At 51.1% G+C, this 57,671-nt stretch carries 30 protein-coding genes, 2 pseudogenes and 1 riboswitch (1 of these 33 running past the window's edge); of the genes and pseudogenes, 17 read left to right on the forward strand and 15 right to left on the reverse strand.

What is annotated here, in order from left to right; translation table 11 throughout:
- Window positions 1–269, reverse strand: a pseudogene (locus BLS62_RS03775) (DDE-type integrase/transposase/recombinase); the annotation flags it as partial.
- A gap of 478 nt (window positions 270–747) precedes the next feature.
- On the opposite strand from BLS62_RS03775, the gene nthA reads away from it, so the two are divergent.
- The 8 genes from nthA (at window position 748) to repC (ending at window position 6,749) form a co-directional block, all read left to right on the forward strand.
- Window positions 748–1,380, forward strand: a complete 633-nt coding sequence (nthA, locus tag BLS62_RS03780; protein WP_093177241.1) for a nitrile hydratase subunit alpha — start codon at window positions 748–750, stop codon at window positions 1,378–1,380.
- Complete coding sequence (locus BLS62_RS32760) at window positions 1,377–1,613, forward strand: SH3-like domain-containing protein (RefSeq protein ID WP_208990676.1); 237 nt, start codon at window positions 1,377–1,379, stop codon at window positions 1,611–1,613. Before nthA ends, BLS62_RS32760 begins: the two co-directional genes overlap by 4 nt.
- Before the next feature lie 14 nt (window positions 1,614–1,627).
- Window positions 1,628–2,038 carry an SH3-like domain-containing protein gene (locus BLS62_RS31605; RefSeq protein ID WP_348271859.1) on the forward strand — a complete coding sequence of 137 codons (411 nt, stop codon included), beginning with the start codon at window positions 1,628–1,630 and terminating at the stop codon, window positions 2,036–2,038.
- Entirely contained in the window at window positions 2,035–2,364 is a 330-nt protein-coding gene (locus BLS62_RS03790) for a nitrile hydratase accessory protein (RefSeq protein WP_093177244.1), read from the forward strand. Before BLS62_RS31605 ends, BLS62_RS03790 begins: the two co-directional genes overlap by 4 nt.
- Window positions 2,365–2,774: 410 nt before the next feature.
- Window positions 2,775–3,323, forward strand: coding sequence for an AAA family ATPase (locus BLS62_RS03795; RefSeq protein ID WP_093177247.1), 549 nt, complete (start codon window positions 2,775–2,777; stop codon window positions 3,321–3,323).
- Window positions 3,324–3,343: 20 nt separating this feature from the next.
- Window positions 3,344–4,126 carry an AAA family ATPase gene (locus BLS62_RS03800; protein WP_159436484.1) on the forward strand — a complete coding sequence of 261 codons (783 nt, stop codon included), beginning with the start codon at window positions 3,344–3,346 and terminating at the stop codon, window positions 4,124–4,126.
- A complete protein-coding gene (gene repB / locus BLS62_RS03805; RefSeq protein WP_093177253.1) occupies window positions 4,123–5,217 on the forward strand; it encodes a plasmid partitioning protein RepB in 1,095 nt (364 codons plus the stop codon). Before BLS62_RS03800 ends, repB begins: the two co-directional genes overlap by 4 nt.
- Before the next feature lie 254 nt (window positions 5,218–5,471).
- Entirely contained in the window at window positions 5,472–6,749 is a 1,278-nt protein-coding gene (repC, locus tag BLS62_RS03810) for a plasmid replication protein RepC (RefSeq protein ID WP_093177256.1), read from the forward strand.
- Between the two features lie 464 nt (window positions 6,750–7,213).
- Here the strand turns inward: repC and BLS62_RS32045 are convergent, their stop codons facing one another.
- The 3 genes from BLS62_RS32045 to BLS62_RS32055 all read right to left on the reverse strand — a co-directional run bounded on the left by BLS62_RS32045 (window position 7,214) and on the right by BLS62_RS32055 (window position 7,977).
- A complete protein-coding gene (locus tag BLS62_RS32045) occupies window positions 7,214–7,360 on the reverse strand; it encodes a hypothetical protein (RefSeq protein WP_244283499.1) in 147 nt (48 codons plus the stop codon).
- Window positions 7,360–7,686, reverse strand: a complete 327-nt coding sequence (locus BLS62_RS32050) for a hypothetical protein (RefSeq protein WP_244283505.1) — start codon at window positions 7,684–7,686, stop codon at window positions 7,360–7,362. The genes BLS62_RS32045 and BLS62_RS32050 overlap by 1 nt, the downstream gene beginning before the upstream one ends.
- Before the next feature lie 66 nt (window positions 7,687–7,752).
- Window positions 7,753–7,977: a transposase gene (locus BLS62_RS32055; RefSeq protein ID WP_244283502.1), complete on the reverse strand. Its 225-nt coding sequence runs from the start codon at window positions 7,975–7,977 to the stop codon at window positions 7,753–7,755.
- Between the two features lie 736 nt (window positions 7,978–8,713).
- Between BLS62_RS32055 and BLS62_RS03820 the strand changes: the two genes are divergently transcribed.
- Together BLS62_RS03820 and BLS62_RS03825 are read left to right on the forward strand one after the other, a co-directional pair.
- Window positions 8,714–9,502, forward strand: a complete 789-nt coding sequence (locus tag BLS62_RS03820) for a thioesterase II family protein (protein WP_093177259.1) — start codon at window positions 8,714–8,716, stop codon at window positions 9,500–9,502.
- 3 nt (window positions 9,503–9,505) lie between these two features.
- The gene (locus BLS62_RS03825) at window positions 9,506–10,255 is read left to right on the forward strand and encodes a 4'-phosphopantetheinyl transferase family protein (protein WP_093177262.1); all 750 of its coding nucleotides are present in this window, start codon (window positions 9,506–9,508) and stop codon (window positions 10,253–10,255) included.
- Here BLS62_RS03825 and BLS62_RS03830 read toward each other — a convergent pair.
- From BLS62_RS03830 to BLS62_RS32060, 6 genes are all read right to left on the reverse strand, one after another.
- Window positions 10,217–19,450, reverse strand: a complete 9,234-nt coding sequence (locus tag BLS62_RS03830) for a non-ribosomal peptide synthetase (protein WP_093177265.1) — start codon at window positions 19,448–19,450, stop codon at window positions 10,217–10,219. The genes BLS62_RS03825 and BLS62_RS03830 overlap by 39 nt on opposite strands.
- A 9-nt stretch (window positions 19,451–19,459) precedes the next feature.
- A complete protein-coding gene (locus BLS62_RS03835) occupies window positions 19,460–23,599 on the reverse strand; it encodes a non-ribosomal peptide synthetase (protein WP_093177269.1) in 4,140 nt (1,379 codons plus the stop codon).
- Window positions 23,596–33,999 carry a non-ribosomal peptide synthetase gene (locus BLS62_RS03840; RefSeq protein WP_143521501.1) on the reverse strand — a complete coding sequence of 3,468 codons (10,404 nt, stop codon included), beginning with the start codon at window positions 33,997–33,999 and terminating at the stop codon, window positions 23,596–23,598. The genes BLS62_RS03835 and BLS62_RS03840 overlap by 4 nt, the downstream gene beginning before the upstream one ends.
- 36 nt (window positions 34,000–34,035) lie before the next feature.
- A complete protein-coding gene (locus tag BLS62_RS03845; RefSeq protein ID WP_143521502.1) occupies window positions 34,036–37,317 on the reverse strand; it encodes a non-ribosomal peptide synthetase in 3,282 nt (1,093 codons plus the stop codon).
- A 36-nt stretch (window positions 37,318–37,353) separates the two neighbouring features.
- On the reverse strand, window positions 37,354–45,696 hold the full coding sequence (locus BLS62_RS03850) for a non-ribosomal peptide synthetase (protein ID WP_093177278.1): 8,343 nt from the start codon (window positions 45,694–45,696) through the stop codon (window positions 37,354–37,356).
- A 353-nt stretch (window positions 45,697–46,049) separates the two neighbouring features.
- Window positions 46,050–46,247, reverse strand: coding sequence for a hypothetical protein (locus BLS62_RS32060; protein ID WP_244283514.1), 198 nt, complete (start codon window positions 46,245–46,247; stop codon window positions 46,050–46,052).
- Here BLS62_RS32060 and BLS62_RS03855 point away from each other — a divergent pair.
- Genes BLS62_RS03855 through BLS62_RS03875 form a run of 5 tightly spaced genes read left to right on the forward strand, consistent with a single transcriptional unit; the run spans window position 46,219 to window position 50,707 of the window.
- Window positions 46,219–47,346, forward strand: coding sequence for an MFS transporter (locus BLS62_RS03855; RefSeq protein ID WP_244283507.1), 1,128 nt, complete (start codon window positions 46,219–46,221; stop codon window positions 47,344–47,346). The genes BLS62_RS32060 and BLS62_RS03855 overlap by 29 nt on opposite strands.
- A gap of 47 nt (window positions 47,347–47,393) precedes the next feature.
- The gene (locus BLS62_RS03860) at window positions 47,394–48,437 is read left to right on the forward strand and encodes a GSCFA domain-containing protein (protein ID WP_093177284.1); all 1,044 of its coding nucleotides are present in this window, start codon (window positions 47,394–47,396) and stop codon (window positions 48,435–48,437) included.
- Entirely contained in the window at window positions 48,406–49,119 is a 714-nt protein-coding gene (locus BLS62_RS03865; protein ID WP_143521503.1) for a hypothetical protein, read from the forward strand. The genes BLS62_RS03860 and BLS62_RS03865 overlap by 32 nt, the downstream gene beginning before the upstream one ends.
- Window positions 49,106–49,753, forward strand: coding sequence for a hypothetical protein (locus BLS62_RS03870; RefSeq protein ID WP_093177290.1), 648 nt, complete (start codon window positions 49,106–49,108; stop codon window positions 49,751–49,753). Before BLS62_RS03865 ends, BLS62_RS03870 begins: the two co-directional genes overlap by 14 nt.
- 24 nt (window positions 49,754–49,777) lie before the next feature.
- Entirely contained in the window at window positions 49,778–50,707 is a 930-nt protein-coding gene (locus tag BLS62_RS03875) for a TauD/TfdA dioxygenase family protein (RefSeq protein WP_093177294.1), read from the forward strand.
- A 232-nt stretch (window positions 50,708–50,939) separates the two neighbouring features.
- On the opposite strand, the pseudogene BLS62_RS32065 reads toward BLS62_RS03875, so the two are convergent.
- A pseudogene (locus BLS62_RS32065) lies at window positions 50,940–51,143 on the reverse strand (IS6 family transposase); the annotation flags it as partial.
- Between the two features lie 111 nt (window positions 51,144–51,254).
- Between BLS62_RS32065 and BLS62_RS03880 the strand changes: the two are divergent.
- Window positions 51,255–51,587, forward strand: a complete 333-nt coding sequence (locus BLS62_RS03880; protein ID WP_093177298.1) for a hypothetical protein — start codon at window positions 51,255–51,257, stop codon at window positions 51,585–51,587.
- Between the two features lie 267 nt (window positions 51,588–51,854).
- On the opposite strand, the gene BLS62_RS03885 is transcribed toward BLS62_RS03880, so the two are convergent.
- The 4 genes from BLS62_RS03885 to BLS62_RS03900 all read right to left on the reverse strand — a co-directional run bounded on the left by BLS62_RS03885 (window position 51,855) and on the right by BLS62_RS03900 (window position 55,966).
- Window positions 51,855–53,045, reverse strand: a complete 1,191-nt coding sequence (locus tag BLS62_RS03885) for a cytochrome-c peroxidase (protein ID WP_093177301.1) — start codon at window positions 53,043–53,045, stop codon at window positions 51,855–51,857.
- Complete coding sequence (locus BLS62_RS03890; protein ID WP_093177303.1) at window positions 53,045–53,755, reverse strand: SCO family protein; 711 nt, start codon at window positions 53,753–53,755, stop codon at window positions 53,045–53,047. The genes BLS62_RS03885 and BLS62_RS03890 overlap by 1 nt, the downstream gene beginning before the upstream one ends.
- 65 nt (window positions 53,756–53,820) lie before the next feature.
- Window positions 53,821–55,131: a methanethiol oxidase gene (locus BLS62_RS03895; RefSeq protein WP_093177305.1), complete on the reverse strand. Its 1,311-nt coding sequence runs from the start codon at window positions 55,129–55,131 to the stop codon at window positions 53,821–53,823.
- Window positions 55,124–55,966: an IclR family transcriptional regulator gene (locus BLS62_RS03900; protein WP_093177308.1), complete on the reverse strand. Its 843-nt coding sequence runs from the start codon at window positions 55,964–55,966 to the stop codon at window positions 55,124–55,126. Before BLS62_RS03900 ends, BLS62_RS03895 begins: the two co-directional genes overlap by 8 nt.
- A 377-nt stretch (window positions 55,967–56,343) precedes the next feature.
- Between BLS62_RS03900 and BLS62_RS03905 the strand changes: the two genes are divergently transcribed.
- The gene (locus tag BLS62_RS03905) at window positions 56,344–57,423 is read left to right on the forward strand and encodes an NAD(P)H-dependent flavin oxidoreductase (RefSeq protein WP_093177310.1); all 1,080 of its coding nucleotides are present in this window, start codon (window positions 56,344–56,346) and stop codon (window positions 57,421–57,423) included.
- Between the two features lie 164 nt (window positions 57,424–57,587).
- Window positions 57,588–57,671, forward strand: a riboswitch (TPP riboswitch) (it continues 37 nt past the right edge of the window).

The following is a 57,671-nucleotide window of genomic DNA, read 5'->3' on the forward strand; positions in this document are numbered from 1 at the left end:
ACAAACCTTTGCAGCTGTCCCGGTGATTTGAATCTCTGCATGGCTCGCTCTCGTTTTCGCAAGGGTAAATGTGAGTTCTCTGTGAGGTTGTTCATGCCTTTGTGAGAGCGGTGCTCAACGTCAGGCATGACCCCGCGTTTTGCGGCACCATAGAACCGGAACTTATCGGTAATCATCCGCTTTGGAGCTCCACCTTGTTTTTTCAAAAAGCGGGTTAGTAAACGCCTGGCAACCTTGGTATTGCGCCGTTTCTGAAGGAATTCATCCAGATGGGCTTTGTTGCAATATTCCCCTGATGAAGTGTATCTTCTCTGAAAATCCCTTTTTTGAAGACTTCCTTTATGCCGTTTAAACACAATGCCGACCTTCGTCACAAGTTCGAGAAAACCGAATAGCGAACGTAGAAGAACACCGCATACAAAATCACGTCTTTAGGATAATGGGTGCCTTTAAAGTTGGTCAAAGCGTTAAACTTTAAATCGCAAATTTTGAACGAACTTTTTTAAACTAAAAAAGCGAAAGCTGCAAACCGACTAAAATTTGCGACAGAACCCTCCCTGCTTTGTTCGTTATTCAGGTTTTCATTAGCAATGTGGCAACGTCATACGCCGTTCTGCGCGCCGACACTGCGTTGACAAGAACTTCCAAAACCAACCCTCATATGGTAAAAATATAATTTGATATAGTGAATTTAGTAATTTCGTTCATTTTTCGCCAGCATTCACTCTAAACAACTATGGTGGCCATATGAGTTCAGATCAGCACACCCATAATCATCATCACGATCACTCGCATTTGACGGAAACTGAAGCGCGTGTGAGAGCGCTTGAAAGTGTCTTGACTGAGAAGGGCTACATAGACAGCGCGGCAGTCGATGAGATCGTACAGACATATGAAACGAAGATTGGGCCACAAAATGGTGCTCATGTCGTTGCCAAATGTTGGAGCGATGCCAAGTTTAAAGAATGGCTGGAAACGGATTCAACAGCAGCCATTCATTCACTTGGTTACACCTCGCGACAGGGCGAACACATAGACGCTGTTTTTAATACCGATGACGTTCATCATCTGACCGTCTGCACACTTTGCTCATGCTACCCTTGGTCAGTGCTCGGCCTTCCTCCAACTTGGTATAAATCTCCCCCCTACCGATCTCGCGTTGTCATTGATCCACGCGGGGTTTTGGAAGATTTTGGTTTATCCCTTCCCGAGACAACAAAAGTGGAAGTTCACGATTCGACCTCTGAGATCCGATATCTCGTTATCCCACAAAGACCGGCAGGAACGGATGATTGGTCTGAAGAACAATTGGCCAAGTTAGTTACCCGTAACTCTATGATCGGTACGGCTATGGCCAATAAACCGGAAGATCAAGTATGAACGGCGGCGCTGATCTCGGCGGAATGATGGGGTTCGGTCCAGTGAACGAAGAGCAAAATGAGCCACTCTTTCATGCAGTGTGGGAAGGACGGGCGTTAGGAATGACGATTGCCCTGGGTGCTTGCTGTCAATGGAATCTTGATATGTCCAGGTTCGCCAGAGAGAGCATGCAACCCGCTGAATATATGCAAACCCCTACTATAAAATTTGGATGGAATCTGCTGTCCGATTGATGAAAGAGCGCTCGATGATTTCTGAAGCGGAAATCGCCGCTGCGACCATGATTGATGCGCCTATACCAGTAAAAGGAAAATTGGAAGCGCAGGATGTAAATGCCGTGCTGTTTGCTGGTGGGCCGGCCAATAGAGACCCGCAAGGCAGCCCAACTTGGAGTGTGGGAGATCAGATCAAAACAACCAATAATCATCCCAAAACCCATACGCGGTTACCGCGATATGCTCGCGATAAAAATGGCCAAATTACCAAAATCCATGGCTTTCATGTATTTCCTGATAGCAATTCACAAGGTCAAGGTGAGGACCCTAATTGGCTTTACCAAGTTACCTTTAAATCTCGCGATCTCTGGGGTGATCAAGGAAATGATGTCGACACAATGTCACTTGACTTGTGGGAACCGTATCTGAGAGCAAACTTATGAACAGTCCAAACTTAAGTGTTTTGCCTGCCATCATTCTCCAAGATGATAAGCCCGTGTTTAACGAACCTTGGGAAGCCCAAGCTTTTGCAATGGCTGTGAACCTTCATCAAAACGGAGCATTCGGATGGGATGAATGGGCAAGTGCCTTGTCGTTTGAAATCCATTCAGGAGTAGAGCGCAGCTATTATCAACACTGGCTGTCGGCTCTCGAAAAATTGGTATCCGACAAGTCATTAACGACCAGAGCGGATCTTGAAGCAACAAAAACTGCGTGGCACACAGCAGCATCTGCAACTCCGCATGGTGAGCCGATAGTTTTGAAATAGGCTTGGGGCGGAAACCGGTGGCGCACATAACTGAGATGGGCTGTGGTCATTCAGAGCGACTACATTGTCGACATGGTGTGAGAGTTAGCGTGTCAACGCCGCGACTGAGTCTCAAACGTTATACTAATCTGGCGAAGTAAGCCAGATTTCCAGCTGGAATCACTTCACGAGAAACGTTTTCATCGGTTATTTTGAAACAAACCAATCGCGCATATTAATATATGCGAAAACACAATACTTTAATATTTTCAACATGTTACGAATAGTTTTATTGGTTTTTATGCAGAAATCGTTGTGATCTGAACCAACCAGTAAGAAACCGTTAACCAAGTCCTCGTTGACTTTGAATTCGGATGTGCCAATTATTCCTTTAATTCCTGTTTAAACAAAAAATCCGGGTGATTTAGGAAATGGACACTGAGACACTAGAGCATGGTATTATGCTTTCGCAGATGAAGGCAGACCATAAGGCTTTATCCAGCACGCTTGCGGCGCTGGCACAGTCTCAGTTCCCTCCAAAAGCGGAAAAGAACCTGCGCAAATTTGCAGCGTCAGAGGCGGCAATTTATTTGGGCATCACCCCTCGCTATCTCGCCTTGACCGCTGATGAAATGGGGCTTGAAGTCGAGAAGGTCGGCCGCGGCGAGCGTCGTTACTACTCTCTTGAACAAATGAATCAGATCAGGGTATATCTAGCTGAAAAAGCGGGTGATGATACCGCCAAGGCGCTGAATTATGATCCGCGCCGCAAAGCAGATGAAGACATTCAGATCATTGCCTGCTCCAACTTTAAAGGTGGCTCAGCCAAGACCTGTACATCGGTTCATTTGGCGCAATATATGGCATTGCAGGGCTACAGGATTTTGCTAGTTGATTTGGATCCGCAAGGGTCGGCATCCAGTATGCTCGGTTTGTTCCGGAAATGGTGTCAGAAGATGATTCTCTTTTTGCATCAATAAGGTACGACGATCCCAGGCCTATGAGCGAAGTGGTTCAAAAGACCTATTTCGACAATCTTGATCTGGCGATCGGCAGCCCGTTCCTGACCGAATGGGAATTCTTTGCGCCGCACTATGCAACGCTTGCGGGGCAGGAAGAACCGGGCCTGCGTAATCGTATTGCAGATATTGAAGATGAGAAAAAGCAAAAGGGTATCAGTAATAAGCGGCTGCGTGAGTTGGAAGAAGAGCTGGCCCGCAACCATGCAAAGCTTTCGGACTGTCTGCAACGCAAGCTCTACTTTACCCGTCTTCAGCTTGCGTTTGAGGATGTTGAAGATGCCTATGATATTATCATCTGCGACACGCCGCCGAGCCTGGGTTATTTATCCAATGCCGCGTCCTTTGCAGCTGATCACCTGTTGGTGACCATTCACCCGCAATGGATCGATTGTGAATCCATGGCGCAGTATCTGGCGACCTCCATTGCCCACAACGAGTTCTTCGAAAGCACAGTGGCCAAACAACTTGGTCCCGAATATCTGGTACCTAAGACGTTACAATATCTGATCACCCGTCATGACAACACCAGCCGTCCGGAAACAGACGTGGTGACCATGCTGCGTACTCAGCTGCAAAATGTCCTAACCAGCACGATGCTGCGCAGCTCCGCTATTGCTGAAGCAGGCAATGTTCAGCAAACGCTTTATGAAGCTGAACGTTCCAACTTCAACGGCAAGACTTATGATCGCGCGCTGGATTCTGTGAACCGGGTTAACAGTGAACTCGAAGAGCTTTTGAAATCCTATTGGGGTCGCTCATGAACGATAAGCGTAAGAGAAACAAGAGCAAACTCAGTGCGATCATGACCGGCAACAATGCGGGTCTAGAGCGTGCAGCAAGTACGCCTGCTGCTGAAGAACTGCCAGTACCGCGCGAGAAAAGTGCGGTTGGGCGGCTTGGAGCGGCCCTGCACTCTTTAACGGAACAACGCAGTGAAACCGTTGACCCGAGCCTAATCATCCAAAACCTCGACGCTAAGTTGCTGCTGCCTTCACTGGCGCTGGACCGTGCATTTGAAGGCGATGATGAGGAGCTGGATAGTCTGGTTGAGAGTATTTCTCAAAATGGACAGCAAGTTCCGGTTTTGGTGCGCCCTCATCCCGGCAAACCAGATCATTACCAGATTGCTTATGGGCATCGCCGCGTTAAAGCTTGTCAGAGGTTGGACATTGCGGTTCGTGCTGTTGTTGAGAATCTGAGCGATGAAGAACTTGTTATCGCGCAGGGTAAGGAAAACGAAGAGCGCAAAAACCTTACTTATATTCAGCAATGCTATTTTGCTGCGGAACTGAGCAAGACCTTTACCCGTGAGGTTGTGGCCGCTGCCGTTGGCGCTGGCGATAAGACCCGGGTCTCTAAACTTACCTCTATTATTCGCCGCGTGCCTGAAGATCTTATTGAAAGCATTGGCTCTGCTCGCGGTATTGGCCGGGTGAAGTGGGAAACTGTGGCAAAAGCGTGTGAGAGCGAGGGCACTGTTTCTCGCCTGCGCAAAAGCATTGCCAACCTCAAGACCTCCGGCAAATGGCAAGGCCTGACCAGTCCTGATCGGTTCGCCTGGCTACATGATCTGACGATCTCTTCTGAGGTGGTGGATGGCAACTTATCCCCCTCTGCCCTGGAGAGGGTAGAGTCCCGAAAAGCGGCGGCACGAAGCACGCTTTTGATTAAAGACAGCGAAGGCAAGCCGGCCATTGAAGCGCGCGGCACACGGAATTTCAAGATTGTACTGGCAGATGAGGCGCGAGCTGCGGCCTTCTCCGAATATCTGACCAGTAAGATTAATCAGTTGCTGAAGGATTTTGAGCAGCAGGAACAAAAGGTCACCGAGCTAATGGGAGCAAGCGAATGACCTAAACGGAAAAGAAAACGGTCTTGCAGACGGCAATCCGCAAGACCGGAATTCACTGGCATTCAGAGCTAAGCTCTAGAAGTACCGTATCAACAGAATCACCGTACTTCGTGCAGCTGTTAAAATCAATCGCCTTTGTCTTGGGGCGGTACGATTTTGTGCGCCCTACCCTCTGATTTGCCTGATATTGTTGGAACACGTTGCACAACGTGTGTTTTAAACGCCCTTCCATCTGTTGGGCGAGAGGTTTTGCTATGCAAAATTCAGGCTCGGTCGCCTCTTTTAGAAAACTCACACCTGAGATGATGGTTAGCCAGCGGTTGGCTATGGCAAATGATATTGTGGAGACGACGAAATCAGAAGTGGCTATGGCTTTGAAAAAGGCTGCCCCTGCCCTAGGCGTTGACGGCACCACCTATCATATTTTGGATATTCTGATCGGCCTGACAGCTGCTGATGATTGGCAAACGAACCATCGCCCTCTCGTTGCAATTTCCAACGAGAAGCTTGCAGAATACGTATGCCGCTCAAAACGCACCGTTATTCGGTGTTTGAAACGTCTGGTGGAAGCGGGCATTATTGCCTATCGCGATAGCCCAACAGGACGGCGCTATATTCACCGCGGTGAGTTTCGGCAAGGCCGGCTCGGCGAGATTGAGCGTGGCTATGGGTTTGATTTTTCCCCTGCCCGGCAGCGCGTGCATGAACTTAAAGCGATCGGCGCCCAATTTGCGGCTCGTCTCAAAGCACAGAAGGATGCGCGCCGAAGTGTTAACCGATTGCTGCGTGCCATTGAGGATATGGCCTCACTCGCGGCGAGGGAGGGCATTGGCTTTTCTGATGTGCAGGAAGCTGTCTCAGCTCTGAATGAGAGGGCTATGGATATAGTCACTCGGGCGGAAGTATTGCAGAATCTTTATGAAATGGCGGTTGCTGCGTTTGCACCTACTGAGGAGGAAACGCAGCAAATAGATGTTCCTGTTCTTGGAGAAATGGCATGCGCGGGTGACATTAATGGCATCCCTTATAATAATACAAACCCTCAGTCTCTCAAAAGAAGTAATAGAACGCGGAGATCAGCTAACGCTGATCCCTCAAATTCATCCGATCCCAAACAAGTTGGGATAAAACCCGCTTTAGAGAGGAAGCAAGATCGCAATTTCTCTGCCAGCTCTAATCCTCAGCATCAAGAGGGTGCACTGGAGAATATCTCTATCGGGCTGCTCAAATCAGCTTTGTCTAACTTGCAGGACAGTCTTGGGTTCGAATTCAGTTGCTGGGGCGATTTGCTGAAGGTGAGCGGGGATATCGCGTTGCTGATTGGCCTGTCTCAGTCCGGCTTTGAGCATGCTCAAGGCAAAGTTGGGCGCTATGTTGCAGCCGCGGTTCTAGCCACCACAGCTGAAAAGGCACTGCGTGATCCGCTTCTGATTTCCAGTCCTGGCGGTTATTTCCGGGCGTGTGTTGATCGGGCCGTTGATGGTGAATTGGCGCTGCACAAATCGTTGTTCGGATTGGCCCAAGCCCGTTGAACGCGTGCAATTTTGCAAGGAGGAGGGTGTACGCGTGCACCTTTGAGTTAAAAACCTATATAAATCAATAGGATAACAATTTTACCTTTTGTTAATCTTAGTTTTGTGCATGGACACTGAAGTGTCTAGTAGTTTTGGACAGAATGAGACAAAGGCTTATCGACCTTTCTACGCAGTGCCTTTCGCTGGCGCCTATGGGTACAATTAGTCGTATTTGATAAGAGAGTGGTTTTGGAGTGTTGTCACGTTAAGTTGGATTTGGTCGCAAAACCCAAACTGAGCGAACTTCATGCGTCCATCCTGGCAGCCATTTTCCATTGAGCAAATGCGTTAATTCGATGAAGAACGTTTATCGCGAGGTCCAACGAAGAGATTGCGTAGGCAGGAGAAGACAGCCACAAACCTTTGCAGGGCCTTGTTGCAGAAAGAAAATTAAGCTTACAACTCGCCCTTACCCGCTTAACTCAGCTCGCAATGAGGCGCTCGAACGTCGGTCGTCCAAGGTCAGTCATCCGATTGAGGACGGAGACATTGATTTTAGCCTCGGTCTTCTGGTTTGCAAACTTACGAGACTTCAAACTTGTCCCGATGACTTGTTTATAGCGCCCCATCAAGGTCTCGCCTCTTGAACGCCGCCCGTATCGGGTCTGCTTCTGCCACCCTGCTCTGCCATGTTTCTCAATGAGAAGAATATCCCGGTCACGGGCCGTAGGAGCGATCGCAGCCTGTGGGCTGCTGTTTTGGGCGGCGGTATGATGACCTCAACGCCGTCAAAACGGTCAGCTATTTCGTGGTGTGTGGGAGTGCCATCATAAGCTCCATCGCCAAGAAACGTGCCAACCGGACCCTCAACCTGATCCAGTATATCCGGCACAACAGTTGGATCGCCAACGATATCTTCCGTCAGTTCAGAACAAACGATTATCCCGCTTTCCAGGTCCTGACCAAGGTGAAGTTTGCGCCATTTTCTGCGCTTTTTCTTGGTTCCGTGTTTGGTCTCCTGCTACTCACCAGCTCTGAACATCTTCACGCCTGTGCTGTCGATCACAAGCGTTGTCGAGCCAGGACTCTTTTCAGATTTGACTTTGGAAAGGTTCACCCCACCAGCTCGGCGCGACAGGGTGCTATAGTCAGGAAAAGGTAAGTTCAGATCCGTTAGAGCAAACACAGAACGAACAAATCCTTGTGTCTGCCGCAAAGCTAAACCAAACACGGATTTGACACTCAAACAGGTTTTAATGGCAAGATCTAAATACTTGGCGGGTCTCCCGCTGCGGTTGCTCGTTGGTGCGAGTCAGGCACCGGCAACGCTGTCTTCAACCCAGACTGTGATGTCTCGACGCCGACGCAGGCTTTCATTATACTCCGACCAGTTCGTCACCTTATATTCGGTTTTCTAGAACTTGTGACGACGGTTAGCATTGTGTTTAAACGGCATAAAGGAGGTCTCAGAGAAGATAAACTTCATCAGGGGAATATTGCACCAACGCCCCAATAGGGGGTCTGCTCCAGAAGAAGGCGAAAAGATTTTTATCCGTTCTCGACTAAGTCACTACTCTCTTCCGCCCTAAACACCACCGCTTTTCTGCCACCTCATATCGCTATGCCCGCGCTGATGCGTGCTGCTTGTGGACCGACTACTCGACAGAGTTGTGTGCATGAAGACCCTTTTTGCGCTCTACTACACTAGATCGGAATAACCTGACAAACCCCTCTTTAGTTACCCAGATCAAAAGCTCATTCAACAAGACGCACCACTCCGTTAACCCCCGACATTAAGTTTGTAACAATGCCTAATATTTGAACTCACTGTGAGAAAACCAACAATTTCTCATTGGCTTAAGGAGCTACGTTATTTTATTGATAGTAAAGATTGTTAAATGTTCAAATTTTGCAATAATGAGCACATACATTATTTGTGCTTCCTGCATTTTTGGTAATTTCAACTCAGCGTTAAGATAGGCATGGACTCAAACACCTCCTCCCTTTGGTTTGACAGCGAACCCAGTGAGCATAAGCTTAATTTGATCTGTTTCCCTCAAGCCGGTGGTGACACGAGTTTGTATAACCGCTGGAAGGTGGGGCTGGGAGATCTGGTTCATGTAATGCCCGCCCGGTTTCCCGGTAGGGGTGCCCGATTGGCAGAGAAACCTCACAACACTATGGAAGTTATTGTGAGCGAATTGGCCACGCAGCTTGAGAAGTTTGAAACTGTTTCGTTCGCTTTGCTCGGCTCTAGCATGGGTGGATGGGTTGCTTATGAGCTGGCCATGCATCTGAACAAACAGAACAGACCCCAGCCTACTGCCTTATTTGTACTGGCATCAGCGTCCCCTTTTTCCCCGCGTTCATTGCCGTTTCTGGAGGGTGGTTCGCGAGAAGAGATGATAGAGGAGTTGATCGGGTTCAATCCAGATTTTGCTTTGATCGCGGAGCATGATGAGCTGGTCGACATGCTGCTGCCGGCAATTATCGGCGATTTCAGACTCTGCCAAAACTATCATCCTCGAGTGCCTTGGCAAGTGCCTGTTCCCATTTTTGCCTTCGCTGGCACACAAGACAAAATAGTTAAACGATACAAAGTCGATGCTTGGGAGAAACTCAGCTCCCAGTTCGTCTCTATTGACGAGGTTGACGGAGGTCACTTTTTCATCGAGCAGGCACCTTCCGAAGTTCTTGCAAAGATCAAAGAACATGCCAAAGCGGTTCTGGACCTGACGGATGGGCTGGTTGGCGCGGAGCACAGTAAATAAGTTATGCCACTTTCAATTTCCAATGCAACTGCACAGGATTGGTTTAGTGCGCTGCGCCTGCATTGGCTGGAGTGTTGTGCGGCCCATCGAGCGCTGCTGGTGGTGGTACCGCTTGAATACCCGGCCCCTGTGCAAGCTGAACTGCTTACTGAGGAGCGGGAGAGAATGACCCGCTATCGGTTTCAAAGAGATAAGCTCGCATTTGCTCTTGCCCGTCATGTCACGCGAAAGGTTTTAGGGGCCGATCAACCGGCCTTGGCTTTCTCGCGGCATGCCAAGGGTAAACCATTTTTGCCCGGTTTCTATCCGTTTAATATCAGCCATTCTGGCGGGCTGGTTGCAGTTGCCTTTGCACCACCCGGGCCATTGGGTGTCGATATCGAGCATATGCGGCATGACAGCGACGTGGACGACCTGGTGTCCGTTGTCTGTCACTCTCAGGAGCGCCAATTTATAGCCGGCATTACCTCAAAAGAACGTGTGAGGAGTTTTTACCGATGCTGGACGCGCAAGGAAGCACTTTTGAAAGCAACGGGTGAGGGCCTCCGGGATGACCTATCCTCCATCGATGTTCGTCTAGCTGAAACGAGCCCGATCATTAATATGGGTGATCAGGTACGTCTTATCGATGTAAATGTAGGGTGGGAGGGCTATAGCTGTAGTGTTGCTGTCCCTCCCAATCTTTCCGGCTTAGAAGTTATCTCTCCCGATGGATCACGCCAGTTCTATATCCCGTTGCAGACCTGCAGTTAAGAGGATGTGGTCCAGATGGACCCCTTTCAGGATTGAATAATGATCTCCCTCCACAATCTCCCAGTTTTGCAAATCAGGAAGGAATTCAAGCCAATGCTTTCGGGAGTTGGAATTGATGTTTTGAGTTGCGCTCATGCCTGATGCTACCTGAGAGGCTATGAAGACGTTACCACGCCACCTCGCGGCCGGTTGCATCACATGTTCTGCCATAACCGTCATGTTGGCCTTGGTACAACGGGTTAAAGCCTGAAGATAAACCTCACGTTCTTTGAGACCCGCTTCTGTCATTCTTTCGCTGGATGTTGGTGCACCTGCCCATTTTGCGGACACTTCATTTAAGAAAATTTGCTCAACTTCCTGCTCACTCATCTGTTTCCACTGATCGCCTGAACGAGGAGCAGGGGGATCAATGAGTGTGAGCTGTCCGCTAATTTCGTGGGCCCGAGACAACTGGGCCGCCATCTCCTGCGCAACCCAAGCGCCGAATGACCACCCGACCAAATGACATCTCCGACCTCCGAGTTGCTCAATAAGAGCATCCACATAAAGATTTGCTCTGTCTTCTATTGTGATTGGAGGCAAATCCGGATCGCTGAGGTACGGGTCGGCAATGACAAACACACCCACTGTTTTTGGGAGTTTTCGTGTCAACTCACGGTAAGCTTCCACGTCACCGCCAACGGGGTGAACAAGGCATACAATCTCTCCATTGCTTGGTTGCCTCCATTGGTTGATCTGGATGTTTGCTGCCCAGTCTGCAGTATGACTTCTCGTTGTCTTGATTGCGACGTCATCTACAATCTTCAAGATTTGCTCCAGCGAGGCATCCTGCGGGATCTGAGAGAGGAGCAATGAGATCCCGTGGTTTGTTTCCAGCAGGCTCACTACATCCAGAAGGGTGAGTGAATCCATACCCAAGTCATATAGACAATCATCTGGATCAATATCATTCAACCCAAGCTTGTCTAGCAGAAGCGTCTCCAGCTGCGACTGTATCAGGTTGATTGAGAAATTTGCAGCTTCTGCCGGAGTGCTTACGTCCTGCCGTGCCAGCAAACTACGGTAGAATACACGGGAGGCGTCAATATCGCAGGTGCTGACCAGAACTTGCGGCAAGGCTGTGTGGAGGACTTGTGAAAAGACGCGTGCGCCTTCAGAATTTGAAAGTCCGATGGAAAGATGTTTTTGATGCACAGGGTCGTTGATAGCTGCTGAAACAGCCATCCCAGACTCCCGCCATATATCCCAGTTTATGGAGGTTCTCACGGTTCCCGGCGCTACGAGGTTGTCGTAATGCGCGAAACTGTCTAACAACGCGTTCGAGGCGGCATAGTCGAGTTGTCCTGCTCCACCAAGCAATGCCGACATGGAAGAGCAATAGATAACGCGGTTAGGGCGGAATACTTCGATAAGACGTTCAATGAAAATACTCCCCTCGTATTTCGCCACCATCTCGCTGTAGATCTCAGCGGAATTACGTATGGCGATGAGTTTGCCTTTTCCAACACCAGAAGCATGGACAACGCCCTCAAGCGGCAGGCCGATTTTTGCTAGATCTCTGATCGTGGTATCCCACATAGACGGATCACCAATGTCTGACTTGATCAGATGTAGTCGGTCATGATGTTCAATAAGTTCCTCTGGCACATGTGGGTTGCGTGAGAGAATGGCGATTTGCACGTTTGGATAGGCCAACAGGTTTTTGCAAACTTGCGTACCAATTCCACCATTCCCACCAGCAACTACATAGAGCGCAGGACGGTTTGAAACCGGCGATACAGTCTGTTGGCTGGCCTGCGGAAGCTGTTGAATAGTGCTGCCCCAAATGTACCCATTGCGCATTGCAATACGTTGGCTACTGCTGCTTTCAAGCGTGAGTGCATAGGCAATGTCCGACCAATTCAAAGGATGGACCAAGCCTTCTAGATCAAGCCAGGTTGTTTCAATTCCAAACTCTTGCGGGATAACCACCAATGGGCCCGCAAGCAGCCCGAGTTCAGGATTGGATACTTTGCCATTTACCGGCAATGCGTTGCTGGAGAGCAGACATATGCGCGAAATCTTCAGGCCGATGCTTTGGTTAACCTGCAAAATGAGAGAAAGACTATCCAAACACATTTTTCTGGATTGCTTCAATGGTTCAAGTTCGGTCCCGCTTCGTTCGAAGCTCAAAGGCAACGCATGAACCCAGTCCATCTCATCCAAATTCAGGTAGGAAAGCTGCCTTAGAAGGTTCTCGAGTGATGTTTTGCAGTAAGGATCAACCGAAAGGCCATCTCTAGTAACTCCCGCATAATCTTTGCCACAATTAACCGGAATGACCTTGTCATAGCCGCTTTCCAATCTGGAAAGGTCCTCTGTGGTATGGGCTGGATCAAACAGCACAACAGCCGCTTTTCGCTTTGTTAAGTGCAGCGAGACGGGTATGCGGCTCATCGGTTGCCAGAGGATCTGGTTAAGCCATTTGTCCTCAGGCACTCGCTCGGGAACATCACTGATGTACTCAGTCCTTTTTTCCGGCTTGTTCAGTAGGTTGAATTCCTTCAGATCAAAACAATATCCGGGCAGGTCCCATGGCGGTGCCACATGTTCCGAACCGCCAACAAGGTTCCGTCCTGCAAGCCAGGCCTGACAAACGTCATCTGCCTTTGCGTCCAGAACATTGAATGGTTGACCAGCAACTAAAACGTGGGTGCTCACTGGCTTGCTGAGGGAGCTGGTGGCTTCTTCAATACTGGCACAAACTGCTGCAAAGCGCCAAGGGTGCGAGCGTCTGCCTGACTGTAAGTGTTGCAGCACTTTCTGGAAGTTCTGGGGCTTGTTTATCAAGTAGTTCCGAATTTTTCCGGCAAGTGCTCGCAAGGCACTTTCGCTGTGTGCAGATAACACAAGGCAGGAGGTTACTGGTGGGCGGGAAGTCAGCGCAGTTTGCGCCTCGCCAATGATCATGTGTGCGTTGGTTCCGCCAATCCCAAAGCTGCTGACGCCTGCTCGCCTTGGTGTATTCTTCTCCCAGGCACAGCATTTTGATGGAACATAAAACCCCTTTTCCTCAAGGTTCAGTTCATGGTTTGCTCGTTCAAAACCAAGGTTGGGCGGAATATATCCGTGGTACACACCAAGGGCAGCTCTGATAAGTCCGAGAGCACCCGCTCCAGCGCCCATATGCCCGATCTGGCTTTTGACGGATGAAAGGGCGCAAGCAGTCTCGGGGTGTTCTCCAAATGCGTTTGACAGCGCCTGAACTTCAATCGGATCTCCCAGCTGAGTTCCTGTACCGTGCGCTTCCACATATCCTATTTGTCCGCCGGTTAAGCCTGCCTTATGGAGGGCTTGCCGAATTACATTTTCCTGCCCTGCGACGGAGGGTGAGGTGTAATTCATCTTTGCGCGGCCATCATTGTTGATGGCAGATCCTTCGATGATTGCGTAAATTCGGTCGCCATCAGCACGAGCTTGCCCCAGCCTTTTTAAGACCATCGCGCCAACACCGCTTGCGCCAATTGTGCCACTTGCATGGTTGCTGAACGGTGCGCAGTTTCCGTCTTTGGAGAAAATGTGCTGCGGCTGGTATTTGTAGCCCTGCGTCATCTCAGGATCAATGAGCACACCACCGGCGAGCATCACATCGCATTCGCCGTTGCGAAGCATACCTGCCGCTGTGTGCACTCCAATAAGGGAACTCCCGCAGGCCGCTTGCAATGTCATAACCGGCCCTTTCAGATCCAGCTGGAAAGCGACCTTTGTTGCAAGGAAATCTTTCTCATGGTGCAGCGCCATTTGAAATTTGGCAGGAAGAGCTGATGAGGGGAGAGACCGAAGAACCGAGTGGAAATAAGTCGGTTCTCCGCAACTTGCAACCAGCCCAATAGAGTGAGTATTTGTCCGAGGTGCAATGCCAGCATTTTCAAGTGCGTGAACACAGGTCATGAGGAAATGGCGTTGTTGGGGGTCCATCAGGGCGGCGTCGCGCGGGCTGATGCCGAAATAGGCCGGATCGAACGACATCATCTCGCTCATCTGGCTACGTGCGCCAACAAATCCGTCTTCGGGATGATCAAAATGAACAATACCGCTCTCACCCGCTTTAACCATCGACCAGAATTGGGCTAGGTCTTCAGCGCCGGGAACGCGCAGGGCCATGCCCACAATCGCGATTTTTTCATCTGCCTTGGCCTCTGTTTTTTGGGAGGCCTCCGGGGATTGTCTCCCTTTAGAAGCAAGGTGCTCTGCCAGATCCTCAGGAGTAACATGGCGGAAAAGATCGGCGATGCTAACTTCAATCCCATATTCTTTTTTGAGGTGCATCTGGAACCGCATCAGCTGCATAGATGTGCAACCAGCATCAAAATAGGTTTGATGCGCTGCGATGGTAACCCCCACCACTTTCTCAAAGGCGGCACATAAGTCAGTGACGCGGTTGGCAGGATTGCTCTTTGCATCGCTGGCTTGCATCTGCTTGATCGGGGACCAGTCACATGTGGCAAGCGCTTTCACATCAACCTTACCGCTCGGAGAACGCGGCCAGTCTTCGATCCGCCGATATGCATCCACCCGTATGTAAGCAGGCAGTTGGGTTAATAGATATCTGGAGATTTCATCTGAGGTTATGTTTTCACCTCGAAGCTTCACATAGGCTAAGAGTTGCTTGCTGGCTTGTTCAAATACAACGAAGGCTTGTTCGATCGCCGGATGGTTTGTTAAAGCAGCTTCCACTTGCCCTAGTTCAATTCTGTGCCCCGAAATTTTGACTTGTTGATCCTCCCGTCCGCCATAGTGCAGATCTCCGTGACTATCAAAGAATCCAATGTCGCCGGTTCTGTAGAAGAGCCTTTCCTCTTCTCCTGATGGGAAAGAAAGAAGAGTGAAACGTTTATCGTTGAGTTCCGAATTCTGTAAATAGCATTGGTGGACCATCGGACCACCAATGAGGATCTGACCATGCTCACCTTTGGGAGACGGTTTATCATCCCTACCGACCACGAGGAGGGTCGCATTGGTCACTGGCTTACCGATGGGCGGGCGGATAGGCCAGTTTGATGGCTCGCCGCGCAAACGGTGGGTGCACACAACGTGTGTTTCTGTAGGGCCGTAGTGGTTATGTAATGTTGCGTGCGGCAGGTGTGCGAAAAAGCTTCGTATGGTCTCGGTGCAATAAAGCTGCTCTCCCGCTGTGACGATGTTCTTAAGGGAATACGGAAACGTCTCGTAGGTGAGGGCTGCCTCTGCAACCAATTCCAACGCAACAAACGGCATAAAAATACGCTCTATCTGGTTGTCGCGACTATAAGCCAGAAGTTCTTGGAGATCTTGGCGCCACAAGGGGTCAATTACATGAAAACACCCGCCAGAACACAATGTTCCAAAAATCTCCTGAAACGACACATCAAATGCCAGTTTGGAGAATTGCATAGTGCTTTCTCCGGCTGGTAAGTCGCCTTCTTTCAGCTGCCAGTTCAATAGGTTGCACAGAGTACTATTGTAAACGTCCACTCCCTTTGGTCGGCCAGTAGAGCCGGACGTAAACAGCGTGTACAACGGATTTTCAACTGATTGGGCTAGCGGGGATGGGAGAGGGCTACTCTCACCGTGTAACCCCTCCAGATTAACAGCGATCGGCATTCCGCCTGACAACATGAGATCCTGTTCAACGGAGGTATTAGCCTTGTACAGCAGGCCGATTGGTTCTGCCTGTTCCAAAATATCCTGCAGCAGTTTTTCCGGGTAACTCAAATCCAGAGGAACAGCGGTGATACCCAGTTTTGCCAGAGCCAGAAGCGAAACGATGTATTCCGGTGAGGCATCCATGCAAAGGGCCAGGCGGACTGCTTCGCAGGAACTGGGAACGCCTTGAAGGGAGGCGTGTATTTTGCCCGTTAACTGGTCAGAGAGCCGGTCGAGTTCAGCGTACGAAATCCGTCCTTGTTGCCATGCAAGTGCTGGAGCTGCTGGTGACAATGCAACCTGCTGCCGGAACCAGTTGATAATACTAGTATGTGGTAGTGGCAGACTGGTGCCAATTGCGTGAGATGGGCGGGTTAGCCTGTATTCATTTAGGAATTTTCCGACAGGTTCTGTGGTCTCCATTTGGTCCAATGTGGCAAACATTGCCCGTTCCAGCCGCTCAATGTTTGTGTCATCAAAATGAGCAAGGTCGTACTCCCAATAGAGTTGGAAGCCCTCTGGGTCATCTATTACCGAAAGAAACAGCGGACACTTGGGTTCAACGTGCAGCGGATAGGAAAGCTCGGGCTTTTGTCCTTGCAGTTCTAGCGTGTCGTAACGGGTGTTTTCCAATGCGAACATGAATTCAAAGGGGGCGCCCGCGATGAGGTCTAGTTCCTGTAGGCTCTCCACGACGTGTTCGAATGCAACATCTTGATTGGCTAAGACACGTTGAAACACATGAGCGATGGTGTGCGTGTTCTGTTTAGCAGATGCGGCGGCATCAATCACAATTGGGATCAACACAGTGTTCGCGAACATTCCCACCGTTGGCTCGAATTCGGCAATAGGCCGGTTTGCAACCGGGCTGGCGATTTTGAACGCTGATCTGCCATACTCAGCGTTGAGCGCATGCGCGAATAACGAGAGGAACACCTGATTTGGTGTCGCCCTGCATTGTTCTGCGAGCGTAAGGACTTTGGAATGAAGCGTTGGATTGGGAGCTGAACACCGTACTTTGGCTCTCTGTGCAGATGTGTCAGCCGTTTCCGTGGTCACCACTGGTTGCCAACAATCAGCAAATTCAGGAGATTTGTAGAGTGAGAGACTATCTTTCCTCTGGTCTTTGTAGGACTGTGTTTTCCAGAATTGTGCTTGCCAATCTGCGAAATCAAGTGGTGTGAGGTGGTCCTCTTCTATCTCGAATGGCTGATTGGTTGCAGCCTGCTGATAGTTGCGCGATAAATCCTCAAATATCAGATTGAACGACCATCCATCGACAACAATATGATGCGCGTTCAACAAAAGCACGCTTGAGCCGCAGGTGTCATGAGCTAGATGAACCTGAAACAGACAGGGGCGCTCAAGATCAAAAGGTTGGATGAAGACGTTGTTCTGGAGGACTGCAAAATCCTCCTCATCGAGGATACCATGAAAATGAAAGTTCTCTGAGGTGTATGCAGCAACCCTTTGTTCCACGCCTTCGGCAGTCAGGTGAAAGCTTGTTCTAAGCGCCGGATGACATTCCACTAACCTACGAACAGCTTTATCAAGCGCTTCAGGGTTTAAGGGCTGGGCCACGCGGAAAATAAAGGGCGTGTTGTAAGATGTTGCTGCAAGGTCCTTTTGTTGGTGAAGCCACAATCTGAGTTGCTCGGAGGTAGCTGGACCATGTAATTTGCGCGAGCAGGTTGGCGCTGCAGGTAACAGACTTCCATGTTTGCGCTGCGCGTCTGCCTTCTGTGCCAGCTCTACGAAGCTGAGTGATAAAATTTCAACAGGTGAGGGGCGCACACCGAAGTCCGTATGAAGTCGGTTGGATAGACTGATTGCTTTGAGGGAGTCTCCACCCACCGCCAGAAAAGTGTCATTGCCAACCAAACCGGATGTCTTCAGGATAATTTCAGCAGCGGAGATTACGTTCTTAAGAAAGGCGTTCTGCGGAGCCGACGTTTCCTGCGTCCGTCGCCAAGGCTTTAGCTCCATACGTGTAAGAGCCGCACTGTCAATCTTTCCATTGGCATTCAGCGGGAATGTTTGGACACAAAAGGTTTTGTGCGGACGCATATAATCAGGCAACCGGTTTGACAGGTGTGCCTCAAAGTCCTCAAATCCAAATGTGTCGTCAACCGCTATGTAGGCGTGTAGTTCCAGTGGCTTGTCGGGATCTTGTTGCGTTACGATACAAGCCTGCCGGATTTTTTGGTGTTGCTGGATTTGCTGTTCGATTTCTTCCGGCTCTACCCGGAACCCCCGAATTTTTATCTGTCTGTCTATCCGTCCAACATATTCGATTTGCCCGTACCGATTCCGCCTTACCCGATCGCCAGTGCGGTACCATCTGCCTTTGTTTGGCAGATCAACAAAACTGCGTTGCGTGTCCTCTGGACGATTGAGATACCCAACAGCAACGCCTTGACCGCCAAGATAAAGCTCCGCTACCTCGCTTGCGTTGGTGACTACTCCGTTGTCCGAACTCAAGAGGGAGACAGTGCTCGCAATTGCTTCACCGATCGGAACAACATCACCTTTAAAACTGCGGGGAATTGGAAAGCACAATGCAAATGTGGCACATTCGGTCGGGCCGTAAACATTATAGATCTGGCAGGGGCTTTGCGGGTTCGCCGCATACCACGTTGCAATTGTTTTAGGATTGAGTTGCTCCCCACCTACGAGAAGGTGCTCCAGATCCCCAAAACAGTTGGTCCCATGGTCCACCATCAGGTTGAACAGGGAGGCTGTCATGAACATCGTGGTGATGTTCTCTTGTTCCAAAACAGTTGCAAAGCCGTCGAAGTCAGTCACGTCTTCACTTGAAAACACAACTACACAGCCCCCTGTCAGCAGTGGTACCCAGACATCGAAACTGATGGCATCGAACGCGGGATTGGAGATATGGGCATACCTGTCTCCAATTCGCATGGGAATGAAACGAGGCTCATGTGCAAGCCGCTCAATCGCGCTCAGCGGAACCTCAACCCCCTTGGGCTTTCCGCTGGTGCCAGAGGTGTAAAACACGAAAGCCGTGCTGGATGGAGGGTAAGGGATCTGTTCCAAAGCGGGTGCATCGAAGGTGTCGCAGACGGCCAACAAATCCTCCAGCGCAAGAAATTGTTGAAGGTTTGAAGCCTTTCCATTTATTGCCACAAGGGCGGAAGCGTTGCTGTCCTCCAAAATAGACTGTTGCCGGCTTTCCGGGCTGGCCGCATCCAGCGGCACCACTGTGCAGCCCGCTTTGAGGATAGCCAGCATCAGTACAATCAAATCTTGTGATCGCGGTAGGCAGACAGCCACAGTATCGCCTGGCTGAACACCTGCGCCCAACAAAGCAACGGCCATCCGATCAGATAGGTTCTGAAGATTTCTATAGCTCAGAGTGCGTCCATGGTCGCGAACTGCGTCCAGATCTGGAAAATGTGCAGCGTAATATCTCAGGCTTTCAAGTATTGAACTGGAAGGAGGGGCACTGGCTCCAAATTCCACTTCCGCTTGGAGTGAGAGAGTATGTGCACGTGATTTCTCGATTGGCATTTCACCCTCCTAGGCGCTCACAGTCTTACGAACACCGGAGGCAACAACGCCTGCGGGAGTAGTTGCCTGCAACTCGAACAAATGGAACTCGTGGTAGATGGCTTTTGTCACTCGTTGGATCTCGCTGGACTCCAATAGCTCCCAGTGATCCCCGCGGACCAACCTGGTCATGAAACTCCCGGACACTCTCTCTATCCAGAATTTGCGCAATTCGTGCAGGTAGGTTTTGTCTAGCGTTCCTAAAGCCTGAATGAACACAACCCGCGCTTCAAGTGGCTGGCAGTCATAGCTGGGCACACAAGAGCGATTGTGGTTGTAGACCTCATAGTACCGCTGGATTTGCCCATCTTCGATGCCGGGATACATGCCATTGAACTTAACGAGTTTGTCGCGGAACTCTTGCAAACCAACTGGCGCAAGGCTTTCTCGCTCATGCTCTTCAAACCCTTGCGTATCCAACAGGATCACGCTGACGTTGTTGTTGCCACGGGCTTTGAGAAGACGGGCCATTTCGAAGGCGACGTAACCACCAAAGGAAAGCCCAGTCAAAACGATTTGGTCATCTGCGATGTGTTCAATTCGGCTCAGATAAGCTTCAGCCATTACTGTGATGGACGGCAGAAGGTCTTCCCCTGCGTTTAAACCCGGCGATTGCAGGCCATAAATGCCGATGTCGTCAGCCAGTACTTTGGCCAACGAGAGATAGCAAAAGCCTGTTCCGCCAGCAGGATGGATGCATACAATCTGTTTGCCGCTGCGGCTTTCCCGGAACGTGATGAGGTTGTCGAGATCACTATCATCTGCGGCTCCTGTTCTGATCCAAGTTGCGAGTGCCTCAATCGTCGGGTTTGCGATGAAAACCTTGGGTGGAACGCTAACTTTGAAGAGCTTACCGACACGATGAGCAACCTTGATAGCAGCGATGGAAGAGCCGCCCACATGGAAAAAATTGTCACTGATGCCGATAGAGGGGTGCAGGAGCACCTTTTTCCAGATGTTGTAGATTTGGAGCTCGATGTGGTCTCTCGGACTCTCTTGATTGACCTTGAACACAGCATCAGTATCAAGGAGGAGCGCCTCAAGCGCTTGATAGTCCACCTTGCCGTTGTTAGTTAGCGGAATGCTATCTATGTGAAGCAACTGGTTCGGAACCATGTAGGCAGGTAAGGCTTGCCCAAGATCTGATTTCAGGCTCTCTTCAGGCAGAGGTTCTCCATGAACATTAGTATAACAAAGGGCGAGGTGAGCTGGGGTATCCTCCCGGTGAACAACGAGAGCGGCACAGTTTTGGCACTGCGAGACCTGCGAAAAGACAGCATCAATCTCGGAAAGCTCGATACGGAACCCATTGAGTTTGACCTGATTGTCTTTACGAACAGCAAAAATAAGATCACCGTTTTCGGTGTAACGGGCAAGGTCTCCGGTTCGGTATAGCTGCTCATCTTCCTCAAACGGGCTTTGGGTGAAAGCCTCAGTTGTTAGCTGCGGAGCGTTAAGATATCCAGATGATAAGCCAGAACCGCCAATATAAATCTCCCCCAGAACCCCGACGGGTACAGGAGCACCATATTCATCCAGCAGGTAGGCAGATGTATTGGAAATGGGCTTCCCGATAGGCGCAGATAGGGAATCGAGATCATCAGGTGTGATCGCGTGCCATGTGCTGTCTACAGTACATTCGGTTGGACCATAGACATTGTGCAGTCGCGCCCAGGGCATCTTGTTCGCAAACTTGCGCAGTAACGGCCCGCCCAGTTCTCCTCCACCGCAGAAAACATCGCGCAGCTGGGGACATGCAGCAAGTTCCGGCACATCGAGGAAAAGATCTAGCATTGCTGGTACGAACTGGATTGCAGTTATGTTGTGTGCCGCGCATAAGCGGACCAATTCTGAGGGAGATGTGTGAGATTCAGGCGGTGCCAATGCCAGAGAGGCACCAGTGGTAAGCGGCCAGAAAAACTCCCAGACAGCGGCGTCAAATCCCATCGGTGTTTTTTGTAGAAGTACATCACCAGTGGAAAATGGAAAGGTCCGGCAACTCCATTCAGTCAGATTCACCAGCCCGCGATGGGTGAGCTTAGTCCCCTTAGGCACTCCGGTAGAGCCGGAGGTGTAGATGATATAGGCAAGACTATCGGCATTATGGGGTTTTGCGGGCAGGTTTACTGGGTCATACGTGTCCGCGATGACTTTCAACTGGTCCCCGTTCAACAGAAGAGAGTGAATCCCGCAAGCCTCATCGAGCCTTGTAAGTATCCCGGAGGTTGCGTCGTGATACACGATCAGGACCGGCTGGCTATCCTCGACCATATATTCCAATCGCTTGATTGGGAGACCGGGCTCGAGAGGGACAAAATGGCCACCTACCTTGAGAATAGCCAGCATTGCAACAACCAGCTCAATGGAGCGCTCGAAGAGAAGCCCCACGGGGCTGCCAGTACCAACCCCTAAGGTTTGAAGGTGCTGAGCAAGCTGGTTGGCCTGTGCGTTCAAAGTCGCGTAGTTCATGACACGTTCGCCAAACACCACCGCCAGTGCATCTGGTGTGCGAAGGCATTGCGCCTCAATTGCGTCTTCAATGGTTTCAGCGTCAAACGGTTGAGTTTCGCCCTTAGGCCAGACCTCTGTCAGCAGGTGGGTTTCTTCCGGTGTAATGTAGTTGAGTTCACTGACGGGTGTTGCCGGTCTGGTAACTGCATCAGACAGGAAGCAGGATAGATGATCCGCTAACCGCTGGATGCGTCGCTGTGTGAATAGATCTCGATTATACTCGAACCCGAAGCTGAAAATTTGCCCTCGCTCGAATACCTCTAGGGTGATATCGAATTTCGCGGTTTGACTATCTGTCGTCAACGCAGACGTTTCTACTTCTTCCATTTGCAAGGTACTACCGGGCACGTTTTGATAGATCAACATCACCTGAAACAGAGGAGAGTGGGTTGCTGAGCGTTCAGGATTTACGGCCTCCACAACACGCTCAAAAGGAATTTCCTGATTGTCCAATGCCTCCAGTATGGTTGTCTGGGCTTGGGTAACAAGATCCTCGAACTTCATCGATGCGCTCACATTTGCCTTAAGCGCCAGCGTATTGATGAAGTGGCCGATGAGTGGCTCGACTTCGGCCAGATGACGGTTGGCAAAGGAAGTGCCAATGCAAATGTTTTCCTGCTGACTGTAACGCCAGAGAATAACGGAAAAACCCGCGAGAAAGAGCGCAAACGGTGTAATAGAACGCTGGGTGCAAAATTGGCGAAGACGTGCGCTCAGGTCTTCGTCCAGCTCTAGCTCATAGTGGGCCCCATTATGGGTTTGTTGAGCTGGTCTTAGGAAATCTGTAGGTAGATCCAAGGCATCTGGGAGACCTTGGAGTTGCTTTATCCAATAAGCTGTTTGCCGAGGTTCTTCAGAGCTGCCATGGGTTTTCTGGGTATGTGTAACATAGTCTGCATATTGCATGATGAGTGCCGGTACATCTGGTTGCGTTCCGGTTCTCAAACCATTGTAATGAGCGGTTACCTCATTGAAGAAAAGGCCGATAGACCAACCGTCTGCCGCGATGTGGTGCAGGTTTACCAGCCAAACATGCTCTGCATCGGATAGTTTCACATAGCTAGTGCGCACCATAGGCTCGGTGTCCAGATCAAACGGCATCCGGGCATCAGCCTGTATAGCCCCAGCCAAAGCAATTTCCTGATGCTCCTGTGCCAAACTACTAAGATTTATGAGGTCCAAATCCAGTTCTACGGCCAATGGGAACGTTTGCGAGGGGACCCCGTTTCGGGATGTAAACCGGGCTCGCAGCATGTCGTGCCTCGCCACCACAGCATTAACTGCGCGATGTAACTCTTTGACGTTCAGGGGGCCTGTGATTTTTATGGCAATGGGGTTGTTGTAGGACGGGGTTTCCGGATCCAGTTGATGCAGAAACCACAAATGCCGCTGCGACGGTGAGAGCGGAGTGCCAGCGTTGCATTCCTCCTCCCTCTGTCGGGTCAGCAACTCAATCAAGGCCACTTTTTCCAGTTTCAAAGCTGCGGCCAATTCCGAACTTAGAAATCCCTTTGGGGCTTTGATCCGAAGCTTTTCTCCATCCACCGCTATGTGCACGTTATGGCGGGAGAAATAATCAAGGAGTTGTTGGGCCTTCATATTTCAAACTCCTCCATTTCCTCGTCATCAATGTTTGGCGAGGTGGGGTTAGCAGCAAAGTTTTCGATGGTATGGCGGCGGCTCTGGTCGACTTTTGGTGTTCCGCCAATCATGGAATAGACAAGCTGATGGGTTGATCTCAGCTGGAACAAATTCCGCAGAACCTCGTCATCAATGGACCCGATCCCGCAGAGCCCTAACCCGACATCATAAGCTCTCATGGTTAGCAGTTGTGCCATTGCTCCGGCTTCGATCAGCCAGAACTGCTCGCTCATTTCGCCATAGAGAGGCTCGATAGCCTGCCGCTCTGCAATGAAATAGATTGTGAACGCTGCTTCACCGAAAGTCGGGCGATTGACGAAGTAGTCATAGGCATCTTCGCTCAGGTGCTGGCCATCCCCCGTCGAAAAGAGTGCGTGCTCTTTGGGGCAGTAGTAATAGGCCCCGCCTGCTACTCCCTGCACGCGATCCGGCTTGATGTAGATGTATGTTTGTACCGGATACAGCCCGCCCGCACTGGCAAACAGATGTTTGGGGGCATCTACGTCCTGATTACGGCGCAGTGTAGCGAGCAGTTCTTCAAAGCGATTTTTAGGAACCGGATCTTGAATAAACTGTCTAACGGATCGGTAAGCATCAAACTCGTCGAAGTCTTTTTGAGATGGTGCTGCCAGAGAGACGACCATGTGCTGTTTGGTGAACTGCCGGAGCCCGACATTCCTCTCTTTAAAGGCCTGACGTTCTTGCGGGTCCTCGATTGTGGCAATATCAGAGGGTTCCCCCTGCGGCTGAACCTCGTTCTCAGCAGGCCCCATCTGCTCCCTGTACATGGCAACAAGCGTTGCAAGGCTTGGGTTCGCCATGAATTTGGCGAGCGGAGGTCGGAAGGAGAGAGTGCTCGACAACTCGTTGGAAATGCGAACAATATCAATTGAAGTCGCTCCCAGTTGTAACAGGTTTGCCCCGCTGTCCACCTGATCCAGCTTAAGCGTGCGCGCAACGATCTCTTGTATCTTTTCTTCTTGTGAGCCACACGGTTCAAAGGTTTGCTTTACCTGAATACTCCGGCGTGGTTCGGGAAGCTGTTTTCGATTTACTTTGCCGTTTGCCGATATGGGGATGCACTCAATTTCCAGCAAATTTTGCGGCACCATATAGTAAGGCAGATGAGCCCTCAGGTGTTCCAGCAACACGTCTATATCAACGCTGTCGCCTTCAGGGACAACATAGCCTACCAGCTGTTTGTCACCTTGAGCTTCCCCGAACATCTTTAAAACAGAGGTTTTCACAGAGCCATGGGTATTCAGAACAGTTTCAATTTCGCCGAGTTCGATGCGAAAGCCCTGCACTTTGACTTGTGTATCGACACGACCAAGGAACTCAATGTTTCCATCAGGCATATATCGGCCCATGTCTCCGGTCCGGTACAGGCGCTCTTTGGTATGGGGATGGTTTATGAAGCGCTCGTTCGTCTGCTCCTCATCTTTCCAGTAGCCCATGGCCAGCCCGATGCCGCCGATGTAAAGCTCTCCGGGAACCCAGCAAGGCCGTATCCCCAAATTATCATCCAGAACGTAAACCTGCTGATTGTCCAAAGCTTTGCCGTAGGGGATGCTTTTCCAATCAAACGCGATGCTCTCAATCGGGAAGCAAATTGACCAGATAGAGGCCTCGGTCGCACCGCCAAGACTGAGAATTTTTGTGTCATGTGCGAGAGCACGCACGCGGTCCGGCAGGCCCAAGGGGATCCAGTCGCCAGATAGCATCACCTGACGCAAGTCAGTCCCGATGTTCTTGCGCTCACTCTCCGCATAGTCCGCCAAGAGGCCAAGCAGGGCCGGGGCAGAGTTCCAGATAGTCACTTTTTGTTGCGTCATGCAGTCAAGCCAATGAGCAGGATCTTTGGTCTGAGATTCATCGGGTACGACAATTGCGCCGCCCACGGCTAACAGTCCAAAGATATCGTAGACCGATAAATCAAACCCAAGCGCAGAAATTGCAAAGACCCGGTCTTCCGGGCCGACATTCAAGCGACGGTTGATATCAAGAAGGGTGTTAACAGCTCCGCGATGGTCAATCATGACACCCTTGGGTTCACCAGTGGAGCCGGATGTGAATATGACATAAGCGAGGTCTTCAGCATTGGCCTCAGATTTCCGAAGGAGCCTTCCCAAAAAACCATCAAGCTCACAACCTACATCTACAATAAAGGTTTGATCCGGCAATCCTTTATGCTTATCAGTCTGGTCTGTTTTGACGCAGACAAGTTTCGCGTTGGTATGCTTCAAAATTCCATCAATGCGGCTTGTGGGCAGGTCGGGATCAATTGGAAGATAGGCCCCGCCTGCATAAAGAATAGCGAGGGCAGAAACAATCTGCTCCCAGCCTGGTCTCATCTTGATAGCAACCAGATCTCCGCTCTTCAGCCCACACTCCTGCAAGTGAACCGCAAGATTTCGGGCACGCTTTCGAACTATCTCGTAGGAAAGAACCTGTTTGCCGGAGATGATTGCAGGTGCTGCTAGTGTTTTTCGGGTCTGCTCATCAAACAGGTCCTGCATCAAAGGCCAGTGTTGCTCACACGCAGAGGTTCCATCCCAAAAAGGGAACGAGGGTCGGGCAGGGTCGTTCCAGCGATCTGGCTCAGAAATTTCTTCGAGTAACAAGCTGTAGGCAGCAAACATTTCCTGCATCATGCCATCTGGAAACAACTCGTCGATGCTGTCCCAGTTGAAATAAAGCTCGCCGTCTATCTCCATTATTGTGTGATCCAGCCAAACTTGCGGGGTCTGGGTAATGGTATGCACATTGCGGGCATCCATTGCGGAGGACAGAGTGATTTCTTCCTGATCCGGGATCATTTCCACCAGCGTGCTGTTGAACACAATTGGTATAGCGGTTTGTTGTTCGCCGCGTTGACGCGTCAATTCCCTTAGAACCCGAACACCGCTTACTTCGCTGTGGTCCATATCCTTCCAGAGCTGACGCTGAACGGCCTTAGAGTTGTCTACGAAGCTCTTGCCTGCATCCGACATCACTTCTAGCAAGACAATCGATGTAAAATCGCCGATTAGATTGTTGATGTGGGGATGCAGCGGTTGCCGGTTAAATATTGGCAGGCTCAGAGTAAAGCGAGGAGACCGGCTCCAGTTTGCAAGCACTTGAGCAAAGGCTGTGAGCAAGATGCCGGAGGGCGTAATACCGTGCTTACGTCCGTTTGCCTTAATGGCGGACCACTTCGGTTCCTCAAGCGTTAGCTTTCTGCGTGTAAAGCGCGGATTGCTGATGCTCTCCGGCTGCTTTACAAGCGGCAGATCCGGGGCGGGCGCAAGTGTGGTGAGGCGGTCTCTCCAATAAACGAGCGAGGCCTCATAGCGTGAATCCTCCCGTAAGGCCAGCTCCTGCACCACATAGTCGCGGAACGTAATTTCCAGTGGTGGCAGATCAAGCTCTGGATCGTCATAAAACGCGGCCAACTCACGTGAAAAGATTTGACTGCTCGCCGCATCCACTATGAGCGCATCCATGGAGATATGAAGGCGGGTTACATCATCATTTAACAGAACAGCACGGAACTCGAAAAGCGGCCACTCCTGCGCATCTAGAACCTGATGGGACATCGCCTCACGGTTTCTTGTGATAACGCGCTCGGCTACACGCTGCGCTCTGCCGCCTATATCATCGGTTTGGATGATGTACTCTGGGACAGTTTCAAGAATCCGCTGGGTCCCATTGTCTGCAAAGATTGCCCGTAACATGTCATGGCGCTGGATAAGCTTGTTCAGGGCATTATTGAACCTTGCCAAATCCAGATTTGGGATCTCGATTTCCTCATAGGCGTGGGCACTGACGCCGCCCAAGCCCAGACCGTTATCACGTCCGACCCAGTAGGCCTGTTGAATATCGGTAAGTGGAAATGGCTCGTAGCGATTTGTCTTATCAGCCGAAATCTGCTCAACGGGTCGCTCGTTCTGTGCGTTACTGCTCTGTACCGCAGCAAGATCACAAAGCACTGGGTTCTCTATGAGTACGCTGAGTGACAACCCCAGAGACAGTTCCTTGTTGATTGCATATATCAGCCGTGTGGCAAGTAGCGAATGCCCGCCCAAATCAAAGAAATTGTCCGTTCTGCCAACCCGCTCCACTTTGAGCACTGTTTGCCAGATACGGGCAAGATCTCTCTCTCGCTCCGACTGTGGCTCGATAAAATCTGCATTGCCTTCGCGATCAGGAGAGGGCAGTGCCCTCCGATCTAGCTTCCCGTTTGGTGTAATGGGCAGTTCATCCATTTGCACCCAGTCTGTCGGGACCATGTACTCAGGCAGACGTACCTTGAGGTAGGAGCGCATATTGGTGACCTTCGCTGCCCCGACGAAGTAACAAACCAATCTGGTATGTTCTGTCCCCATGCTTGTGTCCAGAACCACAGCTGCTTCCTGGATGCCCTCCATCTGCAAGAGGCAACTGGCAATTTCCATCGGCTCAATACGGAAACCACGGAATTTCACCTGATCATCTGCACGGCCATGGAAGGCGAGGGATCCATTGGGCAGATAAGAGGCGAGGTCTCCGGTGCGGTAGAAGCGCTGGTTGTGTTCCCATGCGAACCATGGGGTCACAAACCGTTCCGCAGATAATGCAGGGTTACCGAAGTAGCCTCGGGCCACATTATCTCCGCAGACATAGAGCTCCCCGACAGTCCCTGTGGGGACAGGATGTTTTGCCTCGTCCAAAATAAAAACAGACATATTGTTGACTGGTGTCCCAATGGGAGGCGATAAAGGCCAGTCCTCCATTTGATCACACTCCAACACATGCTGGGTTACGACGTGCGTTTCTGTTGGGCCATACTGATTGTAAAATCTCCGTCCGCCCAATGACTTGAGGAGTGCCTTCAGGCCGTGGGTAACGAGAAGCGCCTCTCCAGCAGTGACGATCTCGCAGACGGGTCCATCTGGTAATTGATCAGCCTCATACAACCCTGCCATCTGTTGCAGCACCGCAAACGGCAGATGGGCACGTTCGATGCCGTTCGATTTTATGAATCCTGCGAGATTTCCAAGATCCTTGCGCTGCTCGTCGCTCATGAGCACAAGGCTTGCCCCCTGACACAAGGTGCAGAAAATCTCTTGAAACGACACGTCGAAATTCAGGGACGCGAACTGCAAGACGCGGGCAGGGGCTTCATTCTCAGGCACTTGCTGGAGTTGCCAACTCACCAGATTGCGAAGAGTCCGGTGTGTTTGCATAACCCCTTTAGGTTTGCCGGTGGAGCCGGATGTATAAAGGATATAAGCCAGATGGTCCGGTGCAGGAGTGCCTCCCAAATTACTTGAAGGGAAAAGCCCGCGCTTGTCAGCGACCTCCTCTGTGGTCAGCGTAATATCCGCATACTTGGATAGTAGAGAAAGCCCCAGCGCTTCTTCAGTTATAATCAGATTTGGCTGCACATCTTCCATAATGGCCTGCAGGCGCGCCGCTGGGTAGGCCGGGTCCAAAGGAACCACCGTTGCTCCAGCTTTCAAAATACCGAGCAGGGCCGCAATCATATCAGCGGACCGGTGCAGGCAAACGGCGATGTTGGGCTGTTCGGTAATTCCTCGCTGCTTCAGCATATGCGCGAGTTGGTTCGCCCGCGTATTCAGCTCATTGTAACTAAGTTCGGTGCTGCCCATGATCACTGCGGGCGCATCAGGAGATAGGACCGCATGGGCCTCGATTTGTTTGCTGATACAAACCAATTTTGGGTAGGGAGCAACAGGTTGGCGGCATGCTTCAAGCTGCAGTGCTTCCTCATTATCTGTCAAGAGTTGTAGCGATTTGAGCTGTGCAGTCCCATCTGCCGTGAGCTGGTCAACTATATGGCAGAAGTAATCTGCGACCTTCTCAATCCTAGCTTTTTCAAACAAATCACTGGCGTATTCTATAGCGCCTTTCAGGCAGCCATTTTCTTCCTGCAATGATAGCAACAAGTCAAATTTCGATCCACCATGGTGAAGTGGAACTGGCGAGACTGATAATTCTGGAAGTTCGAAACGATCGTTGTTTTCTCCCTCCCAGGCAAACATAACCTGGAACAGCGGAGAATAGGCCAAACTGCGAACCGGGTTAATATGTTCGATCACCTGTTCAAATGGCAGGTCCTGATGTTTCTGTGCCTCCAGAACGGTGCCGTTCAAACGAGACATAAAGGCCTCAACTGTCAGCTCCGCTCCGGCATCCACCCGCAACGCAAGTGTATTGGCGAAAAAGCCTATCAAGTTGCCCAATTGAGCATTGTCCCGGTTGGCAACCGGGCTGCCAATAACAAGGTCCTGCTGGTTTGCCAACTTGGAAAGCGTAAGCGCCCATGCGCCCAGCAAACTCGTAAAAAGTGTACATTGGGACTTGCTGGACAGATTTTTGAGCTTTTCCGTTGCAGGCGCATCCAGCTCAATTGAGACCGGTGATCCTTTGAAGGATTGCCGTTTGGGGCGAGGGGTATCTGTCGGCAGTTCCAGCAGAGTTGGGACATCTTTGAGTTTGGTCTGCCAATAGCCCTTTTGTGCATCCCACGTCCCGCACTCCAGTTCCTCCCTTTGCCATTTGGCATAGTCTGAATATTGGATTTTCAAGAGAGGGAGTGAGACCTTCTGTTCAACTGCAAGGCCTTTATAAAGTGTGCTCAACTCCTGACTGAAGACACCCATAGACCATGCATCGGAAATAATGTGGTGCATGACGATGACAAGTACATGTCTGCTGTGATCCAGACGTACCAATTGAGCTCTGAACAAGGGGCCAGTTTCCAGATTGAAAGGCTGACCGACCAGAGAGCCGATATAGTCCGCCAGCGTTTCCCCTTCTGGTACCTGCGCAACCGGATCCATCTGCCACATTTTTGCCGATTGGATGTCCTGATAGGCGATACCGTCTTTGCGCACAAATCGGGTGCGGAGAGTCTCGTGGCGTTCAACCAGCTGTTCCAGCGTTCGGCACAAAGCACCCACATTCAAATTGCCACACAGTTCAAGAACCAGAGGCATGTGGTAGGCATCGCTTTGTCGTCCGTCCACTTCCGCGAGGAACCAAAGCCGTTGCTGCGCATAGGACAGTGGAAGGTCTTGCGAACGGTCTGCCTGTGTAATTGAAGTCAGGCTACCGGGCTCCAGCTTATCAACTTCCACAGCAAGAGCGGACAGAGTGGGATGAATGAAGGCCGAAGTAGCAGCTATTTCGATCGAAAATATGTCCCGGACAAGATGTGCCAACCGAACTGCCAGCAGTGAATGGCCACCAAGCGCGAAGAAGTTGTCGAAACGCCCTACAGCGGTAATCCCGAGCAATTTGCACCAGATCTGGGCGAGCCGTTTTTCTGTCTGGCTTTGCGGAGGCTCGAAGTTTGTGCCGGCTGTCTGGCTCAAGTCACACTCAGGAAGCGCCTGCACATCGAGCTTTCCGTTTAGCGTTAACGGTACTGTTTCAATAGCCAGAATGCCCGCAGGCACCATAAAGTGCGGGAGTTGTTTTGCGGCGTATTCTTTTAGGAAAGACTGGTCACCTCCCTTTGCATGTTCGTTGAGCACAACATAGGCAATCAGTTGTTCCAATTCCCCTTGCCGCTTCATTGCGCAAATGGCCGTGGTTACGGCAGGGTGCGTCGCAAGAGTTGCTTCTACCTCTCCAAGTTCAATGCGAAAGCCACGTAATTTTGCCTGTCGGTCGTTGCGTCCTAGAAACTCAATGGTCCCACCAGGCCGCATCCGACCCAGATCTCCCGTTTTGTAAATCCGGACCTGCTTTCCGATATTTCTCGTTACAAAGCGTTGTGCGGTCAACTCCGGCTGGTTCAAGTAGCCACGGGCTAATCCCGCCCCACTGACGCAAATTTCCCCAATGATCCCTATGGGGGCAAGGTGCCCGGTCGGGTCCATCAGATGGACTTGGTAGTTTTTAAGGGCCGAGCCCAAGGGCAGATGTTGATCGGGGCCAAAATCCTCCGGTAAGTCCAGTGCAATGCAGTCGATTGCGGTTTCGGTTAGCCCGTAAGCATGGATAATCTGTGTCGCAGGTCCGAATGCTTTTCGAGCATCGCAGGCCCCTTTTGGGGACCATCGGTCAGAGCCGCACACGATTACTTGCATGTTTCTGGCAGTATTTTCCGTCACAGATAGGTGAGCGACCAGATTATCTAAAACAGCGGGAACAAAATCACCAAAGGTGGCTTGCTGGTCATCCATAAGCTCGAGTAGAGCGGCACTGTCTACCAGCTGGTCCTGCCCCACCAAAATGAGGCGACCTCCGAAGGTCAGTGCGCGGATGATATCGGCTGTAAAAACGTCAAATGAGAAACTCGCCATCTGTAAAATGCGTGGTGGTTCCACAAACTTGTAAAGCTCTGCCCATGCATCTCTCACCGTCCATAAAGCACGGTGTTCCACCATGACACCCTTGGGGCGGCCGGTGGTGCCAGAGGTGTAAATAATATAGGCTAATTGGTCGGGTTGAATTTCTACGTCAGGATCCGTCCCATCGTATCCCAACCAATCACGGGTCTCTGAGTTGACGTCAATTACACGCCCGGAGAGGCTGACCACCGCCTCTAGATGTCGGAGGCCGGGTGTATCCGTAAGAACTAATTTTGCATCACTGTCTTCAATCAGGGCACGAATTCTTTCACTCGGATAGCTCGCATCAACCGGAATATAGGCAGCCCCAGCCTTGAGGACGGCCAGCAGACACGTGATGGCCTGTGCGGACTTCTCCATACAGATCGCAATCCGATCTTCCCTGCCGATCCCTCGTTCTAAGAGGTATTTAGCGAGTTTGTTGGCCTGTTGGTTCAGCTGGTCATAAGTGAGTTCTGCCGGCCCGCTGACGATGGCTACTCGATCACCATGACGAGAGGCGCACTCCTCAAAAAGCTGATGGATGGCCCGAATGGGTGAAGCAGGCATCGGCACGGCACGGGATATCTCCAGCACTGCGGCACGGGCGGCATCATCCATGAGCGGCACGCTATGAACCGGTTGCTCGGGCAGTTCGCAGATGGAGCGGACCACTTGCCGGAGGTACCCAGCCAGCCGTTCTATGGTCTGCTTGTCAAACAACGACGTTGCATATTCCAGTCCGCCGTAGATGCACGTCCCGTTGTCCACCAATTCCAATGTAATATCGAACTGGGAAGCAGTGCGCGCTAGCACCGCCGGCTCGGTGTCTAATCCGGCAAAGCGGGTGGGGTCGGCCTCTACGTTCTGCCAGGCAAACATAACCTGGAACAAAGGGGTGTAGGACAGGGTTCGCTGGGGGCGCAGGGCCTCGACCACCTGCTCGAAAGGCAGGGACTGATTGTCCTGACTGTCCAGAAAAATCTCACGCATGCGGGTGAGCAGCTGGTCCACGGTCAGGCCGTCACTCAGGTCAAAACGAAGGGCCAGCGTGTTTACAAACAGGCCCACCATCTCCTCCAGCTCTTTGCGGACCCGGTTTGCAGAGGGAGTGCCAATTACCAAATCCTCCTGTCCGGCTAAACGGGAGAGCACAATGGCGTAACTGGCCATCAGAACCAGATAGGGCGTGATGCCAAAGCGGCGAGCCAACTGGCGCACCTTTGCCGACAGCTCTTCGCCAAGCTGCAGTGGAAGATAATCGCCCTCATAGCTTTGTTGGGCTGGCCTGCGCCGGTCTGTGGGCAGAAGTAAACGTTCCGGGGCTCCGGCCAGAGCATCCTTCCAGTAGGCCTTTTGTTTTTCGAAATTCTTGTGCTGCTCCGGCTGTTTCTGCCATACAGCATAATCGGCATAGGCCAGTGCGGGAGCATCCAGCGGCGCGGGGTGACCAGTCTCTACCAGATGCGAATAGTGTGCGCCAAGTTCCTTCAGCAGCAGTCCGTTGGACCAGCCATCTGAGATGATATGGTGCAGGACCAGCAGCAATACGTGGTGAGTGTCGGTGGTCCGGATCAAACAGGCTCGTGCCAGAGGGCCATGGCCCAAATCAAACGCGCGACTGCTTTCCTCCTCGGCCAATCGGATGATCTCGGCCTCGGGGTCCTTGCCGGGAGCCACCTGCAGGATCCGCAAGGGTAAGCCGCAAGTGGCTGGTTCGAAGCATTGGACCAACTGGCCATCTTGCTCGCAGATGGAGGTCCGCAAGCCTTCATGGCGCGCAATTATCTGGTCCAAAGCGGCCTGCAGGTGCTGCGTCTCCAGATGTCCGTGCAGTCGCAAACCGAGTGCCAGGTGGTAGGCAGCTCCGATGCCGTCCATGCGCGAGAGGAACCACAGCCGCTCCTGCGCAAAGGAAAGTGGCAGTGGGGTTCCATCGCGGCGGACTGCTGTCAGTGTGCTGCGATTGCGCATTTTCAGCAGTTGCTCCGGTGTCAGATTCCGAAGATTGCGCTTGTTTGGTCCGTCCTGCATGGTTTCTCCCAAAGCCACTGGTTGTCCTCTTCACTGTCAGGAATATTCGGCTGCTTCCAGCTCTTCAAAAATGTAGTAGAGCGTTTGCTCGATGGTGGGTCGCTCAAAAAAGACCCGCAATGGCACCTCAATCCCGAGTACGTCGCGCATGCGTGCGATGATGCGTGTGGCACGCAGGGAATGGCCGCCAATGTCGAAAAAATTATCCTGCATGCCCACGTGTTCCAACTGGAGCACCTCTGCCCAGATCTGAGCAAGAGCTTCTTCCAGCGGGGTCTGCGGTCCCTTATGGGTTTGGCTAGCCGGGGCATTGATGCCGCTCGGCTCAGGCAGTTGTTTGCGGTCGATCTTACCGTTTGCACTCAGCGGCAGAGACGCCAACTGCACATAAAGGCTTGGCACCATGTAATCCGGCAACTGACGTCCCAGTGAACTGCGCAAAGCAGCTGTGTCCAGTGAACTCGCATCGTTCGTGGTACACACATAAGTCACAAGCAGAGCTTCCCCGGCTTCATCCTGCCAGGAGATGACCACTGCATTGGTCACCCCATCGCACTGACACAATGCATGTTCAATCTCACCCGGCTCAATCCGGTAGCCACGGACCTTGATCTGGAAATCATCACGACCCAGATATTCAATGGCGCCGTCGTTCATGTAGCGGCCAATGTCGCCGGTCCTGTAAAGCTGTTCGCCTTGGACAAGTGGGTTGGGAACGAAGCGCTCTGGGGTCAGCTTTGGCCGGTTCAGATAGCCCATGGCAACTCCGGGGCCAGCTACGTAAAGGTCTCCGGCCACACCGCGGGGGACCAATGTCATATGCCGGTCCAGCACATACATCTTCATGCCGGCAATGGGCTGCCCGATGGGTAGAACTGCCGGGTAGTTAGCACTCGGGTCAATGTCCTGCTTTGTGCAGTAAATGCTGGCTTCTGTCGGGCCGTACAGGTTCTGCAGACGCACATGGCCCAGCACCTCGAAGCACCGCTGCGCCAGATGGGAGGGGAAGGCTTCGCCCCCGCACAAGATCGAGCGCACGCTGGTGCAAGTTTCAACCCCCTCACACGATAGGAAGAACCCGAGGAGCGAGGGGACAAACTGACACACTGTTACCGAATGCTGGCGGATGGTCTCCACCAGATAGGTACCTTCCAAAAGGCGTGAGCGCTCGCTCACCACAAGGCAGGCACCGCAGGAAAGGGTAGCAAAGACCTCCACAACCGAGATGTCAAAAGTGATAGATGTGGACAGAAGCACCCGGTCGTTTTCTGTAACCTGCTTTTGTTGACGGAACCACTCGACCAGGTTGGCTGGCCCTTTGTGGGGCACCATTACACCCTTAGGACGACCAGTGGTGCCGGAGGTGTAAATCACATAGGCCAGATCTTCACGGCTGACAGGCCGGGTCAGTTCATCACTGACGTTATCTCCGCTGTACTGCTGCCATGCGGCATGGTCACGGTCCAAAAGAACCAATGTATCCCGTGTCTGACTTGGCTCCAGTGAAGGCACAGAGCCGTCATCACACAGCACCAGTAATGGAGAGCTGTCCTCAAGCTGGTACCCAAGGCGCTCGGGTGGGTGCGCCGGATCAAGAGGCACATAAGCCCCGCCGCTCTTCAAAACAGCCAGAAGGGCAACAACTGTATTGAGACCCTCCGACAGACAGACCGCCACGCGTGAGCCTGTCCGTACTCCTCGTTCTAAGAGGTATTTAGCGAGTTTGTTGGCCTGTTGGTTCAGCTGGTCATAGGTGAGTTCTGCCGGCCCGCTGACGATGGCTACTCGATCACCATGACGAGAGGCGCACTCCTCAAAAAGCTGATGGATGGCCCGAATGGGTGAAGCAGGCATCGGCACGGCACGGGATATCTCCAGCACTGCGGCACGGGCGGCATCATCCATGAGCGGCACGCTATGAACCGGTTGCTCGGGCAGTTCGCAGATGGAGCGGACCACTTGCCGGAGGTACCCAGCCAGCCGTTCTATGGTCTGCTTGTCAAACAACGACGTTGCATATTCCAGTCCGCCGTAGATGCACGTCCCGTTGTCCACCAATTCCAATGTAATATCGAACTGGGAAGCAGTGCGCGCTAGCACCGCCGGCTCGGTGTCTAATCCGGCAAAGCGGGTGGGGTCGGCCTCTACGTTCTGCCAGGCAAACATAACCTGGAACAAAGGGGTGTAGGACAGGGTTCGCTGGGGGCGCAGGGCCTCGACCACCTGCTCGAAAGGCAGGGACTGATTGTCCTGACTGTCCAGAAAAATCTCACGCATGCGGGTGAGCAGCTGGTCCACGGTCAGGCCGTCACTCAGGTCAAAACGAAGGGCCAGCGTGTTTACAAACAGGCCCACCATCTCCTCCAGCTCTTTGCGGACCCGGTTTGCAGAGGGAGTGCCAATTACCAAATCCTCCTGTCCGGCTAAACGGGAGAGCACAATGGCGTAACTGGCCATCAGAACCAGATAGGGCGTGATGCCAAAGCGGCGAGCCAACTGGCGCACCTTTGCCGACAGCTCTTCGCCAAGCTGCAGTGGAAGATAATCGCCCTCATAGCTTTGTTGGGCTGGCCTGCGCCGGTCTGTGGGCAGAAGTAAACGTTCCGGGGCTCCGGCCAGAGCATCCTTCCAGTAGGCCTTTTGTTTTTCGAAATTCTTGTGCTGCTCCGGCTGTTTCTGCCATACAGCATAATCGGCATAGGCCAGTGCGGGAGCATCCAGCGGCGCGGGGTGACCAGTCTCTACCAGATGCGAATAGTGTGCGCCAAGTTCCTTCAGCAGCAGTCCGTTGGACCAGCCATCTGAGATGATATGGTGCAGGACCAGCAGCAATACGTGGTGAGTGTCGGTGGTCCGGATCAAACAGGCTCGTGCCAGAGGGCCATGGCCCAAATCAAACGCGCGACTGCTTTCCTCCTCGGCCAATCGGATGATCTCGGCCTCGGGGTCCTTGCCGGGAGCCACCTGCAGGATCCGCAAGGGTAAGCCGCAAGTGGCTGGTTCGAAGCATTGGACCAACTGGCCATCTTGCTCGCAGATGGAGGTCCGCAAGCCTTCATGGCGCGCAATTATCTGGTCCAAAGCGGCCTGCAGGTGCTGCGTCTCCAGATGTCCGTGCAGTCGCAAACCGAGTGCCAGGTGGTAGGCAGCTCCGATGCCGTCCATGCGCGAGAGGAACCACAGCCGCTCCTGCGCAAAGGAAAGTGGCAGTGGGGTTCCATCGCGGCGGACTGCTGTCAGTGTGCTGCGATTGCGCATTTTCAGCAGTTGCTCCGGTGTCAGATTCCGAAGATTGCGCTTGTTTGGTCCGTCCTGCATGGTTTCTCCCAAAGCCACTGGTTGTCCTCTTCACTGTCAGGAATATTCGGCTGCTTCCAGCTCTTCAAAAATGTAGTAGAGCGTTTGCTCGATGGTGGGTCGCTCAAAAAAGACCCGCAATGGCACCTCAATCCCGAGTACGTCGCGCATGCGTGCGATGATGCGTGTGGCACGCAGGGAATGGCCGCCAATGTCGAAAAAATTATCCTGCATGCCCACGTGTTCCAACTGGAGCACCTCTGCCCAGATCTGAGCAAGAGCTTCTTCCAGCGGGGTCTGCGGTCCCTTATGGGTTTGGCTAGCCGGGGCATTGATGCCGCTCGGCTCAGGCAGTTGTTTGCGGTCGATCTTACCGTTTGCACTCAGCGGCAGAGACGCCAACTGCACATAAAGGCTTGGCACCATGTAATCCGGCAACTGACGTCCCAGTGAACTGCGCAAAGCAGCTGTGTCCAGTGAACTCGCATCGTTCGTGGTACACACATAAGTCACAAGCAGAGCTTCCCCGGCTTCATCCTGCCAGGAGATGACCACTGCATTGGTCACCCCATCGCACTGACACAATGCATGTTCAATCTCACCCGGCTCAATCCGGTAGCCACGGACCTTGATCTGGAAATCATCACGACCCAGATATTCAATGGCGCCGTCGTTCATGTAGCGGCCAATGTCGCCGGTCCTGTAAAGCTGTTCGCCTTGGACAAGTGGGTTGGGAACGAAGCGCTCTGGGGTCAGCTTTGGCCGGTTCAGATAGCCCATGGCAACTCCGGGGCCAGCTACGTAAAGGTCTCCGGCCACACCGCGGGGGACCAATGTCATATGCCGGTCCAGCACATACATCTTCATGCCGGCAATGGGCTGCCCGATGGGTAGAACTGCCGGGTAGTTAGCACTCGGGTCAATGTCCTGCTTTGTGCAGTAAATGCTGGCTTCTGTCGGGCCGTACAGGTTCTGCAGACGCACATGGCCCAGCACCTCGAAGCACCGCTGCGCCAGATGGGAGGGGAAGGCTTCGCCCCCGCACAAGATCGAGCGCACGCTGGTGCAAGTTTCAACCCCCTCACACGATAGGAAGAACCCGAGGAGCGAGGGGACAAACTGACACACTGTTACCGAATGCTGGCGGATGGTCTCCACCAGATAGGTACCTTCCAAAAGGCGTGAGCGCTCGCTCACCACAAGGCAGGCACCGCAGGAAAGGGTAGCAAAGACCTCCACAACCGAGATGTCAAAAGTGATAGATGTGGACAGAAGCACCCGGTCGTTTTCTGTAACCTGCTTTTGTTGACGGAACCACTCGACCAGGTTGGCTGGCCCTTTGTGGGGCACCATTACACCCTTAGGACGACCAGTGGTGCCGGAGGTGTAAATCACATAGGCCAGATCTTCACGGCTGACAGGCCGGGTCAGTTCATCACTGACGTTATCTCCGCTGTACTGCTGCCATGCGGCATGGTCACGGTCCAAAAGAACCAATGTATCCCGTGTCTGACTTGGCTCCAGTGAAGGCACAGAGCCGTCATCACACAGCACCAGTAATGGAGAGCTGTCCTCAAGCTGGTACCCAAGGCGCTCGGGTGGGTGCGCCGGATCAAGAGGCACATAAGCCCCGCCGCTCTTCAAAACAGCCAGAAGGGCAACAACTGTATTGAGACCCTCCGACAGACAGACCGCCACGCGTGAGCCTGTCCGTACTCCTCGTTCTAAGAGGTATTTAGCGAGTTTGTTGGCCTGTTGGTTCAGCTGGTCATAGGTGAGTTCTGCCGGCCCGCTGACGATGGCTACTCGATCACCATGACGAGAGGCACACTCCTCAAAGGTTCCGTGCATAGTTTTAGGGCTTTGGGTAAAGAGTGGTCCTTCCGAAAGGGCCTTCAGTTTTTCCAGTTGGTGCGCGGAATAACGGGCGAGCTGTAGAGCTGGGTTTTTTGCCGTTTCAGGTGTTTGCTGGGCGAGATGCTCCAAGCTCGTCAGAACCATGTCCAAAAGCGCTGGGGCATAGCAGTTGGGAGGAGCTTGTAATTCAATCTTGAAACAAGACCCTTCGTCATCCACCGTCAGGTTAAACGGATAGTTTGTGCCATACTGACCATCCAAATATGTAGCCCCCGGAAGATCACGATGGGAGGCGCCTTGAGAACCGTCAGACATCAGTTCAGCATGCCGGAAGTTTAATACGGAAGTTAGCAGCGGCGTTGGTCGTTCCACCCCGCTCGCATCAATTGCGTCTGCCAGTGATGCAGTGTCGTGCTCCAACAACTTAAGGAGGATGCTGTGAACGCCTAATAGTCCTTCAGCCACATCCCGGTCCGCAAGATTGATGCGGAGAGGCAAGGTATTGATGAAAGGCCCTAAAATACGTTCTGCGTTTTCCAAACCTTGCAATCTGCCAAGAAGAATGGTGGCAAAACAAACGTCATCCTGGCCAGAACAACGCGCGACAATAAGAGCCCAAACAAAATGGAATACGGAGGCGGTGCTTACCTCATAACGCCGTGCAAGAACCCGAATGGAGGTGGTCAAGGCCTTGTCGGTAATCGTCACCACAGATTCAAGATCCGCTCCGTGAACCTCAGCGTCAACTATTCCGAACGGCAGACTTGGACTTTGAAAACCTGCAAAGAGTTCTTTTAGGAAATTCTGCGCTTCATCCTTGCGTCCTTGTGCCAATTGGAACGAGATAAAATCTCCAAACTGGGCAGGTTCCGGCAAACTTTCACCTGCGCCGGTCATGTAAGCCTTCATCTCGGCGTTCAGTTGTTTTAATGAGGTATTGTCGTCAATGATATGATGAAAGAGCTTGAGAGCGAGCCATCGTTGATTATGCTCGTCAAAACAATAAAAGACGCGTGTCAGAGACGGTTCGTGCAGCTTTATTTGGTAGGTGCGTGGGTCGAATTGCTGACGTAGCCGTTGTGCAATATCACCAGTGCTGCAAAGATTTTCAGCAAGTATCTCGCAGGACTGCAAGCGCACGTTTTTCAGAACAACTTGTAAAGGATTGGGCAAACCCTCAGAAACAAACAGGGTTCGCAGGATGTCATGGCGGTTCATGACGTTTTGCAATGCATCCAGATAGTTTTGCAGCGCGTCTTTATTCTGGAACGCCATGAGGCTCCACAGAAGGTAAGGGTCTCCAGATTTGGCGAGTTGATGATGGAAATAAAACCCTTCCTGCAAGGGGGTGAGCGGATAGACGTCTTTTACATTGCCGTGTCCGCCCGGTATAAACTGAGATAGGTCTTCCAGCTGGCTTTGCGAAAGGCCGGAGAGAGACATTGCCGTCCGGCTTACATCAGTCTGACTGTTCTCTGGCTTCGTGATCAGCTTTCCATCCTGCGGAGGGATCGGCTGGATGTGTTCTGCCAACTCCTTCAAAACAGGTTTGCGAAGCAGATCAATGGCTGGCAGTTGATAGCCTTTCGACCGCATCTGCGCCTGAATACGCGTCGCCAAAAGGGAATGGCCGCCCAGTTCGAAGAAGTTATCGAAGCGCCCAACTAATCCAATTTGCAGAACATCTGCCCATACCTTCGCGAGGAGGGCTTCTACGCCATCTTCAGGGCGAACGAATTTTTTCGTATCTGTAAGTGATGGCACGAGATTTGTGAGTTCGTTGCGATCCAGCTTACCGTTGCTTGTTAGCGGTAATTGCTCAAGGCGGACATAGGCAGTTGGCACCATGTAAGAGGGCAATATATCCCGTAGGAAAGCTTGCAGCGCCCGCCCGTCAATGAAATGTCCTGTTGTCGTTGGTACAAAATAAGCTACTAGTTTTGGCTCATCGCTTCGTTCCGCAGTGCTGCAAACAACAGCATGTTGAATGTCAGTGTGCGATATCAGCGCTGCTTCAATCTCACCAAGTTCAATACGGTATCCGCGTATTTTGACCTGATCGTCATTCCGACCCAGATAGAGTAATGTTCCGTTTGCGCTGTATTTTGCTAGATCACCAGTCCTGTAAAGGCGTTCTGTTGGCGAAAACGGGCTGGAGATAAAACGTTCTTCGTTCAGTTCTGACCGGTTCAGATAACCGCGTGCAACGCCAGCTCCACCTACATACATTTCTCCTATAGCTCCGAGGGGAACGGGTTGCCGGTTCTGGTCAAGGACGTAAAGGCTTAGATCGCCCAGTTGACGGCCGATTGGACTACCTTCTACTTTCCTATCAACATCATCAGTGCTGAGTTTGTAGTAAGAAACATGGACTGTAGTTTCGGTAATCCCGTACATGTTCACCATGTCACAACGGGAATTGCGTGGATCGGTGAACCAGTTACACAGCATGGCAGGCTGAAGCGCCTCGCCGCCGAAAACCACAGTGCGGAGTTTGTGCGCCACATCAGTTTCGGCTTGAGCTTCCATAAAAATACGGAAGGCGGAGGGTGTCTGGCTGAGAATTGTAACTCCGTGTTTGCAGCACAAACTATAAAACAATGTAGGGTCATGCCGTGCCTCTTCCGGTACAACGGTGATGGTCCCACCTGTTGCAAGGGCACCCCAGATTTCCCAGACAGAAAAATCAAAAGCGTATGAGTGGAAGAAAGACCAGATGTCAGAGGGCTGGAATTGAAACAGGGGTTGGCAAGTGCTCATCAAGCGGGAAATCTGCCTGTGTTCAATCTGAACACCTTTTGGCTGCCCAGTAGAACCAGAAGTATAGATCACGTATGCAAGGTCCGACCCATTTGCATTCGTCTCAGAGCAAGTGTTGACAGGTCTTTCAGTCCACGGTTTTGCAACCTCATCCTCGAAGAGAAGTAATGCAGTAGCATCTTGTTTGGAAAGGAGTTCCTCACAAGATTGTTGCGTTGAGTGACTGCAAATGATTAACGCTGGCGCACTATCGTTGATGATGAAACTCTTTCGAGCTGCCGGGAGAGAGGGGTCTATTGGCAGATAAGCTCCTCCTGCCTGCCACACCGCAAGAAGTGCCACAATAAGGTAGGCACTACGCTCCATGCAGACACCTACAAGCATTTCCTTTTTGACACCAAGAGCGGTGAGGTTAGAAGCTAGGTACGAAGCCTTGTTGACCAGTTCTGAATAGGAGAGGGTAACATCCTGATCGATTACGGCTGTACGATCCGGTTGAACCTTTGCAAAGTTCTCTATCAAATGCAGCACAGACACATCGTCATCAGAAGTTTCACGGCTGGCAGCACCCCAGTTTTCGATCAGCTGTTTTCTCTCATCCGTGCATATCCCACTGAAGCGATCTACGGAAAGCTCAGGCCCTGCGAGGCACTCTTTTAGCAAGGCAATGTAGTTTGCCTGCATGCGTGCTACATTCTCGGGTCGGTACAAATCTGTGGCGTAGTTCCACAGCAGCGTAAGCGCAGATGCTTCTACATCGGTTGAGGAGCGGGGCAGAATGACCACTTCCATATCGAACTTGGCAGACTGGTTACTGTAGGCTTCGTAGAGCGAAATTATTAGGTCGTCTCTATGTAATTCAGGTGTCTGGGAGTTGTGGTAGCTGAAGCCAATCTGGAAAATTGGGTTTCTGGAGGCATCTCGTTGAGGATCCAGAGCCCGCACGACACGTTCGAATGGAACCTCTTCGTTGTCATAGGCATTGGAAAGTACGGTCCGCAAACGCTCTAGATAGTCCGCAAAACTTGGCTGCCCGCTCAGGTCTGCGCGAACAACAATGCTGTTTACGAACATACCAGGCAACTGCTCCGCATCGCGGCTTTTGCGGTTGGCCACTGCGCTGCCAGTGAGCAGGTCGTTTTGTCCTGTATACCGGGATAGCAAGATATGGAACACAGCCAAAAGCACGGTGTAATCCGTATGTCCGTTTACCTCGCAATAGTTCTTCAGTTTTTGGAGGAGCGAACCGCTCAATACCACTCGATCTTGTTTGCCGCGAAATGACATTGTCTCTGGGCGTGGGAAATCCGTGGGCAGGGAAAGGTTGAAATTAGCCCCTGACAACTGCTTGGTCCAATAGGCAAGCTGTTTTTCGTAGGTCTGTTCTGCGTCATCGCTCAGCTGCCAGCCTACGTAGTTCCGGTATTGGGCAGGAACTGATGCAAGATTTGGTTTTCCTCCACCTGCAAACGCTTCATAGGCATCAAGAAGCTCAGAAAGGAATATGTTGGCACTCCACCCGTCGTGGACGAGGTGATGCTCGATGTGCAACAGGCCAAAGGTGTCGTCATTCAGACTGAAAAGCACCCAACGGGCAAGCGGAAGCTGATTTGTTTTGAAGGGCTTCTTGACCTCTTCATCTATTGCACGCCATAAATTGGGGCTATCCATTCCAGTATCAAGTGCGCGTACATCCAATTGTGCCGGAACAGGGAGGTGAACCTGCTGGTAAGCATTTCCGCGTTCATCCTCATGGAACGTTGTGCGGAAAATTTCGTGCCGTTCTACAATCAGATTGAGCGCATTTTGAAGTGCTTTGATCTTAACTTTGCCGGTCATCCGGATCAGGCATTGTGCATTATAAGCAAGGGAGTCAGGCGTCAGTTTTTCTAAATGCCATACTCCATTTTGCTGATGAGAGACAGGAAATGTGTCCCCCTCTATCTGATAGGATCTTAGCGGAGCCTGAGGTGAGTGCAGAGCGGTTGAAACATGAATTTTGCCAGCGAGCTGTGCAATCGTTTGGCCGGTAAAAACATCTTCCAGACAAATGACCGGGCCAAATTTCTCACGGCACCGTGTGAGAAACTGAACAGCATCCAGAGAGCTGCCCCCAAGTGTTTGAAGGGTATCAGTACTGAAAACGTGATCGACTGACAGAACTTCGGACCAGAAATCAGCAAGAGCTTGTTCGATGCTGTTGACCGGCAGAACCTCAGATCTTGCCCCTCGTGCCTGACGATCCGGTGCCGGAAGTGCCTTCTGATCAATCTTGCCATTGACGGTAAGCGGGAATGCATCCAGCCGGACAAAAGCATTCGGGATCATGTAGTCGGGCAGCGAAGCAGATAGGTGTTCCTTGAATTGTTCGACATTTGGTGCGTTTAAAGCTCCGCGTGTTGTGAAATAAGCGACGATTTCCAATTCAGAAGAGCCGGTCTGTGATGTCAGCACACAGGCGTGTTCAATTTCCGAAAAGGCCGACAGATGGTTTTCGATTTCTTTTAACTCAATGCGGAACCCACGGACTTTAACCTGATCATCCAATCGCCCTAGAAACTCGAGATTACCGTCTGTCTGCTTCCTGACCCTGTCGCCTGTATTATAAATTCGCTGGGTCGCAGTGTCTGGATGGGGCTTAAACACTTTTTCAGTTAAACGAGGTTGGTTGCGGTAGCCACGGGCCAGACCGACACCACTCAGCCACAGCGTGCCTGGTTCACCGTCAGCTACTGCGCACATGTTGTCGCCTAAGATACGCACGTCGACCTTTGCAATGGGCTTGCCAATCGGCACGGTGCCAGAAGATGCGGTTATGCCATTACATTGGTAAAGTGTTGCACAAACGGTGTTTTCTGTCGGGCCGTAAGCGTTGATCAGCACTACATTTGAGGACCACCGCTCAACCAGAGCCCACTGCATCGCTTCACCTGCGACCACCAGAACCTTCAGGCTTTCGTAATCCTGCGGGCGCATGTGGCTAGCCAATGAAGGGGGAAGAGTTATGTGCGAAATGCATCTATCGCGAACTATGTGCTGTAGGGCTTCTCCGGCAAGCAATGTACCGTCCAGCGCAAAGTGCAGTTGTGCTCCACTACACAGGCTCACCAAAATTTCCGAAATGGACGCGTCAAAGCCGAGTGATGCGAATTGAAGGACACGAGACTGGTCGTCGATCTGGAAAAAACTGGCCTGCTCTTTGACCAAGTTCAAAAGGCCTCGGTGCTCCACCATGACACCCTTTGGCTGCCCGGTAGAGCCGGACGTGTAAATAATGTAGGCCAGTTGGTCCGCTTTAGGCGGTGACCATTTTCGTGGATTTGCGGTTGCGGAAAGATCACTGAGGCTCGAGTAACTAATAATCTGCAGGGCTGAGCCAGAGGAGTTCGTCAGATTTCTAGCCAGCGCCTCAGTGCTCTCGTCGCAGATGAGAACACTCGCATCACTGTCTGAAAGCATGAACTTAAGTCGTTTTCGTGGGAGCTTGGTATCAAGTGGCACATAGGCTCCGCCAGCCTTCTGGATAGCAAGAAAGGCGACTATGGCTTTAGGCGTACGCGGCATAAACACTGCAACAGTACGCTCCGGTTTGATCCCGACCGACTGTAATTTTAGAGCAATTTGATGAACAGTAGCGTTTAATTCGCTATAAGTTATGGTGCTAATTTCGCAGACTAAAGCTGGTTTATTTGGATGGGTTTGTGCAACAAATTCGATCTGTTCAACAATGTTGGTCGGTTCGCTCGACTTCATTATTTCGCAGTTAGAGAAGTCAGAATCCATGTCTAGGTAACTTCCATTGATAGCGTAATTCAAGAATATATATGGCTACCTTTAGGGAATTTTATTCTATTAAAATTTAGCGCAAAGAATCGATTATATATAAATTTAGACAAAATAAGTATTCCTGATCAGATATGTACGGATATTCTAAATCTAGACATTTGCATTGTGCAAACAATCTTTGTAATATATCAGTAAGTCAAGGTGATTTTGGAGTTCGTTCACGAACTTTTCGTAACTTTGGGGAAAGAAACGTGTCTATGGATTTTGGGGAAGAGCGATACATTAAAATTACATAATCTAATGAAAATCAAGTCAGCATAATTTGATTTAATTGATTATTATTTACTTATTTATTCAATGGCTTGCGCCCACCCTACTGCAGCCAACATTAAGTTTGGATCGTACTTTGATATGTTTGATAACAGCACCCGTGCGTCATTTTTCTCCCAATTTCTAGATCTGCCAAAACTGGCAAAAATTTTGCTGTTTGGCACCTTTTGTGTGCGGTTTGCTTCATTTATGATTTGGCCGTTTTTTGCTGTTCTCATGGCTCGACGCTTCGAGACCTCTATTGCCGAACTTGGGGCTGTTTTTTCTATCGCAGCTCTTGCTGGTTTAGTGGCTGCACCCCTTAGCGGTGTAGTTGCTGATAAGCTGAATCGCCGTGCAATTATGATGGCAAGCGCTCTGTGTATTCTGGGGCAATTTTGCATTCTGGCGCTCTGGAATAGCGAGCAGATCTATTTTGCCGTGATTGTTGGCATGTCTGTTGCCAACGGTGCATTGGAGCCCCTTCTTCGGTCTGCGCTTGGTGATTGCGCACGAAGGGATGAAGACCGACCGATGCTCTTTCACATGCGCTATTATTTGGTCAACATAGCAGGTGCTTTGGGGCCTCTTGGCGGGCTGTGGTTTGCAACTAATAATCCCAACATAGCCTTTGCGGTTGGGGCACTGGCCTATGCCATACTTGCGGTTTGCATTCTCGCTAGTGTCGCGCCGAGGATCATGATTGGCGAACAAGATGATTTACCGACATCAACTCTTCTGCAGACTGCAATTGCTGACAAACTTTTTATGACGCTGTTTATTTCAAATTTCTTCCTTGTCATCCTCTACGCGCAAACAGATGAGCCTCTCACATTTTTCCTGATGTCTCTGGATACTCAGAATATCAATGGAATCATCGCTTCCATAAATGTAACCAACACGACAGTTGTGCTTGTGGTGCATTTGTTCTTGATGAAATGGCTCGTTGCCTTGGAAGAACACAAGGCCATACTTGCAGCCTTCTTCTTTTTGATGCTTGGCCTCTTGGTTATTGCACTGAATACAAATCAGATGGAAGCACTCTGGCTTGTCGCTATCGGTTTGGCGACGCTGGCTGAAATTATCGCCATGCCCTTATTTGCAACGGTGGTGGATCGAACAGCACCAGTCCGTTTAAGGAACAGCTACATGGGCCTTTACATGCTGTCTAACGCAGGGGCTGCAGGTGTTCCCTTTATTGGAGCTGTTGTTATTGAACAGTTTGGTGCCGCGCCGCTATTCCTGTTATCCGCTGGATTATGTGTGCCTGTCTCCTATCTTGCCTTCCGACTTCTAAGTGCCACCAGACAACAGGAAGCAGCCAGAGAAGCTGGCTGAGATCGCTGGCTATTGTGCTGATCTAAAAGGAATAGGATAGGAGCTACATGAACCCTTATAGTTCACTGCCATCCACCAAGTTCTGGCGGCCCTCGGTTGCGGAGCAGGACTATTTTTCCCTTTCACAAATCTGGACGCCGAAGTTCGAAATCCGGCAGGACGCAGCCATAATTACTGCTGGCTCCTGTTTTTCGCAGAATATCGGGAAAGAGGTGCTGCGGAGGGGTATGAACTGGTTTGATGCAGAACCTGCCCCCGAAAGCATGAGCGCTGAGGAGGCTCATGCCCAAAGTTATGGAATATTCTCTTTCCGGACTGGGAATATCTACACCGCTCGCCTGCTACTTCAGTGGTTGCAGTGGGCATTCGATGAAACGCCGCACTCAAAAGAAGTCTGGAATGACGGAACGAGTTATTTCGATCCGTTCCGCCCGAACCTTTCGCCAATCGGTTTTGAGAGCCCACAAACCATGCGGGTGTCGCGCGAAACAACCCTTGCTGCCATCAGGCATGCTGTTGGATCGGCTGACTTATTCGTGTTCACAATGGGTTTGACTGAGGCGTGGCTCAATAAAGCTTCGGGCGCAGTCTATCCCATGTGCCCGGGCACGGTTCAGGGGCGTTTTGATGAACGGTTACATGAATTCCAGAATTTTTCATATGAAGAGATTCTCCGAGATTTTCAGAAGTGCGTTGATCTAATTGCAAAATACAATCCCGGCTTGCGGTTCGTTTTCACCGTATCCCCTGTACCGATTACCGCAACCATCACAAAACATCATGTGCTTACAGCATCGACCTACACAAAATCTGTGCTGCGCGCTGTTGCGGGCCAATTGGAAACATTGAATGACAACGTGGAGTACTTTCCGTCTTATGAATTGGTTGCATCGCCGCCTATGAATGGCGTTTTTTATAATCCCAACAAACGCACGATTACACGGACTGGGATTCGTTTCGTAATGGGTCACTTTTTCAAGGGCATAGTCGGAGGAGGGCAGGCATCTGAGGGCGTAGCCTCCACATCGCGAGCTTCCGCGCCAACCGAGGATATCATCTGTGAAGAAGAATTGCTCGACTACTACAAGTAACGCTCAGTTCCTCCTGATGGGGGATTCCCACGCAGGGGCGATCGGACGGGCCGCAAAAGAAACTGGCATAGATCTGGTTGGTGGACCGATGGGAGCAGGACGGGAGTTTACTGCACCATTCTTTGATTTAGACAATGGGGATTTGAGCTTTCATAGCGATTATGCGGAGGAGATGTACCGTTCCTTCCTCAAAGAACTGGGTGTGGCTTCTCTCCAGGAGGTTAAGATCCCGGTAGTGGCGACTTTTGGTTTTGCCCTTCATTTTTACGCGACCAAAGAAAATTGGGATATTTACAAAGGACCAAACCTCACCCTTTCCCCAGCGTTTCTGGAGAGCACTCTTTTTGCTGAACTCATCCGATCTATGGCGCGGGGTGCGTTCGATTTTTACGAAGCTCTGTTGGGGATGGGAATAGAGGTTTTTGCTGTGCTTGCGCCCCAAAAAGTTCCCGATACTTCGGAGGCGCTGGTGTTCAAGGCGGCTCAACGAGCCTTGGTGGCCAAAGCTGCAGAGCTTCGGCTGCCTTTGCTCGATGTGAGGGCTACGACCACGGACAGGAACGGTTGGCAAAGCCCTGCATTCTCGCAGGAAAACGATCCAATTCACGGTAATTCTGCATTTGGAAACGCTGTTTTGCAGGCTTTAAAACGTCAGAGAGTGTCGCCACATGCCTATTCATGAGTTGCAGGAACAAAGAACTGAGTTGCAGCTCGCAAGTTGCATCACATGTCTGTTGAGGGACGGGCGCCTAAACGGCCTTCATTCGCTTCATCTTTTCATAGAGCGGTCTGTTCTGCCCTTGGCAATCGAAGCGGCACAGATGCGCGGAGAAAAGACGGCAGATCTTGAGAACATAAGCGCACTTCACCAAAAGGCTGCAAGTGGCATCTTTATCGAAAAAAGCAACTGGCGGGGATTATTGGAGAAAGGGTATTTGACGCTATTTCGCCTCGGATTTGATGCGGAAAAAACCTATCGCCAGTCCCATGCCAGTGCCCTTGAATTTTCCGCAGGCAATCTGGAGATGATCGAGACGGAGTTCGGGTCGGCCAAAGCCTATGCGGATTATTATGGGCGGCTTAACAGTGAGGCAAATACCCAAGCCTTCGCGAGAGCTAATGCAGAAGTTCATGCAGCAGTGAATGCAAAGTTGTTTGCCTCCGGAATTATCGAAGATGATCAGGAGGCGACGTTACTTGCCGTGATCAAGATTTCCGCCAATGCCTTTGCTTGCTCTCATGCTTTTTCAGAAATTGAACAGCGCAGAAAAGAGGCACTGTTACGAACTATTCGTTATTTGAAAAACAGTTCTTAACCGAACTCCTCAGGAGGAATTTTAATGCATCAGGACGCCTTGGAAGCCATCAAAAAAATCGCAGCGGAACCTAGGGAACCATATCGGTATTTGAAGGTAGATCGGATCACCCCGGTGATTGGAGCCGAGATAAGCGGGGTGGATCTGTCTCAAGAAATCGGTAGCAAGCAATTTGAAGAAATTTGCCGTGCTTTCCTTGAAAACCATGTCCTTGTTTTCCGCGGGCAAGATATAACCAAGTATCAACAGAAAGCATTCGGTCGTCGGTTCGGGACACTACGCTCGCTCCCGCTGAGTGACATTGACGGTGATGACCCAGAAATCGTTCTCATCCGCGCTGGCAAGAAGTCCACTTTTGTTGCTGGAGAGGTCTGGCATACTGACGGCACTTCGGATCCTGCCCCGTCCATGGGATCAATGCTTTATATGCATGAGACACCAGAAATTGGATGCGGCGGAGATACCCTTTTTGCGAATATGCACCTCGCCTATGAGACACTTTCTCCAACCATGAAGGAATTTCTCAAAGGTTTGACTGCAATCCATGATGGTGCTGTACCATGGAAAGGTTTTACCCCACCGGAAGGGTTGCCGAAAACGGAACATCCCATCGTGGCAAAGCATCCAGATACTGGCCGGTCCATGCTTTTTGTCAATTCTGGTTTCACCACACATATTCCATCGCTTTCTGAAGATGAAAGTGATGCTATCTTGAATATGTTGTTCAATTTTATTGAACGTGAACAGGCACTTAATTGCCGTATCCGCTGGGAACCCGGGACCCTTGTTTTTTGGGATAACCGCTGCACGCAGCACAGAGCAGTTTGGGACTATTATCCTTATTCCCGTTTCGGGGAGCGCGTCACTGTTCTGGGATCCAAACCAGAGGGTGCTCTTACATTGAGCGCGTCGCAGAAAGAAGATTCAGCTTACAGTTCGCCCTTACCCGCTTAACTCGGGTCGCAATGATGCGCTCGGCCACCCAAGCACGGTCATTTTATTGAGGACGGAGACATTGATGTTAGCATCCGTCTTCTGGTTTTCGAAGTCACGGGACTTCGAAATCGCTCCGATAAATTGTTTGTAGTGCCCCATCAAGGTCTCGCCTCATGAGCACAGCCTGTATCCGGATCGAGTGTTGTCACGTAAAGTTGAATTTGGTCATATAAAACAGGCTGAGCGCACTTCATGCGTCCATCATGGCTGCCATTTTCCATTGAGCAAAGGCGTTAATTCGATGAAGGTGAGTGTCGATTGGAGAGCGTTTATAGCGAGGTCGAACGAAGAGATTGCGGAGGTCAGAGAAGACAGCCACAAACCTCTGCAGCTGCCCCGGCGATTTAAACCTCTGCATGGCTCGCTCTCGTTTTCGCAAGAGCAATCCATTGTTAGAACAGTCCCGGCTCTGGCATCTTGATCAACCATCCAATATTTTTTTGATAAAAGATACTGAGAAACCAAGCGCAGTTCCGGTTAATCCGAGTTGGGGAGCAGTATATTAATGAAACCGACTTTGAATGATTGGGCTTGGCTCACACATTGTGTGTGTCAAGCAATGCTTGGAAGTATGACTGCTAATCTGATGCACGTGCAGTTGCATTACATCCTATATGATCGTTGGGTTTTAAGATTCTACGTTTTGGATGAACAAGAATTTCGAGGAGATGCTGAAGACATTCTCGAAGAAATGGGAGCGCAAATAGACTTTGTTTCCAATTTTCTATCTCCTCAAGGCAATCTGAAGGTGACCGGCGAGGTAATCTCAAACATACCCGCAGTTTATGAGAGACAGTCAGAAACGATTAGATGGATATTGTCTCGAAAAAATGAATGAAGCCGTACAGTCAAAGTAGATATAGCATTGCGAAAGTCAGCCTTGGAGGCTGTGGATGAGCCGTGATCAGAAATGGAGGGATCATCTGCTAGAAGGCGTCAGCGATGTCTTCGAGAAGGAAACCAAAGCCCCTGAACCAGCGGCAGGCGAAAGTTCTGGGCATTAGTCGAGTTCGTTTGTATTACACTGCGTGGCCGACATCTGGCAGTGATTTGAAACTGATGCTGCGAATTGACAAATTGCATCTGGATTGGTGTTGTTGCAGTGTTAGTGACTGTCCGGCGGCAACACTCTGGCTTCGCTCTCCAGGCAGTCCAAATCCGGAGACATCAAGCTTTGCAGAAAGGCTTCGAGGTCTTGTTTTTCAACTCTTGTGAGACCAAGTGGGCGGATGCGTGGATCTTGGCCGAGCATTTGTGAGCCTCCTTGGTCGTAAAACTCAATGACCTCTGAAAGTGTACTGAAATGCCCGTCGTGCATATAAGGGGGTGTTACAGTGAGATTGCGCAGTGAGGGCGTGCGAAATTTCCATCTGTCAGCTGGATCCTCTGTCACTTCGTAACGTCCAAGATCTGCCTCTCGCTTTGCACTGACAGAGCGGATCTTTGAAAAGTCCATCTGATGAACCACTCCGGGGGCAACTTGCACAGGAATGCTTGTCGGAGGATTTTGGCGCTCACCTTCACGCATCTGACCGTATCCGGTGTCATGGAAAAGCTCATCTGTAAAGAGTGCATGATCATCTCCAATCAGATGGCAAGCACTGCAGCTTCCCTTACCCGTAAAAATCTGAAAACCACGTTTCACATCAGCAATGACTGCAGTTTCGTCGCCGCCAAAGTACCACTGATCAAAGGGGCTGTTCCCTGCAAGAATTGATCTTTGATACGCACCAAGGGCCATCCCAATTCTGTCGAGAGAGGCCTGGGCCTGGAAGGCATTTTCAAACATCTGCGCGTAGTCTGGAAGGTTGTTTAAAAGGGCAACAACATGCCCTGCAGATGGATTTGCCATTTCATTTCGCGCGGTCAACGGACCGATAAATTGTGTCTCTAGCGCATGATCGCGGCCATCATGAAACAGCACATTTAGGTGCGCGACATTCAAAATGCTCGGCGAATTACGTTTAAGACTGCGCCCTTCAACACCAATGGCTGTGCTCAGCTCCCAATTGGTAAATCCTTGCTCTGGGACATGGCACATGGCGCAAGACATTGTGTGGTTGATCGACAAGCGTCGGTCGAAGAACAACTTCCGGCCCAATTTAATCTTCCCAACACTAGGCGGATTGTCGTGTGGGTGAGGGACGGGCGGAAGCCCGAGCGGAGCAGAGAGGCTCCGTTTCAAGGCCGTTTCAGACCAGTTTTCCGGGTCCGCGATGCAATGTGATTGCGCGTGTGCGCCCACGGCTTGGCTGAAGAGACTACCAATCAAACATATAAGAAACCAATGACGCATTAAGACCTGCTTTCTTCCAGTAAAAGCGTCTCCACGTCAGTGATCAGGAGCCTTGGGTCGATGGTTCCAAGGCCATAGACGTTACGCACGATACCTTCGCGATCAACCAGATACATCCGTAGCAGATGATTGATGACTTCCTGATCGTTCGACCGGTCAATGACTTGACCAAACCCATCCAGAATAGGCTGCAGATCAGTCATGCCTGAACTCGTAAGCACATGCCATTTGAGTTTCTGATCGGAGTTCTCGTCGATTTGCAGGGGGTATGCAAAGGAGTTGATGGCCTCGACCGTATCGCGAGCAGGATCAAAACTGATCGTGATGAGCTGAACGTCCTCCCGCAGTCCGGGGAGTTTCTGACTGGCATCATGAATTTCAAAGAGCGTCGACATGGCGATCGGACACCCATTCTCATCTCCGCACATCAGATAGACAAAGCTCACCAGATTAATCTTGCCTCTGGTCAGCGCTGCAAGTGAATGCTTCTGTCCATATACGTCCAGAACCTGGCCATCTGGAGCCGTCTTGAACCGGTTTAGCGTGTAAGAACCCGGCTTGGGAGGATCAAATTGAAACTCCTTGTGCGGGGTAAATACATCCGAGAATGAGCGAACAGGGGCAGCCTGCCCAACGATCAAAGTGTACCAGAGTGCTGGAAGTGTTACGGCAACACTACTGAGAACGAGGAGTTTTTTCAAAACACGCATGCATCAGACCTAATGAATTACAAAGGCATGGGGCAACATGCATGCTGCCCCAAAACGAGTTTGAGCTAGCTCGTATAAAGCTCAGAACTACCAAACCGCATGATGTGCGCACGGCCAAGGCCAAGCTTGTAGAAATCAATATCAAAATCTTCGATCAACTCTTTCCCATCCCAGGTGTAAGCGCGCAGATATTGCACATCGTCATCGCCCTTCTTATCCCAGTTCGCAAGCAAGGAGGAGCTGAAGTAGACCCGTTTCCCATCCCAACTCTGGCTGACCATGTTGACCTGACGGTCAATGGTTTTCTCGTAAATTTGGGAGGGGTTATGCGGATCGGAAACATCAAAGAGCCGTGTCTTGCCATCCATGAAGCTGTTGACCCAAAGCGTTTGATCATCAGCCGCAATGGAGATATCGACCGGAAGCGGAATGTCTGCGGGGTTGCCGATATCGGCTACATCTTTGGCCTGCCATTCTCCGCTGTCGTCCTCATAAATCAACCAGAGTTTGGAAGTGAGCGCAGTGGTGGAGAATGCGTAGTTTGCGTTCGGTCCCCATGGGAAGCGGATCTCCAGCGGAGCTCCCGGTACATTGAAGACCTTGCGCGGTTGACGAGTATGCAAATCCCATTGAACGATCGTGTTGCCAAACTGTTTCATCGCGTCAGTATCTTGCAGCATCTGGCCAAAATCCATCATGTAGTTCGACCAGCCGGTAAAGGATGAGGTCAACATGATGTTCTTGCGAATGAGCGCGCGAATGTCATAACCGTAGCCGTCTGCAACAGCATCCCCCACAGCTACGGCACCCTGCATATCGTTAGTGGTTGGCATCCAGTAAGTCGCCACGTAGTCGCCGGCATCGTTGTATTCAACCAGTGCTGATCGCCCACCATGATCATCATCATTGGAAAGCCCGGTGATCATCATGCTGCCGGGAAGGGCAAAGAAAGTGTGAGGACCAACAACGCCCCCAGAATCCTTGACGAAAGTCTCAATGGTTTTGTGCAGAGATGGCTTTGATGGGTCGCTATGCACATCGAAAATGAAAATACGGTTGGTATCAAGACCTCCCGTCCAGAAATAACGCCGGTCAGCGGAAAACCCCCCGTGATGCGCCTCATTCCGACCGCCGACAGAAAGACTGTTGATCACCTGACCACGCATGGGGGATTCAGGCCGTAGATCAATGGTAACAAGCTTGTCTTGCTCATCCCCCATTCCCTCAACGCCTAATGTCCAGACATAAACGAATTCTTCCTGCCCTGTAATCTTGGGCATATATGGCGATTGACAGGTTTCATCTGCAAAAGCTCTAAACGGTCCGGCCGCAGCCGCAGCGGCAACAACCAGCGCACCAAATTCTCTTCTATTCATAAGATCTTCCCATAGAAATTAATAAATGAGTATTTCGAATTACCTCCAACTCACCGGAAAGAGCGTCTGAATTTGCTCTTTCGGCATCAACAATTGAGCAGTGCTGAATGGCAGCTGATGCGCGTATGTTTTCTTCTTTGAGCACAGGCAAAATATGTGTGTGAAGCCGCGGCTTTATACGGTTTGTAGGGCCAACAACACCCATGCTGAAGAGCGCCCCAAGGCGGCCAACCATGATGGGCACTGCAACGCTGGTGACACCGTCATCAATCTCGCCATCACAAAGCGCATATCCATCACGCCGTACGTTTTGAAGCTCTGCTGCGATGTCAGAGGCCTCAATAAGAGTGTCTTGCGTAAACTGAACACGCTCGGTTTCCAGCAGTTCATCACGCAGCTCGGGCAATATAAAAGCAGCAATTGCTTTGGCAGAGGAGCATGCGTGAGCAGGTCTAATCCCAAGGCCTGGATAAATATAAGATATTGATGGATTGCTGGGAGGCTCAATATGAATCAGGACCACCCGGCCACCACGATATCGTGCCAGAAAAGCCGTCTCCCCAAGTTCAATCACAATCCGGTGGATCATAGCAGAGACAGCTTTGATCACATGAGACTCTGATTTTCCGGTGAGGGCAATTTTGATGAACCGGATACCCAGAACATACCGTTTACAGTCCTCTACCTCATCCAGAAAACCGCAGTGGAGCAGGGACGACAGATTCCGATAGATCGTTGCTCTGGGCAGCTTGGTCATCTGCGCAAGGTCGTTCGCACTGACCGGCTTGGCGGCTCCAGCAACAGATTCCAGCAGCTGTATCAAACGTTCCTGCATGAGATTCTCACATTACGGACGTTTGAAGCGTATTCTGAGAAAAGATTACCCGGCAACCCGTAAGATTTGACAGAGTGAAAGTGGGTTTTTGCGGCTTATGTCCTGCGAATATGCGTCACTGAGTGCTCGCAGGTTCTGCAAACATCAATCAAACGCCTCGTTGCGGCAAGGAAAATGGCAGGTTAATATTTCACCTCGTTCTTGGATGGAGGAGCCGTTCTATGTCTTTTCGCTCAGTAATTAATTCTGGAATTGCAGAATACATTACGAGCGAAACCAGAGCGCAACGAAAACGCAGCTCCTTCGAAAAACAACGAAGTTGACGAGGTGAGAGAGTGTCAAGTTCATAACACGCCATAGCATAGGGAGAAATTTTCATGCGACTCAACTCTAAACTACTCGATCTTTTGGGCATTGAGCTGCCGATCATTCAAGCGCCGATGGCGGCGGCAAGCGATTCTAAGATGGCTGTTGCCGTGGCCAAAGCTGGTGGTTTAGGTTCACTTCCTTGCGCCATGCTCGGCATCGACAAGATGCGTGCCGAGATCGAGGCCTTTCGAGAGCAGACCGACAAACCTTTAAACGTTAATTTCTTTTGCCATATCCCCCCGACACCTGATCCCCTGCGTGTGAACACCTGGAAGCAGCACCTTTTGCCTTACTATGAGGAATTGGGATTAGATCACAACGCAGCTGCTACCGCCGTAGATCGCCTTCCCTTCAATGAAGCAATGTGCGAGGTCGTCGAAGATCTCAAGCCTGAAATTGTCAGCTTTCATTTCGGTGTACCAAGCGAAGCTTTGCTTGATCGTGTCAAAGCGAGTGGTGCTGTTATTCTAGGTTGCGCAACAACGGTTAAAGAAGCCTGCTTTCTGGAGGCTAAGGGCTGTGATGCTATTATCGCCCAAGGCTACGAAGCCGGCGGGCACCGTAGCATGTTTTTAACTGATGATATTGCCACTCAAACAAGCACCTTTGCTCTAGTCCCGCAGACTGTTGATGCGGTTAATGTGCCGGTTATTGCAACGGGCGGCATCGCCGATGGTCGAGGTGTGGCTGCTGCTTTTTTACTCGGTGCAACTGCAGTTCAAATCGGCACGGCTTATCTCCTCACACCGGAATCGCTCATTTCTGATCTGCATCGAGCAGCGCTAAAAACAACCAGTGTCGATAATACAGCGATAACCAACGTATTTTCAGGTAGGCCAGCCCGCGGAATTATGAATCGGATGATGCGTGAGAATGGACCAGTGTCCGACATAGCTCCAGCTTTCCCAAGAGCCGGAGATGCCCTTGCGCCGTTAAAAGCGGGCGCTGAAACCAAAGGTAGTACTGATTTTAGTTCACTTTGGGCCGGACAGGCTGGAGCGTTGTCTATTGAAATTGGGGCACACGCGCTCACTCAGAAATTAGCGAATGATGCGGTGCAACGGCTGAAATCAATGGTGGACGCCTGAACGATCAATCAACAGAGCAGCCAAATACGCGCGGCCAATTTCAGGTTAAGTTGATAGCCCTCTAAAATGTGTTCAGTGCGGGATTTTGGACTCGTCTTCAGGTTAATGTGACGGCACCGTCTCAATAAGGTTGCCTTGACAGTTGTTCATAATCGTTCTAGCTAAAACGCATGCAGGGGAGTCTCACTTAGGAGACTGAGAGGCTGACGGAGCGAAAGCTCGGCGACGCGACCCTTTGAACCTGACCC

This window comes from Pseudovibrio sp. Tun.PSC04-5.I4, assembly GCF_900104145.1.
Classification (GTDB): domain Bacteria; phylum Pseudomonadota; class Alphaproteobacteria; order Rhizobiales; family Stappiaceae; genus Pseudovibrio.

Excerpts from the sequence above, each read along its gene's own strand:
- repC (WP_093177256.1), top strand. The coding sequence starts at position 5,472 with ATGCAAAATTCAGGCTCGGTCGCCTCTTTTAGAAAACTCACACCTGAG.
- BLS62_RS03880 (WP_093177298.1), top strand. The coding sequence starts at position 51,255 with ATGAAACCGACTTTGAATGATTGGGCTTGGCTCACACATTGTGTGTGT.
- BLS62_RS03835 (WP_093177269.1), bottom strand. The coding sequence starts at position 23,599 with ATGAAGGCCCAACAACTCCTTGATTATTTCTCCCGCCATAACGTGCAC.
- BLS62_RS03830 (WP_093177265.1), bottom strand. The coding sequence starts at position 19,450 with ATGCCAATCGAGAAATCACGTGCACATACTCTCTCACTCCAAGCGGAA.
- nthA (WP_093177241.1), top strand. The coding sequence starts at position 748 with ATGAGTTCAGATCAGCACACCCATAATCATCATCACGATCACTCGCAT.
- BLS62_RS03790 (WP_093177244.1), top strand. The coding sequence starts at position 2,035 with ATGAACAGTCCAAACTTAAGTGTTTTGCCTGCCATCATTCTCCAAGAT.
- BLS62_RS03870 (WP_093177290.1), top strand. The coding sequence starts at position 49,106 with ATGCCTATTCATGAGTTGCAGGAACAAAGAACTGAGTTGCAGCTCGCA.
- BLS62_RS03875 (WP_093177294.1), top strand. The coding sequence starts at position 49,778 with ATGCATCAGGACGCCTTGGAAGCCATCAAAAAAATCGCAGCGGAACCT.
- BLS62_RS03845 (WP_143521502.1), bottom strand. The coding sequence starts at position 37,317 with ATGCAGGACGGACCAAACAAGCGCAATCTTCGGAATCTGACACCGGAG.
- BLS62_RS03850 (WP_093177278.1), bottom strand. The coding sequence starts at position 45,696 with ATGGATTCTGACTTCTCTAACTGCGAAATAATGAAGTCGAGCGAACCG.
- BLS62_RS03840 (WP_143521501.1), bottom strand. The coding sequence starts at position 33,999 with ATGCAGGACGGACCAAACAAGCGCAATCTTCGGAATCTGACACCGGAG.
- BLS62_RS03905 (WP_093177310.1), top strand. The coding sequence starts at position 56,344 with ATGCGACTCAACTCTAAACTACTCGATCTTTTGGGCATTGAGCTGCCG.
- BLS62_RS03885 (WP_093177301.1), bottom strand. The coding sequence starts at position 53,045 with ATGCGTCATTGGTTTCTTATATGTTTGATTGGTAGTCTCTTCAGCCAA.
- BLS62_RS03895 (WP_093177305.1), bottom strand. The coding sequence starts at position 55,131 with ATGAATAGAAGAGAATTTGGTGCGCTGGTTGTTGCCGCTGCGGCTGCG.
- BLS62_RS03800 (WP_159436484.1), top strand. The coding sequence starts at position 3,344 with ATGAGCGAAGTGGTTCAAAAGACCTATTTCGACAATCTTGATCTGGCG.
- BLS62_RS32060 (WP_244283514.1), bottom strand. The coding sequence starts at position 46,247 with ATGAGAACAGCAAAAAACGGCCAAATCATAAATGAAGCAAACCGCACA.
- BLS62_RS32045 (WP_244283499.1), bottom strand. The coding sequence starts at position 7,360 with ATGGGGCGCTATAAACAAGTCATCGGGACAAGTTTGAAGTCTCGTAAG.
- BLS62_RS03860 (WP_093177284.1), top strand. The coding sequence starts at position 47,394 with ATGAACCCTTATAGTTCACTGCCATCCACCAAGTTCTGGCGGCCCTCG.
- BLS62_RS03795 (WP_093177247.1), top strand. The coding sequence starts at position 2,775 with ATGGACACTGAGACACTAGAGCATGGTATTATGCTTTCGCAGATGAAG.
- BLS62_RS03855 (WP_244283507.1), top strand. The coding sequence starts at position 46,219 with ATGATTTGGCCGTTTTTTGCTGTTCTCATGGCTCGACGCTTCGAGACC.
- BLS62_RS03820 (WP_093177259.1), top strand. The coding sequence starts at position 8,714 with ATGGACTCAAACACCTCCTCCCTTTGGTTTGACAGCGAACCCAGTGAG.
- BLS62_RS03825 (WP_093177262.1), top strand. The coding sequence starts at position 9,506 with ATGCCACTTTCAATTTCCAATGCAACTGCACAGGATTGGTTTAGTGCG.
- BLS62_RS31605 (WP_348271859.1), top strand. The coding sequence starts at position 1,628 with ATGATTTCTGAAGCGGAAATCGCCGCTGCGACCATGATTGATGCGCCT.
- BLS62_RS32760 (WP_208990676.1), top strand. The coding sequence starts at position 1,377 with ATGAACGGCGGCGCTGATCTCGGCGGAATGATGGGGTTCGGTCCAGTG.
- BLS62_RS03890 (WP_093177303.1), bottom strand. The coding sequence starts at position 53,755 with ATGCGTGTTTTGAAAAAACTCCTCGTTCTCAGTAGTGTTGCCGTAACA.
- repB (WP_093177253.1), top strand. The coding sequence starts at position 4,123 with ATGAACGATAAGCGTAAGAGAAACAAGAGCAAACTCAGTGCGATCATG.
- BLS62_RS03900 (WP_093177308.1), bottom strand. The coding sequence starts at position 55,966 with ATGCAGGAACGTTTGATACAGCTGCTGGAATCTGTTGCTGGAGCCGCC.